Annotated in this window: 57 protein-coding genes, 1 tRNA gene and 1 rRNA gene (2 of these 59 only partly in view); 29 read left to right on the top strand and 30 right to left on the bottom strand. The window is 36.6% G+C overall.

The features are described from left to right. The 6 genes from gldI to K1I41_RS11555 all read right to left on the bottom strand — a co-directional run. Positions 1–188: the start of a gliding motility-associated peptidyl-prolyl isomerase GldI gene (gldI, locus tag K1I41_RS11575; RefSeq protein ID WP_220640494.1), read on the bottom strand. 391 nt of this gene lie to the left of the window's left edge; only the first 188 of its 579 coding nucleotides appear in the window; the start codon lies at positions 186–188; the stop codon falls past the left edge of the window. Next, entirely contained in the window at positions 189–1,205 is a 1,017-nt protein-coding gene (locus tag K1I41_RS11570) for a DHH family phosphoesterase (RefSeq protein ID WP_220640493.1), read from the bottom strand. Positions 1,206–1,311: 106 nt separating this feature from the next. Further along, on the bottom strand, positions 1,312–1,734 hold the full coding sequence (locus tag K1I41_RS11565) for a VOC family protein (protein ID WP_220640492.1): 423 nt from the start codon (positions 1,732–1,734) through the stop codon (positions 1,312–1,314). 21 nt (positions 1,735–1,755) lie between these two features. Next, positions 1,756–2,031 (bottom strand): hypothetical protein, encoded by a 276-nt coding sequence (locus K1I41_RS12465; protein WP_255566933.1) that lies wholly within the window; start codon positions 2,029–2,031, stop codon positions 1,756–1,758. Between the two features lie 6 nt (positions 2,032–2,037). After that, positions 2,038–2,196 carry an SRPBCC family protein gene (locus tag K1I41_RS12460; RefSeq protein ID WP_255566932.1) on the bottom strand — a complete coding sequence of 53 codons (159 nt, stop codon included), beginning with the start codon at positions 2,194–2,196 and terminating at the stop codon, positions 2,038–2,040. Between the two features lie 4 nt (positions 2,197–2,200). Further along, positions 2,201–2,875, bottom strand: coding sequence for a DUF4919 domain-containing protein (locus K1I41_RS11555; protein WP_220640491.1), 675 nt, complete (start codon positions 2,873–2,875; stop codon positions 2,201–2,203). Positions 2,876–3,028: 153 nt separating this feature from the next. Between K1I41_RS11555 and guaA the strand changes: the two genes are divergently transcribed. The 11 genes from guaA (at position 3,029) to K1I41_RS11500 (ending at position 15,564) form a co-directional block, all read left to right on the top strand. Next, positions 3,029–4,558: a glutamine-hydrolyzing GMP synthase gene (guaA, locus tag K1I41_RS11550; protein WP_220640490.1), complete on the top strand. Its 1,530-nt coding sequence runs from the start codon at positions 3,029–3,031 to the stop codon at positions 4,556–4,558. Positions 4,559–4,769: 211 nt separating this feature from the next. Then, the gene (locus K1I41_RS11545) at positions 4,770–5,642 is read left to right on the top strand and encodes a LysM peptidoglycan-binding domain-containing protein (RefSeq protein ID WP_220640489.1); all 873 of its coding nucleotides are present in this window, start codon (positions 4,770–4,772) and stop codon (positions 5,640–5,642) included. 115 nt (positions 5,643–5,757) lie between these two features. Beyond that, on the top strand, positions 5,758–7,764 hold the full coding sequence (locus K1I41_RS11540) for a LysM peptidoglycan-binding domain-containing protein (RefSeq protein ID WP_220640488.1): 2,007 nt from the start codon (positions 5,758–5,760) through the stop codon (positions 7,762–7,764). An 11-nt stretch (positions 7,765–7,775) separates the two neighbouring features. After that, positions 7,776–8,174, top strand: coding sequence for an OsmC family protein (locus K1I41_RS11535; protein WP_220640487.1), 399 nt, complete (start codon positions 7,776–7,778; stop codon positions 8,172–8,174). A gap of 13 nt (positions 8,175–8,187) precedes the next feature. Continuing rightward, entirely contained in the window at positions 8,188–8,433 is a 246-nt protein-coding gene (locus K1I41_RS11530; protein WP_255566931.1) for a DUF3820 family protein, read from the top strand. Positions 8,434–8,571: 138 nt separating this feature from the next. Continuing rightward, positions 8,572–10,182 (top strand): CTP synthase, encoded by a 1,611-nt coding sequence (gene pyrG, locus K1I41_RS11525; protein ID WP_220640486.1) that lies wholly within the window; start codon positions 8,572–8,574, stop codon positions 10,180–10,182. Between the two features lie 52 nt (positions 10,183–10,234). Then, positions 10,235–12,142, top strand: coding sequence for a membrane protein insertase YidC (gene yidC / locus K1I41_RS11520; RefSeq protein ID WP_220640485.1), 1,908 nt, complete (start codon positions 10,235–10,237; stop codon positions 12,140–12,142). A 103-nt stretch (positions 12,143–12,245) separates the two neighbouring features. Then, positions 12,246–12,947 (top strand): toxin-antitoxin system YwqK family antitoxin, encoded by a 702-nt coding sequence (locus tag K1I41_RS11515; RefSeq protein WP_220640484.1) that lies wholly within the window; start codon positions 12,246–12,248, stop codon positions 12,945–12,947. 48 nt (positions 12,948–12,995) lie between these two features. Further along, complete coding sequence (gene mnmA, locus K1I41_RS11510; protein WP_374106918.1) at positions 12,996–14,183, top strand: tRNA 2-thiouridine(34) synthase MnmA; 1,188 nt, start codon at positions 12,996–12,998, stop codon at positions 14,181–14,183. A 27-nt stretch (positions 14,184–14,210) separates the two neighbouring features. Further along, positions 14,211–14,855: a TatD family hydrolase gene (locus K1I41_RS11505; protein ID WP_220640483.1), complete on the top strand. Its 645-nt coding sequence runs from the start codon at positions 14,211–14,213 to the stop codon at positions 14,853–14,855. Further along, the gene (locus K1I41_RS11500) at positions 14,848–15,564 is read left to right on the top strand and encodes a tRNA threonylcarbamoyladenosine dehydratase (protein WP_220640482.1); all 717 of its coding nucleotides are present in this window, start codon (positions 14,848–14,850) and stop codon (positions 15,562–15,564) included. Before K1I41_RS11505 ends, K1I41_RS11500 begins: the two co-directional genes overlap by 8 nt. A gap of 4 nt (positions 15,565–15,568) precedes the next feature. On the opposite strand, the gene K1I41_RS11495 is transcribed toward K1I41_RS11500, so the two are convergent. From K1I41_RS11495 to K1I41_RS11460, 8 genes are all read right to left on the bottom strand, one after another. Then, a complete protein-coding gene (locus tag K1I41_RS11495) occupies positions 15,569–16,726 on the bottom strand; it encodes an effector binding domain-containing protein (protein WP_220640481.1) in 1,158 nt (385 codons plus the stop codon). 93 nt (positions 16,727–16,819) lie between these two features. After that, a complete protein-coding gene (locus K1I41_RS11490) occupies positions 16,820–17,206 on the bottom strand; it encodes a hypothetical protein (RefSeq protein ID WP_220640480.1) in 387 nt (128 codons plus the stop codon). Positions 17,207–17,208: 2 nt separating this feature from the next. Then, positions 17,209–19,146, bottom strand: a complete 1,938-nt coding sequence (locus K1I41_RS11485) for a COG3014 family protein (protein ID WP_220640479.1) — start codon at positions 19,144–19,146, stop codon at positions 17,209–17,211. Positions 19,147–19,168: 22 nt separating this feature from the next. Then, positions 19,169–19,768, bottom strand: a complete 600-nt coding sequence (locus K1I41_RS11480) for a penicillin-binding protein activator LpoB (protein ID WP_220640478.1) — start codon at positions 19,766–19,768, stop codon at positions 19,169–19,171. Between the two features lie 325 nt (positions 19,769–20,093). Then, positions 20,094–20,708, bottom strand: coding sequence for a response regulator transcription factor (locus K1I41_RS11475; RefSeq protein ID WP_220640477.1), 615 nt, complete (start codon positions 20,706–20,708; stop codon positions 20,094–20,096). After that, entirely contained in the window at positions 20,705–22,453 is a 1,749-nt protein-coding gene (locus tag K1I41_RS11470) for a tetratricopeptide repeat-containing sensor histidine kinase (RefSeq protein WP_220640476.1), read from the bottom strand. Before K1I41_RS11470 ends, K1I41_RS11475 begins: the two co-directional genes overlap by 4 nt. Before the next feature lie 33 nt (positions 22,454–22,486). Further along, on the bottom strand, positions 22,487–22,930 hold the full coding sequence (locus tag K1I41_RS11465) for a hypothetical protein (RefSeq protein ID WP_220640475.1): 444 nt from the start codon (positions 22,928–22,930) through the stop codon (positions 22,487–22,489). Positions 22,931–23,029: 99 nt separating this feature from the next. Beyond that, positions 23,030–23,218, bottom strand: coding sequence for a hypothetical protein (locus K1I41_RS11460; RefSeq protein ID WP_220640474.1), 189 nt, complete (start codon positions 23,216–23,218; stop codon positions 23,030–23,032). Positions 23,219–23,294: 76 nt separating this feature from the next. On the opposite strand from K1I41_RS11460, the gene K1I41_RS11455 reads away from it, so the two are divergent. Beyond that, on the top strand, positions 23,295–23,681 hold the full coding sequence (locus K1I41_RS11455; RefSeq protein WP_220640473.1) for a pyrophosphohydrolase domain-containing protein: 387 nt from the start codon (positions 23,295–23,297) through the stop codon (positions 23,679–23,681). 60 nt (positions 23,682–23,741) lie between these two features. Here K1I41_RS11455 and K1I41_RS11450 read toward each other — a convergent pair whose 3' ends face one another. Then, entirely contained in the window at positions 23,742–24,809 is a 1,068-nt protein-coding gene (locus K1I41_RS11450; protein WP_220640472.1) for a branched-chain amino acid aminotransferase, read from the bottom strand. A gap of 207 nt (positions 24,810–25,016) precedes the next feature. Here K1I41_RS11450 and K1I41_RS11445 point away from each other — a divergent pair, with 207 nt between their 5' ends. The 4 genes from K1I41_RS11445 (at position 25,017) to K1I41_RS11430 (ending at position 27,001) form a co-directional block, all read left to right on the top strand. Next, positions 25,017–25,541 carry a DUF4920 domain-containing protein gene (locus tag K1I41_RS11445; protein ID WP_220640471.1) on the top strand — a complete coding sequence of 175 codons (525 nt, stop codon included), beginning with the start codon at positions 25,017–25,019 and terminating at the stop codon, positions 25,539–25,541. After that, entirely contained in the window at positions 25,542–26,003 is a 462-nt protein-coding gene (locus K1I41_RS11440; RefSeq protein ID WP_220640470.1) for a hypothetical protein, read from the top strand. Beyond that, a complete protein-coding gene (gene mnmC2 / locus K1I41_RS11435) occupies positions 26,003–26,665 on the top strand; it encodes a tRNA (5-methylaminomethyl-2-thiouridine)(34)-methyltransferase MnmC2 (protein WP_220640469.1) in 663 nt (220 codons plus the stop codon). Before K1I41_RS11440 ends, mnmC2 begins: the two co-directional genes overlap by 1 nt. 138 nt (positions 26,666–26,803) lie before the next feature. Then, on the top strand, positions 26,804–27,001 hold the full coding sequence (locus K1I41_RS11430) for a hypothetical protein (protein WP_220640468.1): 198 nt from the start codon (positions 26,804–26,806) through the stop codon (positions 26,999–27,001). Between the two features lie 40 nt (positions 27,002–27,041). Here K1I41_RS11430 and K1I41_RS11425 read toward each other — a convergent pair whose 3' ends face one another. Further along, positions 27,042–28,001 (bottom strand): LysR substrate-binding domain-containing protein, encoded by a 960-nt coding sequence (locus tag K1I41_RS11425; protein ID WP_220640467.1) that lies wholly within the window; start codon positions 27,999–28,001, stop codon positions 27,042–27,044. A 114-nt stretch (positions 28,002–28,115) separates the two neighbouring features. On the opposite strand from K1I41_RS11425, the gene K1I41_RS11420 reads away from it, so the two are divergent. The 4 genes from K1I41_RS11420 to can all read left to right on the top strand — a co-directional run bounded on the left by K1I41_RS11420 (position 28,116) and on the right by can (position 31,351). Continuing rightward, a complete protein-coding gene (locus K1I41_RS11420) occupies positions 28,116–28,616 on the top strand; it encodes a Dps family protein (protein ID WP_220640466.1) in 501 nt (166 codons plus the stop codon). A 65-nt stretch (positions 28,617–28,681) separates the two neighbouring features. Beyond that, complete coding sequence (locus tag K1I41_RS11415; protein WP_220640465.1) at positions 28,682–28,972, top strand: hypothetical protein; 291 nt, start codon at positions 28,682–28,684, stop codon at positions 28,970–28,972. Positions 28,973–29,056: 84 nt separating this feature from the next. Then, positions 29,057–30,688 carry a SulP family inorganic anion transporter gene (locus tag K1I41_RS11410; protein WP_220640464.1) on the top strand — a complete coding sequence of 544 codons (1,632 nt, stop codon included), beginning with the start codon at positions 29,057–29,059 and terminating at the stop codon, positions 30,686–30,688. Between the two features lie 24 nt (positions 30,689–30,712). Beyond that, complete coding sequence (can, locus tag K1I41_RS11405; RefSeq protein WP_220640463.1) at positions 30,713–31,351, top strand: carbonate dehydratase; 639 nt, start codon at positions 30,713–30,715, stop codon at positions 31,349–31,351. Between the two features lie 39 nt (positions 31,352–31,390). Here the strand turns inward: can and K1I41_RS11400 are convergent, their stop codons facing one another. After that, the gene (locus K1I41_RS11400) at positions 31,391–32,587 is read right to left on the bottom strand and encodes an LETM1-related biofilm-associated protein (RefSeq protein ID WP_220640462.1); all 1,197 of its coding nucleotides are present in this window, start codon (positions 32,585–32,587) and stop codon (positions 31,391–31,393) included. 166 nt (positions 32,588–32,753) lie between these two features. Here K1I41_RS11400 and K1I41_RS11395 point away from each other — a divergent pair, with 166 nt between their 5' ends. Continuing rightward, positions 32,754–33,344, top strand: a complete 591-nt coding sequence (locus tag K1I41_RS11395) for a DUF4142 domain-containing protein (RefSeq protein WP_220640461.1) — start codon at positions 32,754–32,756, stop codon at positions 33,342–33,344. Between the two features lie 15 nt (positions 33,345–33,359). Continuing rightward, positions 33,360–33,512 carry a lmo0937 family membrane protein gene (locus tag K1I41_RS11390; protein ID WP_220640460.1) on the top strand — a complete coding sequence of 51 codons (153 nt, stop codon included), beginning with the start codon at positions 33,360–33,362 and terminating at the stop codon, positions 33,510–33,512. 77 nt (positions 33,513–33,589) lie between these two features. Here K1I41_RS11390 and K1I41_RS11385 read toward each other — a convergent pair whose 3' ends face one another. The 10 genes from K1I41_RS11385 to K1I41_RS11340 all read right to left on the bottom strand — a co-directional run bounded on the left by K1I41_RS11385 (position 33,590) and on the right by K1I41_RS11340 (position 45,708). After that, complete coding sequence (locus K1I41_RS11385; RefSeq protein ID WP_220640459.1) at positions 33,590–35,392, bottom strand: acyl-CoA dehydrogenase FadE; 1,803 nt, start codon at positions 35,390–35,392, stop codon at positions 33,590–33,592. Between the two features lie 39 nt (positions 35,393–35,431). Then, positions 35,432–35,767 (bottom strand): four helix bundle protein, encoded by a 336-nt coding sequence (locus K1I41_RS11380; RefSeq protein ID WP_255566929.1) that lies wholly within the window; start codon positions 35,765–35,767, stop codon positions 35,432–35,434. Between the two features lie 64 nt (positions 35,768–35,831). Next, positions 35,832–37,013, bottom strand: coding sequence for an acetyl-CoA C-acyltransferase (locus K1I41_RS11375; protein WP_220640457.1), 1,182 nt, complete (start codon positions 37,011–37,013; stop codon positions 35,832–35,834). Positions 37,014–37,044: 31 nt separating this feature from the next. Further along, positions 37,045–37,401 (bottom strand): four helix bundle protein, encoded by a 357-nt coding sequence (locus K1I41_RS11370; RefSeq protein ID WP_220640456.1) that lies wholly within the window; start codon positions 37,399–37,401, stop codon positions 37,045–37,047. Positions 37,402–37,434: 33 nt separating this feature from the next. After that, the gene (locus K1I41_RS11365; protein WP_220640455.1) at positions 37,435–39,825 is read right to left on the bottom strand and encodes a 3-hydroxyacyl-CoA dehydrogenase/enoyl-CoA hydratase family protein; all 2,391 of its coding nucleotides are present in this window, start codon (positions 39,823–39,825) and stop codon (positions 37,435–37,437) included. A gap of 41 nt (positions 39,826–39,866) precedes the next feature. Further along, positions 39,867–40,334, bottom strand: coding sequence for a MarR family winged helix-turn-helix transcriptional regulator (locus K1I41_RS11360; RefSeq protein ID WP_220640454.1), 468 nt, complete (start codon positions 40,332–40,334; stop codon positions 39,867–39,869). A gap of 263 nt (positions 40,335–40,597) precedes the next feature. Beyond that, positions 40,598–41,575, bottom strand: coding sequence for a hypothetical protein (locus tag K1I41_RS11355; RefSeq protein WP_220640453.1), 978 nt, complete (start codon positions 41,573–41,575; stop codon positions 40,598–40,600). An 81-nt stretch (positions 41,576–41,656) separates the two neighbouring features. Continuing rightward, positions 41,657–42,832, bottom strand: a complete 1,176-nt coding sequence (locus K1I41_RS11350) for a hypothetical protein (protein ID WP_220640452.1) — start codon at positions 42,830–42,832, stop codon at positions 41,657–41,659. Positions 42,833–42,912: 80 nt separating this feature from the next. After that, positions 42,913–44,688 carry an AMP-dependent synthetase/ligase gene (locus K1I41_RS11345; protein ID WP_220640451.1) on the bottom strand — a complete coding sequence of 592 codons (1,776 nt, stop codon included), beginning with the start codon at positions 44,686–44,688 and terminating at the stop codon, positions 42,913–42,915. A 159-nt stretch (positions 44,689–44,847) separates the two neighbouring features. Continuing rightward, complete coding sequence (locus K1I41_RS11340; protein WP_255566928.1) at positions 44,848–45,708, bottom strand: hypothetical protein; 861 nt, start codon at positions 45,706–45,708, stop codon at positions 44,848–44,850. 154 nt (positions 45,709–45,862) lie between these two features. On the opposite strand from K1I41_RS11340, the gene K1I41_RS11335 reads away from it, so the two are divergent. Both K1I41_RS11335 and K1I41_RS11330 read left to right on the top strand, forming a co-directional pair. Next, positions 45,863–46,570: a hypothetical protein gene (locus tag K1I41_RS11335; RefSeq protein ID WP_220640450.1), complete on the top strand. Its 708-nt coding sequence runs from the start codon at positions 45,863–45,865 to the stop codon at positions 46,568–46,570. Positions 46,571–46,581: 11 nt separating this feature from the next. After that, on the top strand, positions 46,582–47,082 hold the full coding sequence (locus K1I41_RS11330) for a hypothetical protein (protein WP_220640449.1): 501 nt from the start codon (positions 46,582–46,584) through the stop codon (positions 47,080–47,082). 53 nt (positions 47,083–47,135) lie between these two features. Here K1I41_RS11330 and purL read toward each other — a convergent pair whose 3' ends face one another. The 3 genes from purL to K1I41_RS11315 form a co-directional block, all read right to left on the bottom strand. Then, positions 47,136–50,828: a phosphoribosylformylglycinamidine synthase gene (purL, locus tag K1I41_RS11325; RefSeq protein ID WP_220640448.1), complete on the bottom strand. Its 3,693-nt coding sequence runs from the start codon at positions 50,826–50,828 to the stop codon at positions 47,136–47,138. 163 nt (positions 50,829–50,991) lie between these two features. Next, the gene (locus K1I41_RS11320) at positions 50,992–51,639 is read right to left on the bottom strand and encodes a DUF1579 domain-containing protein (protein WP_220640447.1); all 648 of its coding nucleotides are present in this window, start codon (positions 51,637–51,639) and stop codon (positions 50,992–50,994) included. Between the two features lie 73 nt (positions 51,640–51,712). Next, positions 51,713–53,266, bottom strand: a complete 1,554-nt coding sequence (locus K1I41_RS11315; RefSeq protein WP_220640446.1) for a choice-of-anchor Q domain-containing protein — start codon at positions 53,264–53,266, stop codon at positions 51,713–51,715. 181 nt (positions 53,267–53,447) lie between these two features. Between K1I41_RS11315 and K1I41_RS11310 the strand changes: the two genes are divergently transcribed. From K1I41_RS11310 to K1I41_RS11290, 5 genes are all read left to right on the top strand, one after another. Next, positions 53,448–53,873 carry a hotdog fold thioesterase gene (locus tag K1I41_RS11310; RefSeq protein ID WP_220640445.1) on the top strand — a complete coding sequence of 142 codons (426 nt, stop codon included), beginning with the start codon at positions 53,448–53,450 and terminating at the stop codon, positions 53,871–53,873. A 15-nt stretch (positions 53,874–53,888) separates the two neighbouring features. After that, positions 53,889–54,956, top strand: a complete 1,068-nt coding sequence (locus tag K1I41_RS11305; protein WP_220640444.1) for an isochorismate synthase — start codon at positions 53,889–53,891, stop codon at positions 54,954–54,956. A gap of 40 nt (positions 54,957–54,996) precedes the next feature. Continuing rightward, positions 54,997–55,713, top strand: a complete 717-nt coding sequence (gene bshB1, locus K1I41_RS11300) for a bacillithiol biosynthesis deacetylase BshB1 (RefSeq protein ID WP_220640443.1) — start codon at positions 54,997–54,999, stop codon at positions 55,711–55,713. Between the two features lie 63 nt (positions 55,714–55,776). Continuing rightward, positions 55,777–55,852, top strand: a tRNA-His gene (locus tag K1I41_RS11295). A 657-nt stretch (positions 55,853–56,509) separates the two neighbouring features. After that, positions 56,510–57,671: ribosomal RNA gene (locus K1I41_RS11290) — 16S ribosomal RNA — on the top strand (it continues 358 nt past the right edge of the window).

Here is a 57,671-nt window from a genome sequence, read left to right as displayed (position 1 = left end):
TTATTTTTAATAATAGAGTCTATAATCGCTTCTTCTTTTGCTACGAGTTTTCGGTTGCGTTCTACCGATTTATCGATAAACGCAGCACCCGACGATTGCGATACTGGGCGCCTAGCTTGCTGCTGTTGTGAGCAGCTTGTTATTGTAATTCCCGTTATAAACAGTACTATTAAAAATAGCTTCTTCATTTATCCATCAATATTTATGTTTGCTAAAGTAGCAATAAATTTTTGTATTGTTGCTTCTAGCGATTCTTCCGATTTACCTCCTGCGGCATTAATGTGCCCACCACCACTAAAATAGGTGCGTGCATATTGGTTAACATCAAACCCTTCTTTAGAGCGGAATGATATTTTTATAATGCCTTCGTCTTTATTCTCCGTAAAAAAGGCAGTAAACATAATACCTTTCATGCTCAAACCGTAATTTACTACTCCTTCGGTATCGCCTTTGGTATGCCCCAGTGTTGTAAGTTCTTCTTGGCTTAAATAGCTGTACGAAGTTTTATGCTCTGGCAATACCTTCATGTTATGCAAAGCGCTTGCCAAAATTTGAATTCTGTTTTGCGAATTGTTATCAAACAGTAGGCTGTGTATTTTACTGTTGTCTATTCCCAAATCAATAAAATCGGCTACAACGCGGTGTGTTGTGCCTGTAGTTGAGGGGTAACGGAACGAGCCAGAATCGGTAACAATACCAGTATACAAACAGGTAGCCATAGTTTTATTAATACTTTCGCGTTCGCCTAATTGTGTTATAAAATGGTATATCATTTCGCACGTGGAGCCATATTGCGTATCCGAAAAGGTGTATTTTGCGTAATCATCAGGTTTCTGATGGTGGTCTATCATAATATACGTAGTATCTAGCTTTTCTAATACTTTTTGTAGTTGGTCTCCAGTACGGCTAAGCGTATTAAAATCTAATGTAAATACGATATCGGCTTTTTCAAAAGCTTTAACTGCTTTATCATTTTCTCTTTCAAAAACAAGTACGCTGTTAGTGGCAGGTAGCCAATGTAAAAATTCTGGAAATTCGTTAGGTGCAATTACCGTAGCTTGGTGTCCTTTTTGGGTTAAAAAATGGTATAGCCCTAGTGCAGAACCCATGGCATCGCCATCGGGATTGCGGTGCATTGTTATTGCAATTTTTTTAGGAGAAGCTAATAGCATTTTTATAGCTTCTATATCTTCTTTTTTCATCATTTTGCGAATTTACGCCTTTTTCTAATACCTCCTAACGACTGCAAAAGAAAAGGCTGCATAAGCCAAACGACCTATGCAGCCCTATAGTATGTACTCCCGTACAATTTTACCCTTCCCAGTTAATCATCCAATTAATACCAAATTTATCGGTTAGCATACCAAATAACGGTGCCCAAAAGGTTTTGGCTAGTGGCGTGAGTACATTGCCGCCTTCTGCTAATCCGTTAAAAACGTCATGAGCTTCTTTTTCGCTATTGGTGTTAAAGGATACTGATATATTGTTACCAACAATACTATTGTTTCGGTAGGCTACAGGCGTATCGCTTCCCATAAGGGTAGTTGTACCTATGGGTAACGAAACGTGCATTATCATTGCTTTTTCTGCTTCGGGTACTGTATACCCATCGCTTTCGGGCATTTCGCCAAAACGCGATATATAGGTAAACTCACCACCAAAAACAGATTTGTAAAAGTTAAACGCCTCTTCGCAGTTGCCTTTAAAGGCAATGTAAGGATTAATTTGTGTCATTTTTTTGAGTTATTTAATTGGTTACGTATTCTGTTTCTCTACAAAGTTTTTAAAACTAGTAAGGTACTTCATACTTTGTTTTTTAAAAGCCCCAGGCATTGTAAAACCAATAAATTTCATGAAGCCCTCAAATTTAAAAGTATTTTCGGCAATGTATCGCGTACTGGTTTCCGATTCGGGTACAAAACTGTTCCGTATGGTGTTGTACACCCCTTTTGTTTCGTATACTGCTCTGTATTCTTGGGGTAAATTATTTTTAAGTATAGTTTCGGTCATTTTCATTTCGCGCTTGCCCATTTTAAATTACAATAAGGTTTTTGCACCCTCTGTACCCACCTCACCACTAATGTGTTCAAAATGCTGTAAACCGTCCATCCACAATTTTAAATTATCAGGGTTCTCAAAAGCGGCAACAACTTCGGCTACAGGTCTGTTAATACTAATTTCGCAAGTGTAATGCATAATTTTAAAATTTTAATGAGTGTAAACTACGAGTAATATCAAAATAAAAACCTCCTAACTCATAGGGGTTTTCGGCTACTGTAAGGTAATCGTATCGCCCACCTATAAGCGATTGGCTTCCGCCAAAGCTAAATCCTAACAAATTTATTATTTCATATTCATTTGCAGTAGTAATTACATAAAAACAAGTTTCCTCAGTTGTACCATCGCCAGTACTTAAAATAGCATCTATAATAATACTGGCTTGTGCTTTCTCTTTCTCCAATTCTAAGGGTTTGCCCAATTCGCTAAACGAGTACATACGGTATTCTTTCATGCGCAGGCTAAAAGGATATTGGGCTAAAATAGTATCGGTATATGTTATAATTTTTTCTAAGTCACTTTTATCCGCATTTTCTTTTTGGAGTACTTCCCTAAGCTTCTTTTCGGCTGGAGATCTACTATAGGGCGAATATTCTTCCTGAAACGAATAGCCGTAGTACAAATGCCGCTTCTCTTGTAATGTCATGGTTGTATCAGCCTTGGTATAGCGTTCAAAAAGGGTCTCAAAGTTAAGGGGTGACTTTTCGGTATTTACATTTTTCTCAATCAATTCGTAATCAGGTGCGGTAAATTCAGGGGTTTGACTGTACATTAGTCCAGAAAGAAATAGGAATAGTAGTAGTATCTGTTTTTTCATGCCGTTGAATATTAACCTTTTAAAGGTACTAAAAATACAATATTAATTGTATAAAAGATGCGCTACTGTAGTTTGTTGTTTGATTCATATTAAATGAAAAATAAAAAATTAGCATCACATTTCTATTTATTAATATTATAGTTATTTTTGCGCATGCAACACAACGTACTAATTTTAGATTTCGGATCGCAATACACACAACTAATTGCGAGAAGGGTTCGCGAACTGAATATATTTTGCGAAATTTTTCCTTATAACAATCCTCCACAAGATTTATCATCCTACAAAGCTGTAATACTCTCGGGTAGTCCTTTCTCTGTAAGAGCAGAAGATGCACCGCACCCAGACCTCTCTGAAATTAGAGGTAAAATGCCATTGCTAGCAGTATGTTATGGTGCACAGTATTTAGCACATTTTCATGGTGGTGAGGTTAAACCGAGTAACATTAGGGAATACGGTCGTGCCAATTTATCGTATATTAAAGAGCAAGAGTCATTTTTTGAAGGTGTAACGGTTGGTAGCCAAGTATGGATGAGCCATAGTGATACTATTAAGCAATTGCCAGAAAACGGCGTACGACTTGCTAGTACTAAAGATGTAGAAAACGCAGCGTATAAAATAGAGGGCGAAACTACTTATGCAATACAATTTCACCCCGAAGTATACCACTCTACCGATGGTAAACAAATGCTAGAAAACTTTTTGGTAAAAATAGCTGAGGTACCGCAAAACTTTACACCTGATACTTTTGTAGATGACATTGTAAAGGAGTTAAAAGAGAAAATTCAGGACGATAAGGTAGTACTTGGTTTATCAGGAGGGGTTGATTCTACTGTGGCAGCAGTATTATTAAATAAAGCAATAGGGAAAAACTTATATTGCATATTTGTAAATAACGGATTACTCCGTAAAAACGAGTTTGAAAGTGTATTACACCAGTATAAAGATATGGGGCTTAACGTAAAGGGTGTAGATGCATCTGAGCGTTTCTTATCCCAATTAAAAGGTGTAGACGACCCAGAAACAAAACGTAAAATTATAGGTAGGGTATTTATAGAGGTGTTTGATGATGAGGCACACCAACTTACCGATGTTAAATGGTTAGCGCAAGGTACTATTTACCCAGACGTTATTGAGTCGGTTTCAGTAAACGGACCATCAGCAACTATAAAATCGCATCATAACGTAGGTGGTTTGCCCGACTTTATGAAGTTAAAAGTTGTAGAGCCGCTGCGTATGTTATTTAAAGATGAAGTTCGCCGTGTAGGCGCATCATTAGGTATAGATGCTGAATTACTAGGTAGGCATCCATTTCCTGGACCTGGATTATCAATACGAATATTAGGCGATATTACTCCAGAAAAAGTACGTATTTTGCAGGATGTAGATGCGATATTTATTGAAGGATTAAAATCGAACGGATTGTACGATAAAGTTTGGCAGGCAGGAGCAATATTATTGCCTGTAAACAGCGTAGGAGTAATGGGCGATGAGCGTACTTACGAAAAAGTGGTAGCTTTACGTGCAGTAGAATCTACAGACGGTATGACTGCTGATTGGGTACACCTTCCGTACGATTTTTTAATGAAAGTATCTAACGAGATAATTAATAAAGTAAAAGGCGTAAATAGGGTAGTATATGATATTAGCTCTAAACCACCTGCTACTATAGAGTGGGAATAATAAAAATAAAATATAACTTTGTAGATACCATAAAATTTTTGAAGTATGATTTTTTAAGATAAAAGCGTAAGCAAAATATTGTTTATGTTAGCATGATTTTACAACGACACCCCCGTTTTAATACATCAAATTTTAATACAGCTATTGTTACTATTTATTGGGCAAGTGCCCGTGTGTAAATTTTAACACCAACATTCTAAATCCTAGATATATGAATAAGAATATAGTTGCATTGTTAATTATGAGTTTCATACTCACTAATACCATTGCTCAGGAATCGTCTGCAACTAAAGCTGCCATAGAGAATGCGCAAGAAGAAATAATTATCCATAAAGTTTCGCTTGGAGAAACAGTGGCACTAATTGCAAAAAAGTATCTTGTTCGTCCGTCAGAAATCTATGCTATAAATGCAGGTATTTCGGATGGTATAGCTCAGGGAATGATGCTGCGAATACCTGTTAGTGATGCATTAAGGGCTAAGATGGAAAGAGCCTCTAAATTATATGCAGATACTACGGCAAAGAAACCCCTCGATGCAAAACCACAATCTACTACCGTACTTGAAAAAGCAGAGCCAATACCATTTAAGCAAGTTAAACCGCTTAGTGAAGAAGTAGTGAAGGAAACGGTAGTTGAAACTGAAATTGTTGAGGTTGAAGAAGTAGCTCCAGAGGTAGCAATAGAAGAAACAATTATAGAGCCATCTGAAGTTATTACGACAAAGCCAACCGAATTACCCAAAAATGGTGTTTTTGAAGTAAAGCACACAGTAACATCGGGGCAAACACTAACAGGGTTAAGCAGACGTTATAATACTACTATAAAAGCAATAACCGATGCCAATGCATCTAAATTGCGTAACGGTTTACAAATAGGGCAGGAACTTACCATACCCGCAGGACCAACCCCTGAAACTATGGAAGGCACCATAGTACACGACGTACAGTCGGGCGAAACACTTATGGGGCTCGCGCGCAAGTACAACACCACTGTAGCGGCAATTGAAGAATATAATAAACGTAAGCTAAAGCATGGTTTGCAAACAGGGCAAAAATTAACCATTATGCCTGGTGCGGCTGAATAGCCAACGATATAATGTTTTATATTAGCAAGATAATTTCATAATATAAAAATAAAATTTGTTATAAAGTCGTTACAAAAGTTAACTTTGTAACGGCTTAATTTTTTACATGAGTATAATGAAAACACGAGTATTTTTATTTTTTGCAGTACTACTTTTTGCTACCACTGCTTTTTCGCAAACCTATAAAAAGCATACGGTTACCAAAGGCGAAAGTGTAAAAGAAATAGCAAAAAAATATAGAGTTACTCCCTACGATATACACAGGCTAAATCCTGATGCTAAAAATGGTATTACCGAGCATATGGTATTACTCATACCTACATCGGGTACAATACAAACGGTTAAACCTTTAAAAACCCAGCCTAGTAAAGTGGTTAATACCATTCATGTATTACAACCTTCAGAAACATTTTACAGCCTCTCTAAAAAATATAATGTAGCTGTTGGCGATATTGAGAAAGCTAACCCCACTACAACCAAAGACGATTTACAGATAGGGCAGGAGATTATTATACCTATAAAAGGAAGTCCTATTACGGCACAGATTAAAAAAGCAGAAAAAATAGATGCTAAACCTAATGCAGATGGCTACATTTACCATACTGTTGTTACTGGAGAAACAAAATACTCTATAGCGCGCGAGTACAACATGACGGTACAGCTTATTGAAGAACTTAACCCAGAAGTTGTAGATGTTTTACCGCTAGGTTACAAATTAAAATTGGTTACCAATAAAGTAGTAAACAACCAGATTTCGATTACAGAAATAGTGCCCGACCCGAACTATATGATATATGTAGTACGACCAAAAGAAACGTTTTATAACCTTGGTAAAAAAACAGGTTTAACCAAAGAGGAGATTCTTGCATTAAACCCCGAAGCTAAGGATGGACTAAAAGAGGGAATGCAGTTAAAACTGCCAAAAGCCACATCAGCAGTTATAGATGCTACAACAACACCCAATACTATAATAAATAATAACAGAACTACCGATTTAACAAAATCGTTAGTACGTAAAATGCCCAAAGAAATAGCGTTGCTATTGCCTTTTAATTTAGATAGGATTAAAGCAGATACAGCACGCGCACAATTACTCAGAAATGATAGGTTTTTAAACTTAACGCTCGATTTTTATGCAGGAGCATTAATGGCTATAGACTCTGCGGATGCATTAGGACTACCACTTCGTGTAAAAATACTGGATACAAAAGAAACAACTAAGAGTTGCGACATTGTAAACATTAAAAGCAAGTTGCATACTACCGATGTAGTTATAGGACCTTTCTTCCCCAAAAATGTAGAAACAACAGCATCATTATTAGGTAATATACCTGTAGTATCGCCACTCTCTAAAGATTATCAAAAAAAATACCCTAACCTTTTTCAATCAGTACCCTCTACTACCGATGCTAAGCGCATTCTGTTCAATTATATATTGGCGCAAGGTGGTAACGTGCTCGCTATTACCGATACCAAAAAAGTAAGCTCTCGAAATTATATAAAAGAACGTTATCCTAGCGTAAAACTTGTAGTGCTGAATGAAAAAGGTGCTATTGACGAAGCTGCTTTTAAGGCAATGTTAGTTAAAGACCAAACAAATTATGTGGTACTGGAAACAGAACGTACAGGTTTAGCTATAAATACGGTAAAATTATTAGCAAAACTATTAGCGGAGTACCCTATACAACTAGCAGTACCCGAAAATAATTCAATATTCGAGAGTGCCGAGATACCACTAACAAGGCTTACTGCACTTAAAATGCTATACCCATCGGTAACTAACGATAGCGATACGCCTCAGAAAGTGCAGTTTGCTAAAGCTTTTAGAGAGAAGAACGGACGCATGCCCAACCAATTTGCCACTAGAGGTTTTGATGTTACATTTGATATTATACTACGATTATTTCAGGAAGAACCTTTTGAAAAAGTTATGAATACTGTAGAATCGGAGCAGATAGATAATAAGTTTTCATATATTATGGAAGATAACGGATATCGCAATACGGGTATTTACATTATGCATTTCGACGAAAATCTTACCGTAAAGCAAGTAGCCTTACCGACTGCCGAAATAGAGGAAACAGAATTTGAAGAAGAAAACCGTTTCTTTATAGAAGACTAACACCAATAATCATGACATCTAAAGTAACCTACCTTGGCAATTTAAGAACCAATTCGGTACACCTAAAATCAGGTAGCGAAATACTTTCTGATGCTCCGCTTGATAACAATGGCAAAGGCGAAGCATTTTCGCCCACCGATACGGTTGCCAATGCACTAGCAAGCTGTATACTAACCGTTATGGGAATAAAAGCACGCGATATGGGCATTAGCATGACGGATTCGGTTGCTGAGGTTACCAAACACATGCAGTCTGATCCGCGACGAATAGCCAAAATAGAAGTTACTATTACCATGCAGTGTGATGCCGATGAGAAGGCAAAAATAATATTAGAACGCACTGCTTTAGCCTGCCCAGTGTACCAAAGTTTGCATCCTGATATCGAAAAAGTTATAACGTTTAATTGGTAATAATTATAACTGCTTGGAAGAACTTTCGTTAGATAAACAAAAAGACTTTTTAATAAAGTTGGCGCACACTAAAATGCCTTTTGGTAAATACGAAGGACGATATCTTATAGATTTGCCTGAGTATTATGTAGTGTGGTACCACTCAAAAGGATTTCCAAAAGGACAATTAGGGCAACAACTACAACAAGTGTACGAACTGAAAGTTAATGGACTTGAAAGTATCGTCCGAACCATTAAAGCACAATACCCAAAACCGTAATGCTATCGTAACATATTACACCCCATAATTTGTTATAATAGTAAACTGTTGTTACATGGATTAATTGAAATATACATCAATTAATTTTCGTACTTTTGCCTCGTTTTTTACAACTACAACAACACAACAAACAATATAATGAATCAAACAAAGTATATTTTTGTTACAGGAGGTGTTACTTCTTCCTTAGGAAAAGGAATTATAGCGGCTTCGTTGGCAAAATTATTGCAGGCGCGTGGATACAGAACAACGATACAAAAATTTGATCCGTATATTAACGTAGACCCTGGAACGCTTAACCCTTACGAGCATGGCGAGTGCTACGTAACAGATGATGGTGCAGAAACGGATTTGGATTTGGGGCATTACGAGCGTTTTTTAAACGTACCTACGTCGCAGGCAAATAATGTTACAACAGGTAGGGTATACCTATCGGTTATAGAAAAGGAACGACGAGGAGAATTTTTAGGTAAAACGGTACAGGTAGTGCCACATATTACCAACGAGATTAAAGACCGCATGCAGCAATTAGGGCATAGTGGCGATTATGATATAGTAATTACAGAAATAGGCGGTACAGTAGGTGATATTGAGTCGTTACCGTACATAGAATCAGTAAGACAATTAGTTTGGGAACTGGGCGAGAACAATGGTATTGTTATTCATTTAACCCTAGTACCATTCCTTGCTGCTGCTGGCGAGTTAAAAACAAAGCCAACGCAACACTCGGTAAAAACATTAATGGAAAGCGGTATAAAAGCCGATATTTTAGTGTGTCGTACTGAGCATGAGCTTTCTAGCGATTTGAGACAGAAGTTAGCATTGTTTTGCAACGTAAAAAGTGAGGCAGTAATACAATCGATAGATGCCTCTACCATATACGATGTGCCTAATTTAATGCTTGAAGAAGGATTGGATAAAGTAGCATTAAAAAAGCTAGATTTACCGAAAAAGAACACGCCCGATTTAAAACAATGGAACGAGTTTTTGTTTAAACTGAAAAACCCTAAACACACCGTAAATATTGGTTTGGTAGGGAAGTACGTAGAGTTACAAGATTCGTATAAGTCCATATTGGAAGCATTTATACATGCTGGCTCTATTAATGAGACCAAAGTAAATGTAGTTAGCATCCACTCGGAGTACGTAGATAAAGATAATGTATCCGAGAAATTAAAAGGACTACATGGTATTGTGGTAGCGCCTGGTTTTGGAGAGCGTGGCATAGAGGGAAAAATAGAAACAGTACGTTATGCCAGAGAAAACAATATACCGTTTTTAGGGATATGTTTAGGGATGCAAATGGCGGTTATAGAGTACTCTAGAAATGTAATGGGCTTAAAAGATGCCAACTCTACAGAGATGAATGCAAGTACCAACAACCCTGTTATTAATATTATGGAAGCACAAAAAAGTGTAACGGATAAGGGAGGTACAATGCGTTTAGGAGCTTGGAAATGTAGTTTACAAGAAGGCTCGTTAGCGAGTAAAATATACGCGAGTAGCGAAATAGAAGAAAGGCACCGCCACCGTTACGAGTTTAACAGTGCTTACAAAGAGGCATTGGAGCAAGCAGGTTTAAAAACATCGGGTATTAACCCAGATACGGGGCTGGTAGAAGTAGTAGAGTTAGAAAAACATCCGTTTTTTGTAGGCGTACAATATCACCCAGAGTACAAAAGTACCGTAGCCAATCCGCACCCGTTGTTTGTACATTTTGTACAAGCAGCCGTATCAGGCAAAAACTAATTATATTATTGCTGTGGCAGCAAAACTAGATAAGAGAAACAATTTAGAATAAATGGAAGAAAAGAAATTTGACGTTAAAACGTTAGTTGGGTTTGGTTTAATAATGCTACTCCTAATATGGATGTTATACAATCAATCATCCGATGCCGAAGCACAACGATTAGAGCAAGAAAAGAAAGAGCAGGTAGAAAGCGAAAAGCAACAGCAGTTAACAGAAAATGAAAACGATACCCCAGTTGCTAACGATAGTACAGCTACCACTCCAGAGGTAAGCGCAGCAGAATACAAAAATGCTTTAGGTGCATTTGCGTACAGTGCTACGCTACCATCGGCAAAAGCAACAGAGGCTACCGAGATAACCAACGGTCTATTAACCTTAAAAATAGCTAACAAAGGTGGATATATTACATCGGCTAGGCTAAACAACTTCGAGCAAATACACGAAGGTTCGGGTAAACCAGTAAAGCTAATACACGATAATAACGCTAATTTAAACCTGCAATTCCAAACCAAAGATAATCGCATACTAAATACACAAGATTTACATTTTGAACCTGTATTGAGTAAAGATGGCGATAATCAGGTACTTACCATGCGCCTAAAAGCAGGAGCAGAACAGTATTTGGAGTATCGTTACGTAGTAAAGCCTAACGAGTACATGATGGATTTTTCTATCCGTACACAAGGGCTTTCAAATGTTGTAAATACATCCAAACCTATTGATTTAGAGTGGCAACTTAAAGGATACAGAAATGCTAAAAGTGTAACCTATGAAAACCGTTATACCGAACTTGTTTACGAATACGAAGATGGCAAAGACGATTATTTAGGGCAAGGTAGTGCAGATGCCGAAATAGCCGAAGATGTTACCTATATTGCCTACAAACAACATTTCTTTACTTCTATACTATTAACGGATACCCCTTTTAAAACAGCTGATTTAAAATCGGAAAATCTAGTAAAGGATGAGGAGATAGATACCACATTTACTAAAAACTTTGTAGCCAAAGTACCATTAGCGTTTAAAGGTGGCGAATTGAGTTATAACATGAATTGGTACTACGGTCCGTCGGATTATAAAATATTAAATAGCTACGACAGAAATTTAGATGAGGTTATGCCACTAGGCTGGGGCATCTTCGGTTGGATAAACCGTTACATATTCATCCCATTATTTGGTGCGTTAAGTAGCTTTATTCCTTACGGTATTGCCATTATAATCTTTACCATATTGGTAAGGCTTGTAATGTCGCCTATTACCTATAAGTCGTACCTATCGCAAGCCAAAATGAAAGTAATTCGTCCTGAAATTGCTGAGCTTAACGAGAAGTACAAAAAAGACCCAATGAAGAAGCAGCAGGAAACCATGAAGCTGTATAACAAAGCAGGTGTTAGCCCTATGGCAGGATGTTTACCCGCCCTAATGCAAATACCCGTTTTTTATGCACTTTTCCAGTTCTTTCCGTCGTATTTTGATTTAAGGCAAAAAAGTTTCCTTTGGGCAGACGACCTATCGTCGTACGATTCTATCGCACACCTACCATTTTATATCCCATTTTATGGTAACCACGTAAGTTTATTTCCAATACTAGCATCGTTAGCCATTTTCTTTTATATGAAAATGACAACGGGCGACCAAAGTATGGCACAACCACCACAAGAGGGTATGCCTGATATGGGCAAGATTATGAAAGTAATGATATACATCTCGCCAGTAATGATGCTTATATTCTTTAACAACTATGCATCGGGTTTAAGTTTATATTATTTCATCTCTAACCTTATTACTATAGGAATTATGTTTGTAATTAAAAATTACATCGTAAAAGAAGATAAAGTACATGCCATGATACAAGAGCACAAAGCGAAACCGAAAAAACAAGGTAAGTTTCAGCAGCGTATGCAAGCTATGATGGAGCAAGCACAAGAGCAGCAAAAAAACAAGCAAATCAAAAAATAAAAACCAAAAGCACTCTTCGGAGTGCTTTTTTTATAACGAATGCATTTTGCATTGCAATAAAAAAACGATATTTGAGGTTAACATAAAACAGATGTTTTTTAAAATGAATATAAAATTTATAGCAATACTCGTTTTATTCGTACTAAGCACTACCCTTGTTGCACAAAGTAATGCATTCGATGCCAACGGCAAACGTCATGGTAAGTGGGAAGGGGTGTATAAAAACACGCAATTACCCCGTTATGACGGCGAATTTAAACACGGTAAAGAGGTTGGAGTATTTAAATTTTTTAAAAACGATAAAAACAGTACCCTGGTAGCAACCCGCGATTTTTCATCGGGCGATGGTGTATCGCGTACTACCTTTTACGACGATAAAGGGAATGTATTGAGCGAGGGCTCAGAAGTGAATAGACTGCGAGATGGCAAATGGTATTTTTACTATCCCGGTACAAAAAAAGTACTATCGGTAGAGCATTACAGCAAAGGCAAACTTACAGGTACGCGGAAAGTATATTTTACCAATGGCGAAATTGCCGAAGAAGCGCAGTACCAGAACGGTATGAAAAATGGCGCGTACAAAAAATATACAGAAGAAGGCATACTATTAGAAGAATCCATATACAAAAATGACAAGTTACACGGTATGGTTATTTTTAGAGATGCTACGGGCGAAATATCCAGTAAAGGCGAATTTAAAAATGATATAAAAACAGGCATCTGGCAATATTTTGAAAATGGTAAACTCGTAAAAGAAGAAGATAAAACCAACCTAAAAATAGAGCTAGAGCGCATAAGAGAGTAAATAGTGAAAATTGCTTTATCTTTGCAGCAATTTTTAGAAAGAATAATAATGAAGCGTGTAGTAGTAGGATTATCTGGCGGAGTAGATTCAAGTGTGGCAGCCTACTTGCTAAAGGAGCAAGGTTACGAGGTTATTGGCTTGTTTATGAAAAACTGGCATGACGATTCGGTTACCATATCCGATGAATGCCCGTGGCTTGAAGATAGTAACGACGCCCTTTTGGTTGCCGAAAAACTAGGCATACCTTTCCAAACAGTAGATTTAAGCGAGCAGTACAAAGAGCGTATTGTAGATTATATGTTTAACGAGTACGAAAAGGGCAGAACACCCAACCCTGATGTACTTTGTAACAGAGAAATTAAGTTTGATGTATTCATGAAAATCGCACTAAGTCTTGGTGCCGATTACGTGGCTACAGGGCACTATTGCCGTAAAGCTACCATAACCAAAGATGGACAACAAATACATCAACTATTAGCAGGTGTAGATCGTAATAAAGACCAATCGTACTTCTTATGCCAATTATCACAGCAACAATTAAGCAAAGCCCTATTCCCTATAGGCGAACTCACTAAGCCACAAGTACGCGAAATAGCAACTAAAATGGAATTGATTACTGCCGAGAAAAAAGATTCGCAAGGGCTTTGTTTCATCGGTAAAGTACGCCTGCCCGATTTTTTACAGCAACAACTACAACCCAAAGAGGGCACTATATACGAAATTGATGCTGATGCCGATACGTATAAAGCATCAGTACCGCAGTTTGCATCAATAAAAGAGCAACTAGCCTACGAAGCTAAAAATACCAACTATACCCCCAATATGGGCAAACCTGTTGGTAAGCACCAAGGGGCGCATTATTTTACTATAGGGCAGCGCAAAGGGCTAAACGTAGGCGGTACAAAAGAGGCATTGTTTATTATAGCTACCGATGTAGATAGCAACGCAATATACACTGGGCAAGGAAACACCCACCCAGGATTATTCCGTAAAGCATTGTTTATACAACAAAGCGAAGTGCACTGGATACGTGAGGATTTAGCCTTAAAAGATGGCGAAACTATGGAGGTAATGGTACGCATACGCTACCGCCAACCCCTGCAAAAAGCAACGTTACACCAGTTTGATAATGGTATGTACATTGCTTTTACCGAACCGCAAAGTGCCATAACTGAAGGGCAATTTGCTGCTTGGTATAACGATGACGAACTTTTGGGTAGTGGAGTAATATCATAAACTTTCCGCTTTAGTAAATTTGTACAGATGCTTTACAATCTCCATACACACAACTATTCTAATGATGCTACTATTTTTGAGGTAGTCAATCGTTATCCCTACGAGGCAATAGATGTACCGTATTTTTCTACAGGAATACACCCTTGGCATATTGATGAGGGTAGGGTAGAGGAGCATTTAGCAATAATAGAACAACGTTTACAAATGGACAATTGTTTAGCACTAGGCGAGTGCGGTTTGGACAAACGTATTGAAATACCAATTGAGGTACAACAAGCTATTTTTGAAAAACAATTGCGCTTAGCAAAAAAGTACAATAAACCTGTAGTATTACACTTGGTTGCAGCTTTTCAGGAATTACTCGAAATTACTGCCAGAATACAACCTAATGTGCCTATGGTAGTACACGGTTTTTCTAAAAATAGTCAGGTAGCTAAACAATTGCTTGATAGAGGGTTTTACCTTTCGTTTGGCAAACACCTATTGCGTAACCCCGAATTATCGTCAGTATTTGCACAAGTACCCGATAATCAATTTTTTTTGGAAACTGATACTATTGAGGAAAGTTTACAGGAAGTATACACGAAAGCAGCAATAGCTAGAACTATTGAAGTAGAAGATTTAAAGAATATAATAACCAATAATTTTAAAACGGTTTTTAAGCATGGCTGAATGGACGGAGCGTGCCGAGCTCTTATTTAAACAGGAAGGACTTAAAAAATTACAGAATGCGCATATAATGGTAGTAGGAATGGGCGGCGTAGGCTCGTTTGCTGCCGAATTTATTGCCAGAGCAGGTGTAGGAAGCATGACTATTATAGATGGTGATGTGGTAGATACTACCAATATTAACAGGCAATTACCCGCATTGCACAGTACCGTAGGGAAACCTAAAGTAGATGTAGTGGGTGATAGGCTTATGGATATTAATCCTGAGTTAAAGTTAACCCGTATTAAAGAATTTTTATCGCCAGAGCGCGCTTATGAGCTGGTTACTGATGAATATGATTATGTATTGGACTGTATTGACAGTATTACTCCTAAACTAAACCTTATGATGGCTGCAAAGCGCAAAAAGGTAAAATTGGTAAGTAATATGGGGGCAGGCGGAAAATACGAAGCATCTAAAGTTAAAGTAACCGATATAAGTAAAACAAGTTACTGCCCATTGGCTAAAAATATGCGAAAACGCTTAAAGAAAGAAGGGATATCCAAAGGAATAAAGGTGGTGTTTTCTACAGAAGTACCTGATGAAACAAGTGTAAAGGTAACCGATGGTAAAAACTTTAAAAAGTCTTTTTACGGTACTAATAGTTGGATACCAGGTTTGTTTGGGTTACATGCTGCCGAAACTGCTATAAAATACATCCTAAATAGGTAAAGCGTTATTCTGCTTCTCGTTCGTATATATGCAACATTTCTTCAACTTCCTCGTAAACTGGTTCTACTGTATTCATTTCAGGTGTTACTTCTTCTATTATTGGATCGGGTGGCGGTGGTGGTACGTATTTTGGCTTATCAATAACATCAGGTTGGGTAGCAATAGGAAAATAAATATCTGTAATCCAACTCGATGGGTTTCTGGATTTTTTCTTACCACGCCTGTAAACTTCCATGTAGGTTCGGGTGCGGTCAATTTTTAATTCTTTTTCAGCGGTATATTTTTTTGCTGCTCTCCAAGCCTTTTCGAGTTGCGAATGGTTGCCGTTTAATGTTGTTTTTAAAACGCTCGATGCTACTAATGTTCCACTTACAAATTCGCTACCCTCTTCGTTAATAATATCTTCTATAATTGGAATCGCTATGGTGTAGCTTATGGTATCGGTGTCAAATTTATATCTGTTATATAATATAAAAGGCTTACCGTTTGGAGTAAGGTTATTATCTTCTATAAAATCAGATAATCTCGTTACAATATCGTTTCTAGTATCAGGAATAGTACTAACGTTTCCTACCATTACTTTGCCAATGTAGTTGGTTGCTGCACGCTCCGTTTTTCCTATTACTGTAATAGTATAATGGTTAATTTGTTCTGTAATAGTATGGTTTATTCCGTTGAGTCCGTTTTGTAATTCACCACTAATCTCGTTCTTAATGCCACCTTGTAATACTGCATAAGCTTTTTCGGTAAAACTAAGCTTTCCCTTAATATTAATACTTACTTTGGTTTTATCGAGGGTATCTTTAAACGTCCACGTTATTTCTTGCTTTTCATTTTCGGTATAGGCATATTGTTTTATATTATCCTGCGTAGTTGCTACAGTTTGTAATTTGCCCTCTGCAGTATTTGATTTCCATGATGCTGTTGTTCCTTTACCCGATGTTTCGGCACTTGTAAGTGTATATACCGTACTAGTATCGGTAAGTATATTTATATCTTCCCAATTAGAATAGTCGTTAACATAATTGTATACTACTATTTTTGGGGCATCTATTATTTTATCTTCTTTAACACTATAATTACCATCTTGGGTAGCTACAAATACGGTAAAAGCAATGCCCGTGAGGAATAAGAGTAAGAAAATGTATTTTGCAATTTTCATGGATTGACTGCTTAAGAGTATTGTAAAAATAGGAATATTTACAACAAAACAATTAGCTAATACAATAAAAGCCCGTTTATACGGGCTTTTATTTTAATGGTCGCACTCTAAAAAGTTTTTAGGATAGGGCGATAGGCTTAATTTATCGACCAGTAAAAAAATATCTTCTTCTTTGGTGTATACATCTATTACATCACTCATTCTATTGGCATAAAGTGTTTTCCTATGCGTTGTAATATTATATTTTTGGAGTTTATCGGTTACATGATAATTAAACGATACAAGCTCTGGGTATTCGTTTCTAAATTGTACTTGCCAATGGTGTTGCGTCCCATTTTGTCTCACGTATTTTAGCCTAAAAGCTATTTTACTATAACAATTGGTCTGTTCCCATTTTTGCCAGCCATTATCTGTTTGTTGTTGGGCTTGCGCTACTCCAATACTTCCTAACAGAAAAAATAGCATAAATATCTTTTTCATAATTATTCAACATTAAATAGTGTTATATAAAAATCAGGGTCGGTTTGGTAAACCGTAGCTATCTCAATTTCTTCCTCTGGTTTTACACTTTCGGTAATTTTAAAATATTGTTTTGCATTTTTTGAGTTTGACGCATTTTTATAATACTCGTCTTTATCAACCTCTGTAAAACTGTCTTCAAAAGGTACTTCAGTTACAGTAAAAGTTACTGTTTTGGTACTCGCGTTATACGATTTGAAAATGATTTTTTTTGCATATACCTTTCTACCGTCTTTATCTACTTGATTTGGTATTACTTTGTAAAAAATACCATCGCCGCCATCCATCCAAGTATTGTATTTATCCAATATGGCTCCATTTATTTTTATGGTTTTAGTAGTGGGTGGCACTGCTAATTTATTTTGGCTAGTCTGTCCTTTTTGCAATGCAAAACTGTTTTGCTGCAACTTGTTGTTTGAATTACTTTTGGTAAGTGCCTTGTTTGTGGTTGTTATTGGTATTACTTGTGTACGACCAATATCAAAATAGCTTACAATTTGTAAACCTCTTTTGTAAGGGATGCGTATGGTATCGGTATCTATACCCATTTCGCCATATTTACGAATTACAAACTCGTTTTCTCCTTCGTGCAATGGCACACGCGTGTACGATATTGTAGCGGGTAGTGATTGCCAGTTTCTTGTATCTGCTTTCTCGGTAGCAACACCTGCTACATCGGCACCCAGTTGTATAAGTTCGCCACCAGTGTCGCCAAGCAATTGTTTGCCTATTTCGCCAAGCCCAGCACTAGCAGCCTTTTTAGCTGCAAAGCGAGTAATAAGGTCTACAGTTTCGCGTAGCATTCTATCTTTTAAAGATTGTTTTGCTATGGGGTAAAAATCCTGTGCCAAATTAAGTTCCTGCGCTTTACCATCCGCTAAAATCTCAGCTTTTTCGTAGTAGCTACCTCTATTGTGATATTTAGGAATGGCTATGGCATTTATATTACCAATGTTAGAACCTACGGGTACGGGAATAATTATTTCTTCCAGTATGTCGCCATCCATATAACTCCCGTAAAATATCCCTCCGCTAGCGGATGCTGTTATTATTATTTGGTCTTTGGCGGGACCAATACCGTTTTCCCAAAAAATAACGGCTTCACCTTTTGATTGTGCTTGATAATCTGTTGCACTTGTTTTTTGTGGAGCATCCTCAACCAGAATTTTAAATTTAGCACGGTAGTCGTTATACTCCTGTGTAAAACCCATTTGGTGCGATGTACGTAACAAGTCCTTTTTAAGTTGCTCGGGCATAGGTACACCAAAAAAACTACCGCCCTGTTTGGTATATATTACTTCGGCATTACGGTAGGCAATAAAAGCATTGTTTATATCGCCTACCGATTCGTAAATTATACCTTGTAGTATTTGCGAAAAAGCATCTTCGCTATACTTATTTTTATTCTCTTTGTATTTTTCGTTAAGCTGATACAGCTTTAAATTTATCCTTTTTGCCTCTACAAGTGCCTCATTGGGCATACCCATCATAAAATAATTGAGTGCTTTGTAATAATGAATGGTAACTTTTTCAAAATCTTCCCCTTTATAAGGCAAAGCCATAGGATTGGTAAACTTTGATGCAACACCTTGCCCAACGTTTGTTTTAATCCTATCTTCAATCATTATATACGCTTGCTCTAGTAAGGCATTACTAGCCTTATAATTACCACGTAGGTGCTCTACTTTACCCTTTTCCATTAGGTATAAAAGCTTGTTCCTCTTTTTCTTGAGGAATTTATTACCCTCTATACCAGCAATAGCTTTATCAAAATTGCCGTTAAAGAGGTCGCTTTCAATTTCTGAGGTTTTGGTGTTGTAGGTGCCGCAGGATTGAAAGCCTATTAACAACAGTAGTAGTAACGTTTTGGCAACGGTACGTTTGCTTTTAAGTGCTTTCATAAATGTTTAGGTGTGGCTTTACTTACAATTTTTTACCAATATATTTTTTGATTTTTTTATCGCCTATCCAAACTTTTTCATTTGTTTGTATGTTGGTAAGCTCCAAATCTACTTGGTAGTATACTGTTTTCTCTTTAGAGTATTGATCTACAATAGAGTTAACTGTACCTTGTAACATAAAATCGGCTCCGTTTTCCAGACCAAACTTTTTCATTGTAGATTGTGATGCGAAATTTTGCTGATCGGCACGCTCTGCTCTTATTTCTTCGCGCATATTACCTGCTTGTACTAGTTTCATTCTACCCGAGTTAATAATTGCTTTTTCAATGTCTTTAGAGAATGTTTCTATAGCAATATGCTCATGCGATTTGTTGGTAATCATCCCCACAATAAGCACTGGCTTTTTTCCGCTATTTTCAGATGCGTATGTGCTGTACCAAGCATGTTCCATAAGTTCGGCGGTAATTTCTTCGGCTGTAAGTCTCGAATCGGTTTCATTCCAACGTCCGCTAAGGTCAGTTACCATATTTTCGTTAACACGTTGCACTTTACGTGTAGAGCAGTTGGTTAGTGTGAGCGATAAAGCAAATAATAACGATAGGTACAAAGATCCTGATTTCATAATAAATATTTTGTTGATTAATAATTTAAAGGTATTAAATATTTTAACACCTTAACTCTGGTTTCTTACAAATTACATGCCAATAGAATTTTTTTGTACAGTTAATACTAAAAAAAATATCCCTGTAAGGGATATTTTTTAGCTAAACCAACTACTCAAAAATAAATTAACTAAGAAACTACATAATTGAAAGAAGAATTGTTTTAGGCTGGATGGATGCCATAGTAGCGGTAAGCATTTAACTTTCTTTTACAAAAGTCGGTAGATTACCGATGCTAAAAAATACCCATTAGTGGGTATTTTTCTTTACTTATATAAGTGTGGTTTAAAAATCGTATTTGCATTCCATAGCGTAGCGTAGCAACTCGCTTTTGCCTTGTAAATTCAATTTTTTCAGGATGTTTTTTCGGTGGGTATCAACTGTGGTTTTGCCAATAAAAAGCAAATCGGCAATTTCTTGCGATGTTTTTCCTTGTCCTACCAGTTTCATAATTTCAATTTCTCTTTTGCTTAAAGTAGCTTTTTTACTGGTTTGTTTATCCTCTTGCCTTTTTATAGAGGGGTCAAAAAATGTTTTGCCATTCATTACGCCTCTAATAACAGTTGCTACTGTTGTTAATGCTGCATTTTTAGTTACGTAGCCCGATGCGCCTGCCTCTTCCATTTGCAATACGGCTTCATCTTGCTCAAACATACTAAAAGCTACCACATGGCACGAGGGTAGTCTTTTTTTTATGAGTCTTGTAGCGGTAATGCCATCTATTTTAGGCATACGTATATCAGTAAGTACTACATCTGGTTTTTTACTGTACACTAGCTCTAATAACCTTTCGCCGTCGTTGGCTTCGCCTACAACACAAATATCCTCTTCGTATTCTAAAAATACTTTAATCCCATCTATTAATGATTGATGGTCTTCAGCTATTATAAGGTTTATCATATCGGTAAATCTATTAGTATGGTTGTACCTTTTCCAGTAGTAGAATCTATAGTGAAACTACCACCAAGTTGCTCTGTTTTTTTCCGTATGGATGCAATACCCATTCCGTCTACAGAATTTACGTTATCAGCATCAAAACCAACACCGTTATCTTCTATAATAATGTTTATTACATCATCATGCTGTGTTAATTGTATCGATGCTTCTGTAGCTTGTGCGTGCTTTATTATATTGGTTGCCAGTTCCTGAACAATTCTAAATATAGCAATTTCTAAGCTATTATCAAGCCTTTCATCAAAACCATAGGCAATAAAATCGAATTTTATTTTTTTAGGAATCGATATTTTTTCAGTTAGTTTTTTTACGTTAGGTATAAGCCCCTCGCGTGCAAATACACCTGCATTTTTAGCGTGTGCCAAGCGTCGTACCTTTTGGTATGCCTCCTCAATAAGGTCGTCAGTTTTTTTATAAAGTTTATCCTCAACATCTTTAGCTTCAGTTTTTCTCAATTTAAGATTCTCGAAGTTTATTTTTAATGTTGCCAGCATACTGCCAAGATTATCATGAAGTTCGTTAGCAATACGTTGTCGTTCCTTCTCCTGTCCTTCAAGCATTACATCTATAGTGCTTAACTCATAATCTTTTAATGCTTTTTCCAGCTTTTGTTTTTCAATAAGTTTTTCTTGATGCGAAATTTTTTCTTTCCTACGTGCATTTTTAATAATAAGAAAACCAATTACAAGTGCTACCACCAACACACCAACAATAATATAAAGGAAAATTTTACTTGTTTTGGCATCTTGTTTCAAAATTTCGTTTTCAAGCTCTTTTTCCTTTGTTTTATATTTAGTATGTATGTCGTTTATTGCAATATTTTGCTCGGTAGTATTTATACTATTGGTATATTTTCGGGTTAGTAACAAATACTTGTATGCTTCTTTATAATTACTTAATTCGGCATAATTTTCTTGGAAATTATCGTATATAATTAGCTTCGATTTTATCTCATAGTTTTGTAATGGTAAACTATCTGCTAAACGCAAGTATTTGTTTGCAGTAATAAAGTCTTTTTTATGCCGATATGACGATGCTAAGTTTACATAGTTGTGGAAGTAATCTTCGGCAGGTGCATTAATTTCTTTTAATATCTCTATGTCTTTTTTAAGATAATAAATTCCAGCATCGGGCTGGTTTAATTTTTCGTTATACAGGTTGGCAAGATTATTATAAAAAGAAGATTTTACGGTTTTAAAATCCGTATAATCCAAAAGGTTCAGTCCTTTTTTATAATAATCAATGCTAATATCGTAGTTGTTGTTAGCGGCATGGCACATTGCCATATTACCATACCCTTTAACCATTTTTAGCGTATCCTGTATTTTTTCTGCATAACTAAGATACTCTTCAATGTAAAACTTGTATGGTATTGTATTCCCCTCTTGGGCTTGCAGTAAGTAGGCGATATCAAGGTTAATATCCATTGCCTTGCTCACACTATCTATAGACAGGTATAGTTTCCTAGAAGCTCTCAAGTATTCGTACGCCTTTCCCTCCTCATTGTTAAGTTCTAAAGCTCTGGCATTTAAATAATAGTATAATGCTTTATCTTGAGTTGATAACGAAGTACTATCTATTTTTTTTGATGCTGATTGGAATTCTTCGTAATTGCCAGAATATAGTTTTTCTTGTAATTTAAGGAGTTGGTCGGAATTTTGAGAAAAAGCCGTGCTAAATGCTAAAAGCATTAGCACGACTATGTTATGAACAATATACCTCATTTAGATTTTTTTAAGCGTGCCATACCCCGATTTTGCAGGTCCGGCAACACTATTGCATATACCTTCTAATATCGAAGCATCTAGCACGTTTCTGTTTTTAAGCTCTGTATAGCAATACTCATTATGACTGGCGTAGGCATTGGTATCTTTAGTATGGTGTGTAAATACAATAATAGGTTTTGTATAATCAAAATCATTTACGTTTTCAGCACCTATCTTATCTACTTTAGATAAATCAATTTGTACTGTTTCAAAATCCATATTCGGATTTTGCAGCCCATGTCCAGGGTCGTTGTTTCTCAGCATCAAATTAACTACCAGTCCGTTCCAGCCATTGGTAGATACGTTACAAAGCTCGTAATCGTAATTACCATTAGGTATTGAAATTTCTAAATTAGCTGTGTGATTTGGGTGGTGGTAACCAAAACAATTGTAAGTTTTCATGATAATTATGTATTTTAAGATTTAGAAAGCAAATATCAGTTTTTACTATTTATAAAAAATCCCCATATATGGGGATTTTTTATAAATAGTAAAAAAAGATTACTCTTTTAAATAAATTTTAATGAAAAATAAAAGTACAATAAAGCCTAAAAAAGCAAGTAATACTTTGTAGGCACCTTTGTAGTATTTTTTATGCAAGTTTATATCCTTACGGTATACGTAAATCATGGCAGCAACAAAAACAACTACAAAAAAACCTGCAAACCATAACTGACCTGTTGTAAACATATTGATATCTTTTTTACAAAATTACAACAACAACTTTTATTTTGGGGTATTTTTAAGCCATTAAATATATAGATGTATGAAAAAACAACTTGAAGCAGTTAAAACATTCCACAATGCTTTTGGACTAGGGGTTAGCAACGTTCCAAAAGGCTCGTTATCCGATAATGTTAATACGCTCCGTTATAACCTTATGAAAGAAGAAAATGAGGAGTATTTAGAAGCGGTAGAAAATGATGATATTACTGAAATTGCCGATGCACTTGGCGATATGTTGTACATACTTTGCGGCACAATATTGGAGCATGGACTGCAACATAAAATAGAGGCTGTATTTGATGAGATACAACGCAGTAATATGAGCAAATTAGGTGCTGATGGTAAACCCATATACCGTGAAGATGGTAAAGTAATGAAAGGACCAAATTATTTTAAGCCTGATTTTGCAACTATACTAAACGAGTAATAAAAAAAGCGGCAGTAATAAAATTACTGTCGCTTTTTTTATGCGTACCTGTTATGTACATTATATTTTTACTGTCCAGCCAAAAGTATCTTCAGCTAGTTTGTATTGTATGTTGTTTAGCATTGCTTTAAGCTGTAGTGCCAAGCTGTTTTCTTGTTTTGGTAGCTCGTAATACTTCTCTTTGTAACTAAAACCTACAATAGGGTTGACTACGGCAGCAGTACCCGAACCAAATATTTCTTGTAGCGTACCGTTTTCGGCTGCTGCAATAAGTTCTTCAACCAATATAGGGCGTACATCTACTTTAATGTTCTCGCGTTCTGCAATGGCTATAAGGCTTTTTCTGGTAACACCATCCAATATTCTCTCGCTAGTAGGAGCAGTATATAACGTATCGTTTATTCTAAAAAATACGTTCATAGTACCCGCTTCTTCCAATCGAGTGTGCGTAGCATCATCCGTCCAGATAATTTGTTGGTACCCCATTTCGTTAGCTAACTTGGTAGGATAAAATTGTGCCGAGTAATTACCTGCTGCTTTTGCAGCACCAATACCACCATTAGCAGCTCTGCTATAATGCTCTGCAACAATTACTTTAACTTCACCAGAGTAATACGCTTTTGCAGGCGATAATATAATCATAAAACGATAAAATTGTGCAGGAGCAGCAACAACACCAGGTCCTGTAGCAATCATAAACGGACGTATGTATAACGAGCTTCCCACCTCGTTTTTAACCCACTGTTTGTCTAATTCAATCAACTTTTTCATGCCCTCCATAAAAACAGCTTCAGGCACTTCGGGCATGGCAAGTCTTTTTGCCGATTTATTAAAACGCTCGTAATTTTGGTCAGGCCTAAAAAGCCATACATCATCATTACCATCTTTATAGGCTTTCATGCCCTCAAAAATAGCCTGCCCGTAATGGAAAACCTTCGCCGACGGATCGATAAGAAAAGGCTCATACGGTTGTATAACAGGCTTTTCCCAAATCCCTTGTTTATAATCGCAAATTAGCATATGATCGGTAAAAACGTTTCCAAAACTAAGATTCTCGAAATCTACAGAGTCAATTTTAGAGGTTTCAGATTTTTTAATAATGATATTATCGTTAGCGTTATTGCTCATTACAAGGTTAGGTTTGTGGTGGAGATGAAAAATTTATATTGCGTGCAAATTTACAAAAAAAAGCGGCTTTGTGAGCTTTTTTAGCGCGATTTTAAGATGCCTGTATTACCCTAAACATTATATATTGTTTACAATACCCCTACATAACTGACGTTATATTTGTACTTTTTGCATAAATTTGTTGCAACAAATTAAAAAGATTTAAACATGAAAAGAATAGTAATGCTTACAGCTGTAGCTGTAGTAATGATGAGTTGCCAAGGCAATAAAGAGAATAAGGTTGAAGATGCTGAAACTGTAGCCGAAATTACTGAAGTAGATAACACAGCAACATATGAGAATTTTGGTGATGAAATAGTAGCAGATAATGCACTTGATAAAGCAGAAATGCTAAAAAAATATATGAGCCTTAAACCTGGCGATACGATAGATGTTAAATTTAAATCGTCTATAAAAGAAGTGTGTCAAAAGAAAGGTTGCTGGATGTCTATGAAACTGGATGACGAAAAAGAATCTTTCGTTAAATTTAAAGATTATGCCTTTTTTGTACCTTTAAATGCAGGCGAGCAAGAAGCCGTAGTAAACGGTAAAGCATTTGTTAGCGAAATATCGGTTGCTGAATTGAAGCATTACGCTAAAGATGGTGGGAAATCGCAAGAGGAAATAGACCAAATTACTGAACCAGAAGTTACTTATGGCTTTATGGCAGATGGAGTTTTAATTGCTAAATAAATGAAGAAAACCTTATTATTGGTAACATCTGTAGTAGTACTATTATATAGCTGTGGTAACAACAACGATAGCACTACTGAGCAAACAACCGCCGCTAAAGTAATAGATACCGTTCCACAAAAGGAATTTGAGATGTACGAAATGTCTGAAATGGCACTTTTAATGGAGCAAATGTATGTTGATAACGAACGGTTGAAACAACGTATTGTTGATGGTGATACCATAGGCAACTTTCCGAATCATTTTTTAAAAATACACGAATCTGTAATGACAGATGAAACGGATAATGATGCCTTTTTTAAAGATCAGGCTGCTACGTTTTTAAAAGCTCAGGAACTTATTTATAAAGATTCGGTAAACGCTAAAGCACATTTTAACGACGCAATTTCTGCCTGTGTACGGTGCCACGAACAAAAATGCGGTGGACCAATACCACGAATTAAAAAATTGTACATTAAATAGTGAAAAGAGAGATTATAACCACTTCCGACGGTTCGGTTACCATATACTTACCCGAAATTAAGGAAACCTATCACTCTAGGTTTGGTGCAATACAAGAAGCATATCATGTATTTATAAAAAATGGGCTCGCTTTAACCGAAAGCGAGCCTGTTGCTATTTTAGAGATAGGTTTTGGTACGGGGCTCAATGCTTTTATAACGTACTTAGAATCTAAAAAAAACAATCAGCAAATAAAGTATACGGGAATAGAGGCTTATCCTATACCTAAAAACGAAATTTTACAGCTTAACTACATTACAGAACTCAATGCTGAGCATGAACGTGCCGCTTTTGAGCAATTGCACAATTGTAAATGGGAGCAGGAAGTTAACGTAAGTGCTATATTTACGTTATGCAAACAACAACAACGCTTTGAAGATGTAGTTAGTGTTAACAGTTACGACCTAATTTATTTTGATGCTTTTGGGTATCATGCCCAACCTGAATTATGGAGTACTGCTATTTTTAAAAAAATGTTTACTGCACTTAAAAGTGGCGGAATACTAGTTACTTACGCTTGCCGAACAAGTATTAAAAAAGCTATGGAAGAGGCAGGTTTTACAACCGAAAAATTACCTGGACCACCTGGAAAACGAGAAATGTTACGCGCAGTAAAGTTATAATTACTTGTTAAAAAAATATTAAATTGAAAACAGTCAACCGTTAAATGTTGAATTTTTCGTGCTATCGTGTTTAAAAAATTGGTATATTTGCTAACGTTCTTATAACCGAATAACCAATTTATAATTTGTAAAAGAATTATGCCTAGAAGTATGATTAGCTATACAAAACAAATACTGGTAAGTGTAAGTTTTGACCAAAAATTGTTTTGTAAAGAAGTTGAAAAAGCAGTAAAAACGTTGCTGCCGTATGAAATCGAACAACTGATAGACTGGCTTCAAACTTTTATCACAGAAAAGCCTGAATTAAAAGCCTGTCTGGCATATGTTGAACAATAATAAAAAGAAGCCTAAAGGGCTTCTTTTTCTATTTATCCCCTTATCCCCTTTTTTTAGTTCGCTCTAAAGGGCTTGTAATTGCTACATCCTGAAAAGCAATTGCACCCTTTATTACACCTGTAATACTATTTCGTAAAGCTTCTATCATATGCAGTTTTAAATCCTTTTTAGAGTAAATTAAACTTACCTCACGTGATGGCTTAGGGTCTTTAAAATAGCGTAGTTTCTCTTTCGATTTTTCATTCATATCAAGCGTATGCAAATAGGGGAGCAGTGTCATCCCCAACCCCTCATTAACCAACTTTACCAAGGTTTCAAAACTACCACTCTCAATCTGAAAATGACTATCTGCGTCCATTCCTTTGGCTTTACATAAATTAAGTATATTATGCCTAAAACAATGCCCATCCTGTAATAGTAGTACACTATTAAGGTTAGCTTCTAAATCTTTTACATCAAACTCCTTTTTATTAAAAGCAGCTATATTTTCAGGAACATAAGCAACAAAAGGCTCATAGTATAACACTATCTCCTTAATGGTATCTTCGTTCAGTGGTGTAGCAGCTATGGCAGCATCAAGCTGTCCGCTTTTAACCATCCGTATAATTTCCTCAGTAGTGCGCTCCTCAATAATAAGATTTACTTTAGGATACTTTTTAATAAAGTTATTCATAAACATAGGTAGTAATGTAGGCATAATAGTAGGTATAATACCCACTTTAAAATCGCCACCTATATAACCCTTTTGTTGCTCTACAATATCTTTAATTCTACCCGACTCATTAACAATGTTTTTTGCCTGCTCCACAATTTGTTCACCAACATCGGTAAGCTGAATGGGTTTTTTGCTACGGTCAAAAATTAGTACATCCAACTCCTCTTCAAGTTTTTGGATTTGCATACTTAAAGTAGGTTGTGTAACAAAACTTTTCTCGGCTGCTAGCGTAAAGTTTTTATGTTCGGCAACAGCTAGTACATATTGTAATTGAGTAATGGTCATCTATAAATTTTTATGATAAAATTATAAAATCTATTGATAATACCTATTCTTATTATGGTTAAATTTGTTATACATTTATGCTATAAAATACTTACAAAAACAAAATTTATATTTATGAAAAACAATAAAAACGCAGCAGAAACTAATATCTTAGGATTACCAGTAAAAGACTCAGCACTTATTGCTGATCAACTAAACAAGCTGCTCTCTAATTTTCAGGTATATTATCAAAATTTAAGAGGTATTCATTGGAACATTCGTGGTAAACGATTTTTTGATCTTCACGTAAAGTTTGAAGAGTTATATAACGACGCTCAGTTAAAAATTGACATGATTGCAGAGCGTATATTAACACTAGGAAGTACACCCCTACATACGTACGAAGATTATTTAAAACATAACGAGCTTAAAATAGGTAAAAACGTATCTGTAGATGAAGAAGCGGTACAGTTAATAATGACGTCGTTATCGGATATACTTAAAATTGAAAGAGTTATACTTGAAGGTGCTGACAAAATAAATGATGAAGGTACTAATGCCATGATGAGTGACTTTATTACTGAGCAAGAAAAAACCATGTGGATGATGAAAGCTTGGAGCGAAGAGTCTATTTAATAGGCTCCTTGGTTTATAATCATTAACCCGTTTATTATTAAATAATAATTGCTATATTCGCCCCAATGAAGGCATTGGTTGGCATAGTAATTATTCTGTTTTTATCATTTTTAGCAGCACCTACAGTTATCAGTCTGTTAGATGATGGTAATGACGTATCTATAACATACAGCCTTAATGAGGAAGAAGTAGATAATGAATTACAGGAAATAGAAGCAGATTTAAATACCTTTATGTTCTGCTTTTTACCACCCATAAAAGAATTAGATAAAATAACTATAAATGAGCTCCAAAAGCACAAAAATGTTTTTGGGGCTATTTTTTATACACCACCCGAGCTAATTGCTATAGCGTAGTACCTTTAAGCTCATCTTTGGGCATTATTTATAAACATCATTGTGTGTTTTACAATACATTTATAGCATATTATTTTTTCGGTCATGACAAAAAAGATTAATCTCTTTGCCCATTTAAAGGCAGATTTTCCTTCGGGTCTTGTAGTATTTTTAGTAGCCTTACCCTTATGTTTGGGTATTGCCCTTGCATCAGGTGCTCCGCCATTATCGGGTATTATAGCGGGTATAGTAGGGGGTATAGTAGTAGGCTCATTAAGCAATTCACACATTAGTGTTTCGGGTCCTGCTGCTGGGCTTACAGCTATAGTACTTACAGCTATAGCTTCGTTAGGCTCTTTCGAGCTTTTTCTACTTACGGTTTTACTAGCAGGAGCCTTCCAGTTATTGCTTGGTTTTATACGTGCAGGTAGTATTTCCAATTATTTCCCTACCAATGTAATAGAGGGGATGTTAGCGGGTATTGGTGTAATAATAATATTAAAACAAATTCCTCATGCTGTTGGCTATGATAGTGATTTTGAAGGCGACCAGTCTTTTCTGGAGCCCGATGGCGGTAACACATTTACCTCATTAATCGGTGCCTTAGATTATTTACAACTAGGGGCTGTTATTATAACCGTTGTATCGTTATTCATACTTATAGTATGGGATAAAGTTCCGTTTTTACGAAACCTTAAATTAGTACCAGGTGCTTTAGTTGCCGTAATAGCAGGAGTAGCACTAAATCAGGTTTTTATACTATCGGGCAGCGATTTTGCTATTGGTAGCGAACACCTTGTAAACTTACCTGTACCAGAATCTTTAGCAGAATTAAAAGGCATAATTGTTACCCCAGATTTTTCAGGAATTACTAATACAGAAGTATGGATAACTGCCATTACAATTACCGTAGTAGCCTCTATAGAAACGTTATTGTGTATTGAAGCATCCGATAGGATGGATGAGCACAAACGATACACTGATACTAACAGGGAGCTTAGGGCACAAGGTATTGGTAACATGATTAGCTCGTTATTAGGAGGCTTACCTATGACGTCGGTTGTTGTGCGCTCGTCCGCCAATGCTAGTGCAGGAGCGCAAACCAAAATGTCGGCTATTATACATGGTTTATTATTACTAATTTGTGTATTGGCAATTCCTGTGGTACTTAACAAAATACCGTTGGCTACACTAGCAGCAGTATTACTAGTGGTAGGGTATAAGTTAGCAAAACCGAGTAAACTCATACATTTTTGGCAAAAAGGGTTGTACCAGTTTATACCGTTTATTGCTACATTGTTAGCCGTAGTATTAACCGATTTGCTAAAAGGTGTTGCACTAGGTATGATTATTAGTATTATATTTATACTAAGAGGGAACCTAAAAAGAGCTTATAATTTTAGGAAACAAGAGTATCATGAGGGCGATGTAATACATGTTGATTTGGCGCAAGAAGTTTCTTTTTTAAACAAAGCAGCCATAAAAACAACATTAAATAGCTTACCGCAAAACTCTAGCGTAGTTATAGACGCATCGGACACCGTATATATTGCACATGATGTTATTGACCTTATTGAGGAATTTGTTACCGTAAAGGCAAAAGAGGAAAACATAAATGTAACACTTATTGGCTTTAAAACAAGCTATCAGTTACAAAACGCTGAGAAGAACAACGTTTTTGTTACGCACAATGACGATAATGGAAAAGACAGAAAAGATAAACAAGATATTTATTAAAAGCACCCCCTAAAACTAAATAGTATGAGTGTAGAGTTTTATAAAAAAATAATAGAGAACAATAAGACGTGGTCGGATACTAAATTAGCAGAAGACCCTGAATATTTTAAAAAATTAGCGCAAGGGCAGGAGCCACCATTGTTGTGGATAGGGTGCTCGGATAGCCGTGTACCTGCCAACGAAATTATTGGAGCCCAACCTGGTGAGGTGTTTGTACACCGTAATATTGCCAATATGGTAGTACACTCTGATATGAACATGCTTAGCGTGTTGGATTATGCTGTTAATGTACTAAAAGTAAAGCACGTAATAGTATGCGGGCACTATGGTTGTGGTGGTGTTAAGGCAGCTATGGGTAACCAATCTATAGGTATTATAGATAACTGGGTAAGGCACATTAAAGATGTTTACAGGCATCATAGGGCTTACTTGGACTCTATAGTAGATGAAACAGCCCGATTTGATGCTTTTGTAGAGTTAAATGTAAAAGAGCAGGTATTTGACCTTGCCAAGACATCCATAGTACAAGGGGCATGGAAAAACGGACAGCAACTTCATATTCATGGCTGGGTATACGGATTGGATACAGGTATTGTAAAAGATTTATCGGTTAATTTTTGCGATAATCATGAATTGGATAAAGTAGACAGATTACGATTTTAATACCCAATAAAAAACCTCATATAACTATGAGGTTTTTTATTATTCGTCATTTAAATTTTCATTAAACACTTTAGGGAGTAATTGCGGTATAAACTTAATAAGTAAAGGCAATAGCAAACTACCACCTGGTAGCAAAAAAATAGTTAACGACGGTACTGTTTTACAAATTTCTAACAACTGTTTTTTTACCTTTTTCTTCTCGGTACTATCCAAACTCCTTAAAGTAGATTGCGATAACAATACCATTAACTCCCCGTTATTGGATAACTCTTTACCCAATCGGTTTTTATTCCTCTTAATCAACCGTATTACATTTTGCGAGGCGTGGTCGTAAAAATGCTTTACAGGGTTGGAGTATTTAAAGTAAGGTATACTATTTTTATTAGTTTTTATAAACGTATCAAAGTAAGTAATACTTTCTACTACGTAGGCTTCCTGTATGTGTAACTGTGCTGCTAGGTTGTACAAAAATGTAATTTCGTTTTTTTCTATAGCCCCATCACTCCATATTGCCATGCCCGCTATATCCAATAAATAATAACGTTCTAATTCCGATTCAAAATAAGTTAACTCTAATTTCTCTAAGTTATCAGGAGTTACCTTGTTTAGTTTTGTATATCGTACGGACGATTCGAATAATTTTATCAGTAAATCGTCATACTCCGTTTTTTCTGCTTTTTTATTCAATGCTAACGATGCTAAACTAACCACAGTTTCCTCTAATTTTTTAAGGTAAGTATAGGATAGCTCATTGTTAACAAGATATTGCCTAAATGCAACTACATCCATAAAAAGCAGTGCATTAGTAAGTATGTGCGAAAAATTACGGCTAATAATATTATCGTTAGTACGTACCCTTTGGTCAATAATACCTTCCAATACGTTACTACTCGACGATTTTGGGAGTACTCTTTTCAAAAAACCATAACCCTCAGGAGTCATTTGCTTATAAAATAGCACTGCTTGCTCTATAAAAACGTTAGAATCTTCCTGTTTGGTGTATTTTCTAAAAACCTCATAAAGTGTATTTAGTAATGCTGCTTTAGTTGTTTCCTCTGCCGTCCATCCCTGGCTATCCGTTTCTTTTAAATGATTTACACACCAAACATGACCGTATACAAAGCCTGTGTTTCGTATCAATTCATAAAAATCGTGGGTACTAATATCTGTAGGCAGTTTGCCATTTAGCTTAGCAAAATATTTATTAATCCAGCCGCTTGTTGAGGGGTTAATCATAATTGTTGAGGTTGTAGTACAAAATTATACTTTTTTGTAATGTATCATCAAATTATAAATTAGGATTTAATATTTCCATAACAAGAATTATGAATACGCTAACAGACACTAATCCATAAGTACACTATTTTCGCTTAAACAATTTAAAACACAAAATTATTCAATTATGAAAAAAACTAACGTATTTAGTAAAATGTTACTTGGTGCAGCTACAGTAATGTTATCATTAGGTGTGGTATCGTGTAAAGACGAAAAAAATGATCCAGCAGAGGTTGCAGAGGAACAGAACGAAGAGAAATTTGATGATAATGAGGTTATGGAGGAAGATTCGGAGTATCTGGTAGATGCTGCCGAAGCCAATATGATGCAGGTAGAACTCGGTAAGGTGGTTCAGGAAAAAGCTACGCATCAGGACGTTAAAGATTTTGCTAAGATGATGGCAGAAAAGCATGGTGATGCAACTAAAAAAATTGAAGAACTTGCAGGTAGACTACACGTAACATTGCCTACTGCAACAGGTGCAGCTACTAAAGATGCCATAGAAAAGTTGAGAGAAAAAGCAGGTTTGGAGTTGGATAAAGAGTATATTGATATGATGGTAAGCAAACACGAAGATATTATTGATGAGATGGAAGAAGCATCAGAAGATGCTAAAAATCAGGATATTAAAATGTGGGCATCGGATGCGTTGTCTGATATTAAAATGCACCTTGAGAAAGCCAAAAATATTCAGGAAAAACTTGAAGATAAAGAGTAACCAAAATTTTAAATCATGAAAAAACTGTTATTTGTAATTGCGCTACTCCTTATAGTAGGCTGGATAGTTGGGAGCTTTGTCTATCATATTGCTAGTGCTTTAATTCACTTATTGTTAATAATAGCTATTGTTATGATAGTGCTTGGACTAATTAAGCGTAAAGGGTAATAACAGTTAAAACCATAAATTAAAAAATCCGCTGGACGATTGTCCAGCGGATTTTTTAATTTAACATAAACTATACCTTAAAAAGGATAGTCGTTTTCGGTTACTATTTTAGCGGCGATAGTTTCGCGCAATGCTATTACGTTAGGTAGGTTAGTATATTTGGTAAAACGTTTAAGCCCCATTAGCATCATGCGTTGCTCATCGCCTTCTGCAAACGATGCAATACCTTCTTTACCTTTATCATTTACAATATCAACAGCTTTGTATAAGTAAAGTTTTGCCATGGCAATTTGCTCTTTTACATTTTCTTCTCCTTTATTCTTTGCTAGTTTTTCTGTACGGAGTATTGTAGATTCTGCCATGTATATTTCGATTAATATATCGGCAGCAGCCATTAATAATTGCTGGTGTTCCTCTAAATCAGGGCCATATTTTTGTACGGCACTGCCCGCTACCATCAGGAAAGCTTTTTTCAGTTTTACAATCATTTCTTTTTCTTCGGCAAACAGCTCCGAATAATCAGGTACGTCAAACGATGGAATTCCCATTAATTCTTCGCCTACTTTTGTGGCAGGACCTAAAAGATCTACATGACCTTTCATCGCTTTTTTAATTAGCATACCTACGCATAGCATACGGTTAATTTCATTAGTACCCTCGTATATACGTGCAATACGTGCATCGCGCCAAGCACTTTCCATAGGTGTATCTTCAGAGAAGCCCATACCACCAAATATCTGGATACCTTCATCCGAACAGTTTTGTATATCTTCGGATACCGCTACCTTAAGGATAGAGCATTCTATGGCGAACTCTTCTACACCTTTAAGCTCAGCATCTTGATGGCTTTCGCCTTTTGCTATACGTGCATTAATACGATCTTCAATGTTCTTAGCAGCCCTGTAACTTGCGCTTTCGCCTGCATAGCAGCTTGTTGCCATTTCGGCAAGTTTAGCACGAATAGCACCAAAGTTGGCTATAGGGGTTTTAAACTGAACGCGCTCGTTAGCATATTTTACAGAGTTTTCTATCGTTCTGCGTTGTGCATCCAAACAAGCAGCAGCAAGTTTTATACGCCCTACATTAAGTGCATTCATAGCTATCTTAAAGCCGTTGCCACGTTCTGATAGCATATTTTCTACAGGAACTTTTGTTTCGTTAAAAAACACTTGCCGTGTAGAGGAGGCTCTAATACCGAGTTTATGTTCCTCTTCCCCCATAGAGATTCCATTGTCAGGGTCGTTTTCTACAATAAAACCTGTAATATATTTATCATCTTCTATACGGGCAAATACAATAAATACATTACAAAAGCCTGCATTAGAGATCCACATTTTCTGTCCTGTAATTTTGTAATGCGTCCCATCTTCAGATAGTACTGCCTTTGTTTTACCCGAGTTAGCATCGCTACCCGCTCCAGGTTCAGTAAGGCAGTAGGCGCCAAACCATTCGCCTGTGGCTAGTTTGGGTACGTATTTTTGTTTCTGCTCTTCGGTGCCATACAGTGTTATTGGCATAGTACCAATACCCGTGTGCGCCCCAAAGGCAGTAGAGAATGAGCCTGTAGCACCCGATATATAATCGCATACCAACATAGTAGAAACAAAGCCCATGCCCATACCGTTGTACTCTTCTGGTACCGCTACCCCTAAAAAGCCAAGTTCTCCCGCTTTTCGCATCGTTTCCTCAGTAAAAGCATAATCTTTTTTCTCAAAACGTTCTTTGTTTGGCCATATCTCACGGTCAATAAACTCTTGAACAGAGTCGCGCATCATGATTTGCTCTTCTGAGAAATCTTCGGGCGTGAATATATCTTCACATTTAGTTTCTGTTACAAGGAATTGTCCTCCTCTTGCTATTTTTTGCTCTTCTGTGTTCATAAATTAGATTTTTTGATAATAGATAAAAGATGATAGACTTTAATTACTGCCTAAAGTGTTCTGAAAACTCATGGTCATCCGTTGGAATTCTTCTATTTTATTTTCGATTTCTCTTGTTGTTACTTCTGTAATATATTTATTGTGGTAGGCTAATAGTAATTGCGTTTGTAGTTCAAAGGATGATCCCAACGAAATATCTATAAAATGCCTGAAAGATTTATTAGTTCTACTAGATCCTTCTGCTATATTTGAAGGTATTGAAACTGAGCATCTGTTCATTTGAGTTTTTAAACCAAACTTTTCATGCGTTGGAAAAGTAGCTGTAATATCTAAAATCGATTTTGCTAGTTCCATACCACATTGCCAAATTTTCATTTTTTTAAAGTTGTGTCTTTTAAACTCGCTCATAAGAATCTATTATCTTTATATCTTTTTATAGTTACAATATTTCATAAATTCCTGCTGCACCTTGTCCTGTACCCACACACATAGTTACCATACCATATTTATTACCACGGCGTTTCATCTCGTCGAATAATTGCACCGATAGTTTTGCGCCTGTACATCCTAATGGATGCCCTAGTGCAATGGCACCTCCGTTTACATTAAGAATATCGGTATTAATACCAAGTTCTCTAACTACGGCTAACGACTGCGACGCAAAGGCTTCATTAAGTTCTATAAGTTCTATGTCGTTTAATTTTAAATTGGCTTGTTGTAATGCTTTTGGTATAGCTTTTACAGGCCCTATACCCATTATTCTCGGTTCAACACCTGCTGCTGCATAGCTTACTAATCTTGCAATAGGTTCAAGATTTAATTCTTTAACCATGTCCTCACTCATTACCATTGCAAAAGCTGCACCGTCGCTCATTTGAGAAGATGTACCTGCCGTAACACTACCATCAGCAGCAAAAACAGGGCGTAATTTTGCCAATGCCTCTACGGAAGTGTCAGCACGAGGTCCTTCGTCCTTGGTTACAGTATAGCTTTTGGTTGCTTTTTTACCGTTTTCATCTATATATACCTGTTCTACGGTTATAGGTACTATCTGGTTATCGAATTTGCCTTCGGCTTGCGCTTTTAATGCCTTTTGGTGCGATTCGTAGGCAAATTTATCTTGGTCTTCACGGCTTACGTTGTATTTTTTTGCTACTGCTTCGGCAGTTAGTCCCATGCCCCAATAATAATCTTCATTACCTGCTTTGGCTGCTTTATAATCGGGTACGGGTTTGTAACCACCCATAGGTATATAGCTCATGCTCTCGGCACCTCCTGCTATAATACAGTCCGCCATTCCGCTTTGTATTTTAGCTGTCGCCATAGCAATGGTTTCCAATCCTGATGCACAATATCTGTTTACTGTTACACCAGGTACATCTTCTACTTTAAGCCCCATTAACGATATAAGGCGTGCAAAGTTTAAGCCTTGCTCAGCCTCTGGCATTGCATTACCAACAATAACATCGTCTATACGGGTTTTATCAAAATCAGGCAGTTCTTTCATGATGTGTTCAATCGTTTCTGCTGCCAGTTCATCAGGTCGTTTAAATCGGAACACGCCTTTAGGTGCTTTACCTACTGCTGTTCTGTATGCTTTTACTATATATGCTGTTTTCATGCGCTAGCTTTTAGATTTTAGTATTGAGAATTTAGACTTCCCCAATGCTTTTTTGAAATGAATAATTCATTTTTTGTATTTCAGTAATTAAGTTTAGTGTTTCTTCAATTTTTTGTTCTTCAATTAAACCAAGTTCATGAGTAATGATTAATTGTGTATGTAATTCGTAACTTGAACCATTCGCAATACTCAAAAAATATTTAAATTCCTTTTTTGAGTTTCTTCCAGCACCTTCGGCTATATTGGATGGTATTGAAACGGCAGCTCTTTTTATTTGAGATGTTAAACCAAATTTTTCATCATTTGGTAAATCAGCAACTACCTTATAAACTTGTTTTACAAGTTCGATTGATTTTTGCCATATTTTTAACTCATTTACCTTATGCATACTATCTCAATTCTATTATCTTAAATCTCAATACTAATTACGTAGTGGCTTCCCTTTGGTTAGCATATGTTGTATTCTTTCTAACGTTTTACGTTCAGTACATAACGATAGGAATGCTTCGCGTTCTAAGTCTAATAAGTATTGTTCACTTACTAATGTGGCTTCACTCAAATCGCCACCCGCCATAACGTAAGCTAGTTTATTGGCTATTTTCTTGTCGTGTTCGCTTATGTAGTTACCTGCTTCCATACTATCAGTACCTACTAAAAACATACCTAAGGCTTGTTTACCGAGTACTTTTACATCGTTACGTTTTACGGGTTGTGTATAACCTGCTTCGGCAAGTAGTTTGGCGTGCTTTTTAGCTTCTGCCAACTGCCTGTCTTTATTTACTACAATAACGTCTTTCCCTTTTTGTAATATGCCAGTATCAAAAGCTTCGTAGGCTGAGGTTGATACTTTTGCCATAGCCACAGCTAAGAAATATTCTTGTAGTACATTAAGCTCCACATCGTTTTTACGGAAGGTATCGGCAGCACGTAGTGCCATTTCTTTAGAGCCTCCACCACCAGGGATAACACCTACACCAAACTCTACTAAACCAATATAGGTTTCGGCGGCAGCTACCACTTTGTCGGCGTGCATGCTCATTTCACATCCACCACCTAACGTCATACCGTGTGGTGCTACTACTACTGGAGCAGAGGAATAGCGTACCCGCATCATGGTGTCCTGAAACATTTTTATAGCCATATTCAGCTCGTCGTATTCCTGCTCTACAGCCATCATAAATATCATACCGATATTTGCACCTACAGAGAAATTCGCTGCTTGGTTGCCTATAACGAGTCCATCATACTCTTTCTCAGCAAGGTCTATTGCTTTATTGATGCCTTGTAGCACCCCGCCACCAATAGTATTCATTTTGCTTTGGAATTCTAAGTTTAAAATTCCATCGCCTAAATCTTGTATAATGGCTTCGCTATTGCTCCATACTTTTTTGCTTTCGCGAATGTTGTTTAGTATAATAAATGCATCTTGCCCAGGTACTTTTTTATAGGATTTAGATGCTACATCGTAGTAATAGGTATTTCCTTCTTTAACGGTATAAAAACTAGTACTACCCGATGCTAGCATATCGTTTACCCAAGCAGCAGGAGTAAGCCCTTCTGCTTTCATTAGTTCGATACCTTTTTGTACTCCTATAGCATCCCAAATTTCAAATGGACCGTTTTCCCAACCGAAACCAGCTTTCATTGCATCATCTATCTTATATAGGTCGTAGGCAATTTCAGGAATACGGTTTGCTACATAAGCAAACATTCCTGTAAAGTTTTTACGGTAGAATTCGCCTGCTTTATCGCTGCCTTTTACCAATACTTTAAATCGGTCAATAGGTCGGTCTATACTTTTAGTAAGCTCTAAAGTTGCAAACGATGCTTTTTGTTTTGGTCGATATTCTAGGCTATCAAGGTCTAACGATGTAATTTCTTTGCCTTCTTTTTTGTAAAAACCTTGTCCTGTTTTACTACCCAACCATTTTTTTTCCATCATTGTATTTACAAAATCGGGGACTTTAAACAGTTCGTGTGCCTCATCGTCAGGACAATTGTCGTAAATACCGTTAGCAACGTGTACTAAAGTGTCTAACCCTACTACATCTACCGTACGGAAGGTTGCCGATTTTGGGCGACCAATTACTGGACCTGTTAGTTTATCTACTTCTTCTACAGTAAGCCCCATCTCTTTTACTTGATGGAATAGGCTCATAATACCGTATATACCTATACGGTTACCTATAAAAGCAGGGGTATCTTTAGCTACTACCGATGTTTTACCTAAGAATTTTTCGCCGTAACCATTTAAAAAGTCCAAAACTTCTTGCGAGGTTTTAGGACCTGGTATAATTTCGAAAAGTTTTAAGTAACGTGGTGGGTTAAAAAAGTGTGTTCCGCAAAAGTGCTGTTGGAAATCGTCACTTCGCCCTTCACTCATAAACTGGATTGGAATACCTGATGTATTTGATGTTATAAGCGTACCAGGCTTGCGGTATTCTTCAATTTGTTCAAATACTTTTTTCTTAATATCAAGTCGTTCTACTACTACCTCAATAATCCAATCTACATCGGCTATTTTAGCTAAATCATCGTCCAGATTTCCTGTTGTAATGCGTGACGCAAATTTTTGATGGTAAATAGGGGAGGGCTTGGATTTTAATGATGTAGTAAGGTGGTGGTTAACAATTCGGTTTTTAACCACTTTATCCTGTAGGGTAAGTCCCTTTTTTTCTTCTGCCTCTGTAAGTTCTTTAGGGGCAATGTCCAACAAAAGAACTTCTACACCTATATTGGCAAAATGGCAGGCTATGCCTGAGCCCATAATACCCGAACCGATAACGGCTGCCTTTTTAATAGTGCGTTTCATTTTTTATATAAATTTTTATATTGGTCGTAATAATGATTGTATTAATTTTTAGCACTTTCCTCTGCTTCATTTTCAGTATGATAAATTTGCTTTTCGGCAATTAATCCATTTATAACTTCGGCAACTTCGGCAAAGTGATCTAACTTTTCCTGCGATAGATGGTCTTTAACGATGTCGTTAAATTTTAGCACCGTAGTTTTAGATAACTCTCTTTTTTCAAGTCCTAACTTAGTTAAGTGTATAATAACACCTCTGCCATCTACAGGGTTTTTTTTGCGTACTATTAACCCTTTTTCTTCCATCGATTTTAATGTACGTGTTAAACTTGTTGGCTCCATGCCCATTTGTGGTCCTAATGCGGTAGAGGGGATGCCGTTTTCTTTATCGATAGATAATAGGGCAAACCCGATAGACATTGTTGCGCCGTATTTAGATGCTTCTTCATTATACATTCTGGCTACAGCTTGCCAAGTTGCCCTTAGTATATAGTCTATTGTTTGGTCTTTCATAGCAGAATTATTTTCAAATATACAAAAATTTAATATGCATGCATATTAAATTAAATAATTTTAATGTTAATAAAATAATAAATGTTACTTTAAATTATTGGTTGCTTAGCTGCTGTATTGTTAGTAATTTATGTGGTTTAATCTTAAAATAATAAATGCTGGTACTTTTACCTATTTGCATTACATGTAAATATAACCAATAATCGTGAAATGTTTATATATAAAAAAACTCCCTACTAATAGGGAGTTTATAGTGTTTGTTTTTACTTTTTTACTTCTTTAAATTCGTAGTAATTATCATACCTACCAGGGTTGAATGCTCTATAATAAATGTATTTTTTATCAAAGTCCAGTCCTGTATATATTCTTTTTATTTCTCGTTTTACTTCTTCAAATTCCATCTTTAACGTTTCAGTATCGGCAACAGGTACTTTTGTTTCGTAAGTAAATACAGCAAACATACCTTCTGGATTGTTAATAGGGGATATACTTGCTACGTTGGGTACACTATTTATGTTGTGAAGTGGTTGCGGAAATTTATACTCTTTATCAACTTCTTCTTGCCATCTTTTTTGATAAAAGGTAATACGTTCTTCCTCATTATAAGTAAGTTTATTTTCGGCAGGATTTAAACAACTTTCTGCAACGGTGCAATAAAAAAATGCATCGAGTATAAAACCAGCTTTGTGTTTTTGCTGAGCTAGTTTGTAATAATCCTGTGCATTTTTACCATATTGTCCAAAAGCATCAAGATGTATGTAGTCTAATTTCCATGCTCCATCTATTTTCTCGTATATAATAGTTACAAGATAATCGGTAATGTCTGCATACGATGTTGTTAGTAATGATACATAAGTTTCCTTATTTTTATGCGTATACTGTAATGAATATTGCCCGTTTTCCGATTCTATTTTAGCATTATCGTAGGCTTTATTATGCTTGTTGTAATATTCGTGGTATATTTTATAATCTGTTTTTAGTATTCCTTTTCTAAACGCCCAAACTGCATTTTCTATCCTACCTTGTAGGTGTTTTAAAAAATCGGGAGAACCCAATTTTTTAAACGTTTTCATGTCGCTATTGGATAGTGCCGATAACAGACTATCGTTTTTAGCGTGTATTGTTGCTCTTAAATCCTTATCTATAGCATTGTTTGCAAACGTTTCGGTATTAGAGCCGCATCCTTGTAACACTAGTATTGATGTTAGTGCTAAAAGCACTAACGATAATTTTAATTTCATTGTATGGTTGGATTAAATAATATTGGCGCTAAATTATAATAAAATATAATTAGCGCCAATATTGTTATTATAGTGTAGTTTTTATATAGCAGTTAGGCCCATTAATGCAGCAGCTTCGCGTGCTTCGGGATAATTTTTATCGTATGGGTTTACAAGTATGTTGGTAACAATTACTTTCCAAGTATCGCAATCGGTTATTTTGGATATGGTTAGTAGTGCATCTGTAATTTTACGATCCGTCCATAGGTTATCTCTCTTGGTATCTAATAATATATCCCACAAGTACTCTTTTATTTTGTGCAATAAAATAAAGTCTTTTATATGATTGGCATGTTGGTAGGAGTGTTTTATAAATGCTGATAATGCCTTTGGAGCATCTTCGTAGCACGATATGTTTTCGCAGCAAGGACCAGGGGATAGGAGGACGTCAAATATTTCTGAAGCTGCTATATAAAGCTCGGCATCAATACTTTGTGTAGCCATTTTAGTGCTTAACTCACCATATACAGCGCAAGTGCATGCTAAATGTTGGTTGTGGATATCGTTTTTATATCCGTCCGTTAGCAGCCACTGTTTTAATGCTTTGGTTTTACCTATCCGTGCTAACCTATCAACTAATTGTATTTTGCCCCAACCTGTTACTTGTTGCCCGAGCTCGAGTAAATCTTTCTCTGGATTTTCACGTAGGTTGAGTAATGCGATAACTACATACAATGTAAATTCTTCGTGTAAACCTATTGTTTTTAACTTCTCTATAGTTACTTGGTTTTGGCATAGCCCCAAAATAGCTATTCCAAACTTTACACAATTTTTGTGTCCTGTATTTAATGCCATATCATTTGCAAAGGCAAACAGATGTGGCTCTATTACTAAGGAGTAGTTTGATATTTCTTCCAAAAACGGATCGATGAGGTTGATAACATCTTTATATTGTGTTACCATACCATAAAACTCGGCAGCAGTTTTTTTATCGCCAGTAATCGATATATGTTCTAACTTTTTTGCAAGTTCGCGTACGTCCTCAAGAATGGACTCTTCTTGTCCAAACTCAAATACGACATCATATATTGATGCTTTTTTCTTCTTTCTTTCGTTTATAGCAATCTTTACATCGTCAGGTAATGTATATTCTTCAGGTAACTTGCCAGTATCATCTACATTAACTTTAATATCTCTGTAAATAGAGTATTTCGTTCGCCATTCTGCAATAGCGACTTTATCCCTTGGTTGTAATAAACGGGATAACCATTGTATCATATTTTTCAATTTTTTTTAGATGTGTGTGTATTTTTTAATATGATAGAACTGTAGCGACTATTCGTCTTTTTATTTATGCATTAAGTGCGGTATATCTTGTCATACAGTTTTATATATTTTTGCTTTATTGCTTTACGTTTTAATTTTAATGTTGGTGTCATTTCTCCACCATCTACCGACCATAATTCGGGAGTAAGCTCAAATCGCTTTATTTGTTCCCAATTTCCAAATTTTTTATTTATTGTATCTAATTCTTCCTGTATACGGCTAATAACGTGTTCATCTTTAATTAGCTCCTCGTTACTAACATTGTGTTTAATACCTTTACGCTCTGCCCAGTGCCTTAAAAATTCAAATTCGGGCTGTATAAGGGCGGCAGGCATTTTTTCGCCATCGCCAATAACCATTATTTGCTCTATAAAACGCGATTGTTTCATGGCATTCTCAATAAGTTGTGGTGCTATGTATTTACCTCCCGATGTTTTAAACATTTCCTTTTTCCTGTCGGTTATTTTAAGGAAACCATCACTGTCAATTTCTCCAATATCTCCAGTATGGAAATAACCATCTACAATTACTTCTTTTGTTTTTTCTTCATCTTTAAAGTACCCTAACATTACATTGGGTCCTTTGCAGAGTATTTCGCCATCTTCGGCAATTTTAACCTCAACACCATCAAGTGGTTTACCTACGGTACCAATCCTAAATCCTCCATTACGCTCATCGTTTACCGATATAACAGGAGAGGTTTCCGTTAATCCGTAACCTTCCATTACTGGTATTTCGGCAGCAGCAAAAACCCTAGCTAAACGAGGTTGTATTGCCGCACTACCCGAAACCATTAGCCCCAATTTACCACCAAGACCTGCTTTCCATTTACTAAAAATTAATTTTCGGGCAAGCCACAGCTTTGCATCGTATGCTGCTCCGTTAGCCCCATAAGGCTCATATTTTAATCCTACATCTACTGCCCAAAAGAACAGCATTTTTTTAATACCTGACAATTCAGAGCCTTTTGTAATAATTTTATCGTATACTTTTTCCAACAATCGAGGTACTGCTGTAATAACGTTAGGAGCAACCTCTTTAATATTATCACTTACCTTTTCTATCGATTCTGCAAAGTATATCGATACTCCGTAATACTGGTATAAATATAAAATCATGCGTTCGTATATGTGGCAGATTGGTAAAAAGCTTAGCGCTTTGTATTCGCCTGCTGCAAATGGTACTCTTTTAGAACTCATTAATACGTCCGACACTATGTTTTTATGCGATAGCATTACGCCTTTTGGTCGCCCTGTAGTACCCGATGTATATATTATAGTAGCCAAATCATCTTCTTTTATACTCTCTTTACGCGCTTCTACCTCATTTTGGTTACTTTCATCTTTACCAAGTTCTAGTATCTCGTTCCAACTCCTGCATCCCTGTATGGCATCAAACGAATACACCTCTTTTAATCTAGGTATTTTACTGCGAATACTAGATATCTTATCGAATAACTCTTGGTCAGATACAATACAATATACGGCTTCACAATGGTTGAGTATGTATTCGTAATCTTCCTCTGTAATTGTGGGATATACAGGTACGTTTTGTGCCCCTGTTTGTAATATACCTATATCTACAATGTTCCATTCCGTTCGGTTGTTAGATGATATAACCGCAATATTGTCATTTTTGTTGATGCCTAATCGTAAAAGACCTCTCGAAAAAGCGTTTGCTTTATCAATATATTCTTTAGTAGAGGTTTTTATCCATTCGTTTCCGTATTTAGTAACTAATGCTTCCTCTAGGTTGTGTTTTTCAAGCTGATAATAAGGAAAATCAAACAGACGGGTAATATTATCCATAATTTTTGTGCGATTTAGAATATGCAAATTATGAAAAAAATACCTATTTTTTTCAGAAAATATGGAATATAGTAACAAAAATCATCGAAATTGAATCTTTATCTGGATAATACAATAACTTTTATAACGTATTTTTTGAAATTATAAGTATAATTCTGACTAATTTGTTATTAACAGGTTTCGAGCTGCTTTTTCGCTACATTTTTGGTACTTGGCATATGCCTTGGCAGCTCTCAACCGTATTGCTTCGTTACTCTCATTTTTAAGGTAACCTGTAATAGCGTCGTGTATCGTATAGGCTTCTGGGCACATTAAATGACTTGTCCATACCAACGGGTTTACATTAGCCGCTTTTAAATGCGGTTCGAAATACATTTTGCTGTAGCACGCTAAAATAATTACATCTCTTTTTTTGCCATCGGTATTTTTATACGATTCCCCAATGCTAAAATCCATAAGCCCATTATGTCCTATATAGGCTAGTAGTTGTGCATTACCGCCAATGCCAATAGTAACATTATTTACCTTTAGTGTACTTTTTTGTTGCCCAGCACTACAACGTAAAAAATCTTTGGTACATTGTTTTATGTACTGTCCATCATAGGCATCGGCTACCAAGTATTGGTTCTGCTTACTGGTATGCTTAAATATTAGTCTTTCTAGTATATTGCCATCTTTGGGTAGTATTTTAATTAACTTCCAGTCAGGACTTTTCTTAAAGTAGGTACGAATACCATAACCACAGCCCCAGTATAAGTTATTTTTACAGTCTTGCCCATTGCCAATACTAGCAGGTACAGGCACTATACCTTGGTATTTATTATCGCATAAGGCTACAAAAACGTGTATGGTTTTGGTAATTGTATCGTATGTTGTAGTAACATCTGGTTCTTTGGTTTTTGTAACAACATCGGTATTCGCAATATTAATTTGAGGAATTTCTTTGTCTGTATTGTTATAACTTAATAAACTTAAATAGCATCCAATTATTAATAATGTGTAAACTGTTTTTGTGTACATGGTAGTATTTAGATTGATAACGTAAAATCATCTTTTAAATTATTTTGTTTAATTTTTTTATCATATTATCAAATAGTTAATTTCGATTATAATTTGTTTTTTTGAATTATTTTTTAAATATATTTGATATCCAAACTTTAAAATTATAGACATTATGAAGAAATTTATATTACCTACAGTTTTGTGTGTACTAACGCTATCCTTTTTTTCTTGTTCAACAGAAAACGATGATATAGCTACTGCAGAAAATGCTACTATCAATAGCGCAATATTTCAGTTGAAAAGCCTAACTACTATTGATGTGGATAAAGCCAAGCAGCTTTATATACATATGATGGGAACTCAGGAATACATTGATTATAAAAACTCGATTAAAAGCTTTAATAATAAATTGGGTGCAGCAAATAATGTTTCGTTTGGAACTAAAGTGGAATGGATGAATTGGATGAGAAATAATATATTCAATACTTCGTTTAAAAGTATTGCTCAATTTGAAACAATATATGATACTTCGATTCATAAACTTGAAATAATGGTTAATGCCAATAGTGAACTTTACAACTTTATGCAGAGAGCCAATAAAATTCAGATAAGTCAAATTATAGCACCTGAATTTAACGATACTGTCCCAGGAGGATACCCTGATGTTACGAACTCCTGTGTAGATAGTTGTATAGATTGGTGTGATAGTGCCCTTGATTTAATTGACGAAATTCTTTCAGAATCTATTGAGATAGCAAATCAGTATGCGTTTGAGAATGTAAGTCTTTATTTTCAAGCTACATTTGATGCAAATCAATCATATAACTTCCAGTATGAAAGTATAACGTTACAACTCAATCAGTGTATAGCTGTTTGTTAATATATAATTTTATGTATAGATTATTAATATTACTATTATTGATTTTTATAGACTCTAATGCACAACATTCAATAACTAAAGATTCTTTGCTTATTCCAGTAAAAAAAGATCTTTCGGAAACAGAATTTAAAAAAGCTGTTGAGGCTTATGTGGAAATGACAAAGTCAGAGACATATATTCAGTATAAAAAAGGATTGAGAATTATTTCGACTAATTTGAGACTATTGGATGAAGTAGAACGTAAAGCCTATATAGATATAGACCAAAGTGATAAAAGTCAATTAGAGAAATGGCTAAAAGACAATATTAAAAGCACTAAATTTAATTCTGTTAATGAGGGTATTGACATAATTTACGGTACATTTAAACTTTTTAAGAAATTATATTGGGAAAATGAAGAGTTATATACATCTATGCGCAGGGCAAACCGTGAGCAATTACGAGTAATTATTGCTCCCGAACGCCGAACGGTTTATGATGTGATGGACGATAGCTTAAAATTAGAAGAATAAATAAAAAATGCCTCCATCATGGAGGCATTTTTGGTAATATCTTGAATATCCAATTATCTCTTCTCAATCCATTTACGAGCATTCACAAAAGCTTCATGCCAAGGTGAAACCTCATCTTTTCTACTTTCTGGGTAGTATGCCCAATTCCATTGGAATATAGAGCGTTCTATATGTGGCATCATTACCAAATGGCGTCCTTCGTTACAACTCATCATGGCTACATCGTAATCCGATCCATTAGGGTTTGCAGGGTATCCGCTATAAGCATACTTGGCAACAATGTTGTACTTGCTTTCCTCGTAAGGTAAATTAAATTTACCCTCGCCATGGCTTATCCAAACGCCAAGCGTACTACCTGCAAGCGTGTTAAGCATTACCGAGTTATTTTTTTGTATGGTAACCGATGTAAAATTGCTTTCGTGTTTGTTACTATCGTTATGCAGCATTTTTGGTTTTTGTTCATGGTCGGGATTTATAAGCCCTAACTCGATAAACAATTGGCAACCGTTACAAATACCTACCGAAAGTGTATCGGGGCGTGCAAAAAAGTTCTTTAAAGCTTCATTTGCGGTATCATTGTACAGGAAAGCACCTGCCCAACCTTTGGCAGACCCCAACACATCGCTGTTAGAGAAACCGCCTACGGCTCCTATAAACTGGATATCTTCTAATGTTTCCCGACCACTAATAAGGTCGGTCATGTGCACATCTTTAACATCAAAACCAGCCAAATACATAGCGTTTGCCATTTCACGTTCGGAGTTACTTCCTTTTTCGCGAATAATAGCTGCCTTAGGTTTTGGCTTGGTCGTATCTATAGCTACCTTTTTACCATTAAATTGGGTAGGGAAGGTGTAGCGTAGTGGTTGTGCTTTATAATTGTTGTAACGCTCTTTAGCTTTTTCCGAACCACTTTGTTTTTTATCGAGTAAGTAAGACGTTTTAAACCAAGTATCGCGTGTTTTGGCTACATCAAACGAAAGCTTAGTAGTACCGTTATTAATAGTTACTGTATTACCTTGTTTAGGCGCTCCAATTTTTGTAAAGTTAATACCGTTTGCTTCAAGTTCTGCCTCTATACCCGCATCAGCTTGTATTACAAGTGCTATATTTTCAGAGAATAACGCTTTTACAATATCTGTTTCATTAAGTCCGCTTAAATCATATTCAGCACCTAAATTAACTTCGGCAAAACTCATTTCCAGTAGGGTAGTAATTAAACCACCACTACCTATATCGTGTCCTGCGGCAATTTTACCTTCTTTTATTAAATCTTGTATGGTATTAAAAGCAGTTTTAAATTTAACTGAGTCGGTAATGGTAGGTACTTCGTTACCCACTTTATTTAATATTTGTGCGAAGGATGAACCGCCTAGCTTAAAATTATCGTTACTTAGGTTAATGTAATAAATGCTACCGCCGTTGCGTTTTAGCACAGGCTCTACTACTTTAGTAATATCGTTACAGTTGCCTGCTGCCGATATAATTACAGTACCCGGAGCAATTACATCGCCATCAGGGTATTTCTGCTTCATACTAAGCGAATCTTTACCTGTAGGGATATTAATTCCTAGCTCAATGGCAAAATCACTACAGCCTTGTACGGCTTCGTACAATCGGGCATCTTCACCTTTATTTTTACATGCCCACATCCAGTTGGCAGAAAGCGATACACTTTTGAGCCCATCTTTTAACGGAGCAAATACAATATTACTTAATGATTCTCCAATAGAGTTACGGCTACCTGCTACTGGGCTTACTAATGCAGAGATGGGGGAGTGCCCTATGGAGGTAGCAATACCTTCTTTACCATTATAGTCCAACGCCATAACGCCCATATTGTTTAGGGGTAATTGTAATGGTCCTGCACATTGTTGCTTCGCTACTTTACCACCCACGCAACGGTCTACTTTATTGGTAAGCCAGTCCTTACAGGCTACGGCTTCCAACTGAAGCACAGCGTTAAGGTAGTCGTGTATTTTATTTTCGTTGTACTCTGGGGCGCTATAATTAGCAGCTACAGCAGTGTCGTTCATTATTGTTTTTGGCGATGAACCAAACATATCTTCCAATGCAAAATCCATTGGTTTATCACCTTTGGTTCCAGATTCAAATGTAAAACGGTCGTCGCCTGTAACGTTACCTACAGTGTACATGGGCGAACGTTCGCGCATAGCAACACGTTCTAGAACACTAATATCCTTATCGCCTATAACAAGCCCCATGCGCTCTTGGCTTTCATTTCCAATAATTTCTTTGGCAGAAAGTGTAGGGTCGCCAACAGGCAATTTATCAAGATCTATTTTACCACCTGTTTCTTCTACCAATTCACTAAGGCAGTTTAAATGCCCGCCCGCACCATGATCGTGTATTGATATTATTGGGTTTTGCTCGCGCTCTACCATACCACGAACGGTATTGGCAACACGCTTTTGCATTTCGGGGTTACTACGTTGTACTGCATTAAGCTCTATACCACTGCTAAACTCTCCCGTATCGGCAGAGGATACTGCTGCACCTCCCATACCAATACGGTAGTTTTCGCCACCTAGTATTACTACTTTATCGCCTGTTTTTGGTTTTTGTTTTATGCTTTGGTTTTCTTTACCGTAACCAATACCACCTGCCAGCATTATTACTTTATCGAAGCCTAGCTTTCTATATTTTATTTCTTCTCCTTCGGGGGAGTTAGAGGGGGCTTCTTCGTGTTCAAAAGTTAGTACCGAACCTGAAATAAGAGGTTGCCCAAATTTGTTTCCAAAATCGGAAGCTCCGTTGGATGCCTTTATTAAAATATCCATAGGTGTTTGGTACAACCATTTACGTTCCTGCATACCATTTTCCCAATTACGGTTATCTTCTAAACGCGAATACGATGTCATGTATACCGCAGTACCTGCTAAGGGTAACGAGCCTTGCCCGCCTGCAAGCCTATCTCTAATTTCGCCACCTGCACCTGTAGCGGCACCATTAAAAGGCTCTACAGTAGTAGGAAAGTTGTGTGTTTCTGCTTTAAGCGAAATAACAGAATCAAATTCTTTGGTTTCGTAATAATCAGGCTTATCGGCACTTTTAGGTGCAAATTGCGTTACGCGTGGTCCTTTAATAAAGGCTACGTTATCTTTATATGCCGAAACAATATCGTTCGGGTTTTCCTGAGATGTTTTCTTTATGAGTTTGAATAATGAAGATGGTTTTTCTTCGCCATCGATTACAAAGGTGCCATTGAATATTTTATGACGGCAATGCTCTGAATTTACTTGTGAGAAGCCGAATACCTCCGAGTCGGTAAGATTACGCCCCAGTTTATCGCAAAGTTCGCAAAGGTAGTCTATCTCATCATCACTTAATGCCAAACCCTCTTGTTGGTTGTAGGCTGCAATATCGGTAACCTCTTGTATTGCTTCGGGTTTTGTATTTACAGTAAAAATATCCTGATGTAACCCATCGTATTTCTGGAATAGCATTGGGTCGAAATCCGTAATTTTTTCTGTTGATTTGATAAATTCTTCTATGCGGATAATACCCGATATACACATGTTTTGTGTAATCTCAACAGCGTTGGTACTCCAAGGTGTTATCATGGCTGCGCGTGGACCAACAAAAAAATCCGTTAGTACGGATTTTTCTATTTTATGTGCGTTGCCAAAAAGCCAGTTTAATTTTGCGGTATCGTCTGCCGAAAGTTCGTTTTGCGTTTGTACCGCAAAAACTGTATTGGTTTGGTTTCCGAAGAAGTGAATCATCTAGTTATGTAGTTATGTTGTTGAAACCGCAAAATTAGGTATTAATTTGCTTATTTGGAAATTGTTTGTTTGTCTGTTTTTTTAATACGATTAAGGTTTATAAAAAAACAGAAAATCCAGCCATAAAGGCTGGATTTTATATTGGTTTTATACTAATAGCGTGTTACGCACGTGTCATTATAATTTCCATACTTTTATATTCGTTGTCGCCACTACCGTAAAACATTTCCATTTTACGGGTGTTTTCGTCAACAATAGTATATACTTCACGAACTGGCATCATTTTCCCCGTCATTGGGTCAACCATTTCTCCTGTCATTTTTGTTGTGTTAGTACCTTCGTCATGCTTGCCTTTAAGGACTAGCATACCCGTTCCCATATTATCTATCCAAGTAGATATAAACTCCTCAGCGGCATTATCATAAGCTAATGTGCTTTTACCATTAAACGGCTCCCCCCACATTTCACCAGAGTATTTGGCTTCTTGGTAACGACCGCCTAAAATCATTTTTATTTCGCAAGTAGAGGATACTTCTTGTGCTGGAGCTCCAGGTCCCATCCAAAACTTCATTTCGTTATTCCAAGTACCTACTTCTTCGGCTAACATTTTATGCGTATCGCTTGGTGTCATGTATTTACCCCATGCTTCTTGCATGGCAATAGAGTCCATAGGTTCTTCTGGCATTACTTCTTCCTCAACAATCGTATCGGTCATTGTTTCGTTTTCTGCCTCGGGATCCATTTTTTCTTCTTTTTTACACGAAGCAAATACCAATGCTACTACAGCAAGGCTTAGATAAATTTTTTTCATAATAATCTTGTTTAGTGTTTGTTGCTGTAAATTTATGAAAAAAATAATGCGAATTTAGCTAAGTTTTCAAGTTTTATTCTGAATAATACTCGTAAGCCCCTATGTCTGGAATTCCAGTATTTGGATTTGGTCTTGGGTTACCGTTTAAGTCGATACTATTACCCAAATCGGCTGCAACATCAATAGCATCAGACTCTTCGGTAAGATTTAGGTCATTATCATTCGGAGCAACAAACTCAGGATTGATGCTTGTACTTTCCGAAATAATACAATTATTATACAATGCCAATGTGGGGTTGTTACCATTAAAAGGGTATAAAGGTTCGTTCTCTAATCGATTGCTAAAATCACGTAGCTTAATCAAACAATTGTTAAAAGTGCAGTTAAAAGCTACTTCGTCATTTGCTAGTCTTTCCATTGAAAGCCCAAAGTTACCCGAACCATATATAATGCAGTTGTTAAACGTTGCATCCATATTACCAATAAACAATACATCTTCTTGTATTTGGTAATCGTTTAATGCTACAGGCACTTGGTTAAAACTATTAAAGTAGTTACCAAAAGTACAGTGCGTAAAGTTGTACGTACCCCCTAGTGTACACACCAATGCTGCTTCTCCAGCATTATTCATTACTACGTTAGTTGCTGTTAAGTTTGTGCCTCTGGCAAGCATACCAAAATTGGCACAGTTGTATATTTGGCTGTTATTGAGTGTTAATCGTGGTACAGTATCGTCAAAAAGTCGATCGATTAAAATACCTACGGTAGCATTTTTTAAGGTTAGATGATTTACTACGTTATCTTCTCCCGAAAGGAGGAATATACCATTCCATTGTCCTGCAATTTCGGCAAATTGTGGTTCGAGCCTATCACCTTCAAAAATTACCTCATTTTCCATAGCTTCGGTAACCGATTGCTCACCGTTAATAACCATTTTACCAGTATTGTCGACAATTAAACCTGATTCGGCATGAAAGTGAACGCGAGCACCTGCATCTATGGTTAGCGTACTACCATTGGGTACAAAAGCGTAACCGTACACCACGTAGGGCTTCTCATTCGTCCAGTTTAATTCCTCTGGGGTAGCCAATTCGTGCCCCTGTATGTCCGATGGTTCACCACTTATGGTAAGAGTTTCCTTCATATCAGTAGGTAACGGGCGATCGGGTTTTATAAAAATAGCATCTTGTACTAACGTTACCAACTCTACTTTCTGGAAGTTTGCACCACTATCAAATTCTATCCTATCGGTGTATAAAAAGTTAGTATCTTCATTAATATACTCGTCATAATCTATAGTCGTTTCAATAAAAATAAACATACTATCCTTTGCCAGTAGCTCTACATCATTAAATACCTTTCCAGGCATTCCGTCTACCATAAGGCGGTATTTTGATTGTTCTCCTTCGCCCAAACGCAAACTTGGTATGCTAATATCGTTATCGCTGCGGTTGTACACTTTAAGTGTGTAAGTACTAGAGCCTATATTGGTAAAAACAGTATCTAAGTAAACCGTATCGCGCGAAAAACCTAAATTTCCCGAGCTAGGCTCAAACTCAAAGTCGTTTCGGCACGAGGTAAGCAATAATACAAATCCGCCAATAAGTAATAATAAACAGTTGCGCATAGCAATAACAATTTTTGGTAAAAGTAGCTATTAATTTGAAATTTTTAAAAGCCATTGTAATGTAAACGCATGTTTGTTGCTTTTAGTTTACCATAGTACATAAAGTATAAGCTTTAGTATTAGATGCCAAAATACTATTGTGGTTGCTTTTTTTGTATTTTTACATTCCAAATTTTCAAATATGGCTTTTGATAAAGAAAAAGCGCTCGAAATGTGCAATCGTTATTCTGATAATACCTTAATGCAAACTTTAGAAATTGTGTATACCGATGCAGGCGAAGGGTTTTTGGAAGCCAAAATGCCCGTAAACCCAAGAGTACACCAGCCTATGGGCCTATTGCATGGTGGGGCAACAGTAGCACTAGCTGAAAGTGTGGGTAGTGCTGCCTCGTTATTATTTGTAAATCCAGAATTGCAAGAAGTACGCGGTATCGAAATTTCGGCTAATCATTTGCGTAGTAAACGTAATGGTATTGTAACAGGTACGGCACGAATAGTACACCAAGGTAGAAGTTTACACTTATGGGAAGTGAAAGTTACCGACGAAGCAGGCAAACTAATATCGCTTTGCAAAATAACCAACATGGTATTGCCCAGAAAACGATAAGCACTTTTATATATAATGACGAATACTGATATCTTATCGAAAATACAATTACAACTGGATGCCAAAAAACCCTTCGTGGTCTATTGCAAGCCAGAATCGGATACTATAACAGCACTCTTCCAAAAAGAATCCAAACAATACTATTTGGAAAATTTTTTAGATAAAGGTTTTGTATTTGCTCCTTTTACAGGAACTAAAAAAGCGTTTATTCCAGCAAAGGCATCTGCCATAGTTACTACTAAAATAACTAAAGATGTAGTGCAAAAGGATGAGAGTTATACCGAGCCAAGTATTAACCAACAAGCAAAACACAACTTTGAGCAACTCGTAGCCCAAAGTATAGCAGTTATTAAAACAGGGAAATTTAATAAATTGGTTACCTCCCGAACCGAGCATATTGCCGTAGATACGAATGTAGCTGAAACCTATCAACGTTTGTTGCACGCATACCCTAATGCTTTTCGGTATTGCTTTTATACACCCGATACAGGCTTATGGATGGGAGCTACGCCCGAGCAGTTATTAAAAGTAAAAGATGATATTTTACAAACAGTGGCTTTAGCAGGAACACAATTATATAAAGAAGGAGAAAAAGCCGTTTGGGAAAGCAAGGAGCAAGAAGAGCAACAAATAGTAACCAATTATATAGTAAGTTCACTAAAACAATACAGCAACACCATTAATGTTACCAAACCCCATACTTTTAGGGCAGGAAATATAATACACATAAAAACAGATATCAAAGCAAAATTAGAAGAAGCTACCCTTTTGGAGAACATAATAAATAAGCTACACCCAACACCAGCCGTATGCGGATTACCTAAGGAAACAGCAATGCAGTTTTTATTAGATAACGAAATGTATAACCGCGAATACTATTCAGGATATTTAGGCGAAATTAATCATGATTTTACGTTAGATGCCCAAAATAAAACAAACCTATTTGTGAATTTACGCTGTATGAAGCTAACGAGCAGTGGAGTGCAGCTATATATAGGTTGCGGTATAACTAAAGATAGTGATCCAGAAAAAGAGTTTTTTGAAACAGTAAATAAAAGCATAACAATGCGCAAAGTATTATAATAACACTTTGTCGTAACAAACCATACAACATTTAAATTATATGAAATTAGATATACTAGCCTTTGGCGCACACCCCGACGATGTAGAATTAAGCTGTGGTGCAACAGTAGCCAAAGAAGTCTCCCTAGGTAAAAAAGTAGGTATTGTAGATTTAACTAGGGGAGAGTTGGGTACACGAGGTACCGCTGAAATACGCGATGAAGAAGCAGCCGAAGCAGCCAATATATTAGGAGTAACTGTAAGAGAAAATCTTCGGTTTCGTGACGGGTTTTTCACAAATGACGAAGCGCATCAGCTCGAAGTTATAAAAATGATACGCAAGTACCAGCCCAATATTGTAATCTGTAATGCAACAGACGACCGCCATATTGACCATGGTAAAGGGAGTAAATTAGTTTCAAACGCCTGTTTTCTTTCAGGATTACGCAAAATAGAAACTACAATAAACGGAGTACAACAATCAGCATGGCGTCCTAATGTAGTATATCATTATATACAATGGAAAAACTTAGCACCCGATTTTGTAGTAGATGTTACAGGTTTTATGGATACTAAAGTAGCATCGCTCATGGCATATAAATCTCAATTTTACGATCCATCCAGTAACGAACCCGTTACACCTATAGCAACAAAAAATTTCAAAGAAAGCATACATTATAGGGCACAGGACTTAGGAAGATTAATTAATAGTGAGTATGCCGAAGGTTTTACAGTAGAAAGATATTTGGCAGTGAACAGTTTAGCAGATTTAAAGTAAAAAATAATATTTTTTCTTTGCAAAAACCGCTAAATAATGTAGCTTTGCACTCGCAAAACAAATGGTGATTGTAGCTCAGTTGGTTAGAGCGTCGGATTGTGGTTCCGAAGGTCGGGGGTTCGAGACCCCTCATTCACCCTTTCAAGCCCCTTAGTTAAATACTAAGGGGCTTTTTTATTCCTTTATTTTATTGTAGTAATATATTTTACAAAGTATTCTTTAATTAACTGCACACTGTGCTAAATTTTGGTATATCACATTTATGAAATTATTTTAGCAAAAAAGAATGAATAGTTTACTCAACCCTCGCAAGTCCAACATCTCTTTTGTGTAAATATTAGTTAACCAGAAAGTTACAAAAAAGTTACAAAAAAGTTAAGAAAAAGGGTGAAAAAGATTTTGCGAGATTAGAAAAGAGTACTACATTTGCACCCGCAATACAGCGCCGTACAGACACAAATTGAAGACGAGGATTAGTAATAAAAAAGGAAAAAAAACCCTTTGAAAAGCTAAAAAAAGCAATTACCTTTGCTGCCCTGTTATAAAGATAGGAAATCAGCAAAGCCAAGTAACGAAAGCGTTCCGAAAAAAAAGCAAAAAAAATTTTCAGAACCCTTGTCAGAGAAAAAAAAAGGCGTACATTTGCACCCGCTTACAACAACAGCGATGAAGTTGAGAGCAAAAAACAAGAGAAGACACGTTCATAGACATATTGAATTGACAGCAAAAAAGAGAGAGTAAGAACTCGCTTAGAAGCGAAAAAACCTAGCAAAAAAGTCGTAAAACATTAAAATATACGATGAAGAGTTTGATCCTGGCTCAGGATGAACGCTAGCGGCAGGCCTAACACATGCAAGTCGAGGGGTATAAGTTAGCTTGCTAACTTAGAGACCGGCGCACGGGTGCGTAACGCGTATGCAATCTACCTTGTACAGGGGGATAGCCCAGAGAAATTTGGATTAATACCCCATAGTATATAGCAGTGGCATCACTACTATATTAAAGATTCATCAGTACAAGATGAGCATGCGTCCCATTAGCTAGTTGGTATGGTAACGGCATACCAAGGCAATGATGGGTAGGGGTCCTGAGAGGGAGATCCCCCACACTGGTACTGAGACACGGACCAGACTCCTACGGGAGGCAGCAGTGAGGAATATTGGACAATGGGCGCAAGCCTGATCCAGCCATGCCGCGTGCAGGATGACGGTCCTATGGATTGTAAACTGCTTTTATACAGGAAGAAACCCTGGCTCGTGAGCCAGTTTGACGGTACTGTACGAATAAGGATCGGCTAACTCCGTGCCAGCAGCCGCGGTAATACGGAGGATCCAAGCGTTATCCGGAATCATTGGGTTTAAAGGGTCCGTAGGCGGTTTTATAAGTCAGTGGTGAAATCCGGCAGCTCAACTGTCGAACTGCCATTGATACTGTAGAACTTGAATTATTATGAAGTAACTAGAATATGTAGTGTAGCGGTGAAATGCTTAGAGATTACATGGAATACCAATTGCGAAGGCAGGTTACTAATAATATATTGACGCTGATGGACGAAAGCGTGGGTAGCGAACAGGATTAGATACCCTGGTAGTCCACGCCGTAAACGATGGATACTAGCTGTTCGGTAGCAATACTGAGTGGCTAAGCGAAAGTGATAAGTATCCCACCTGGGGAGTACGAACGCAAGTTTGAAACTCAAAGGAATTGACGGGGGCCCGCACAAGCGGTGGAGCATGTGGTTTAATTCGATGATACGCGAGGAACCTTACCAGGGCTTAAATGTAGAGTGACAGATTTGGAAACAGATTTTTCTTCGGACACTTTACAAGGTGCTGCATGGTTGTCGTCAGCTCGTGCCGTGAGGTGTCAGGTTAAGTCCTATAACGAGCGCAACCCCTGTTGTTAGTTGCCATCGAGTAAAGTCGGGAACTCTAACAAGACTGCCGGTGCAAACCGCG

The organism is Flavobacterium litorale (genome assembly GCF_019613795.1).
Lineage (GTDB): Bacteria > Bacteroidota > Bacteroidia > Flavobacteriales > Flavobacteriaceae > Flavobacterium > Flavobacterium litorale.
The sequence above is the reverse complement of the archived record's forward strand: the minus strand, read 5'-3'. Positions and strand labels throughout refer to the sequence as shown.

Coding starts and splice junctions, on each gene's coding strand:
- K1I41_RS11570 (WP_220640493.1), bottom strand. CDS start 1,205: ATGATGAAAAAAGAAGATATAGAAGCTATAAAAATGCTATTAGCTTCT.
- K1I41_RS11485 (WP_220640479.1), bottom strand. CDS start 19,146: ATGAAAGCACTTAAAAGCAAACGTACCGTTGCCAAAACGTTACTACTA.
- K1I41_RS11360 (WP_220640454.1), bottom strand. CDS start 40,334: ATGAAAGACCAAACAATAGACTATATACTAAGGGCAACTTGGCAAGCT.
- K1I41_RS11500 (WP_220640482.1), top strand. CDS start 14,848: ATGGCTGAATGGACGGAGCGTGCCGAGCTCTTATTTAAACAGGAAGGA.
- K1I41_RS11395 (WP_220640461.1), top strand. CDS start 32,754: ATGAAAAAAACTAACGTATTTAGTAAAATGTTACTTGGTGCAGCTACA.
- K1I41_RS11470 (WP_220640476.1), bottom strand. CDS start 22,453: ATGCTTTTAGCATTTAGCACGGCTTTTTCTCAAAATTCCGACCAACTC.
- can (WP_220640463.1), top strand. CDS start 30,713: ATGAGTGTAGAGTTTTATAAAAAAATAATAGAGAACAATAAGACGTGG.
- pyrG (WP_220640486.1), top strand. CDS start 8,572: ATGAATCAAACAAAGTATATTTTTGTTACAGGAGGTGTTACTTCTTCC.
- K1I41_RS11365 (WP_220640455.1), bottom strand. CDS start 39,825: ATGAAACGCACTATTAAAAAGGCAGCCGTTATCGGTTCGGGTATTATG.
- K1I41_RS11305 (WP_220640444.1), top strand. CDS start 53,889: ATGACGAATACTGATATCTTATCGAAAATACAATTACAACTGGATGCC.
- K1I41_RS11415 (WP_220640465.1), top strand. CDS start 28,682: ATGAAGGCATTGGTTGGCATAGTAATTATTCTGTTTTTATCATTTTTA.
- K1I41_RS11450 (WP_220640472.1), bottom strand. CDS start 24,809: ATGAGCAATAACGCTAACGATAATATCATTATTAAAAAATCTGAAACC.
- bshB1 (WP_220640443.1), top strand. CDS start 54,997: ATGAAATTAGATATACTAGCCTTTGGCGCACACCCCGACGATGTAGAA.
- K1I41_RS11455 (WP_220640473.1), top strand. CDS start 23,295: ATGAAAAAACAACTTGAAGCAGTTAAAACATTCCACAATGCTTTTGGA.
- K1I41_RS11445 (WP_220640471.1), top strand. CDS start 25,017: ATGAAAAGAATAGTAATGCTTACAGCTGTAGCTGTAGTAATGATGAGT.
- K1I41_RS11490 (WP_220640480.1), bottom strand. CDS start 17,206: ATGAAAAAGATATTTATGCTATTTTTTCTGTTAGGAAGTATTGGAGTA.
- K1I41_RS11335 (WP_220640450.1), top strand. CDS start 45,863: ATGAAGAAATTTATATTACCTACAGTTTTGTGTGTACTAACGCTATCC.
- K1I41_RS12465 (WP_255566933.1), bottom strand. CDS start 2,031: ATGGGCAAGCGCGAAATGAAAATGACCGAAACTATACTTAAAAATAAT.
- K1I41_RS11440 (WP_220640470.1), top strand. CDS start 25,542: ATGAAGAAAACCTTATTATTGGTAACATCTGTAGTAGTACTATTATAT.
- K1I41_RS11565 (WP_220640492.1), bottom strand. CDS start 1,734: ATGACACAAATTAATCCTTACATTGCCTTTAAAGGCAACTGCGAAGAG.
- K1I41_RS11355 (WP_220640453.1), bottom strand. CDS start 41,575: ATGAAATTAAAATTATCGTTAGTGCTTTTAGCACTAACATCAATACTA.
- K1I41_RS11540 (WP_220640488.1), top strand. CDS start 5,758: ATGAAAACACGAGTATTTTTATTTTTTGCAGTACTACTTTTTGCTACC.
- K1I41_RS11495 (WP_220640481.1), bottom strand. CDS start 16,726: ATGAAAATTGCAAAATACATTTTCTTACTCTTATTCCTCACGGGCATT.
- mnmA (WP_374106918.1), top strand. CDS start 12,996: ATGAAGCGTGTAGTAGTAGGATTATCTGGCGGAGTAGATTCAAGTGTG.
- K1I41_RS11385 (WP_220640459.1), bottom strand. CDS start 35,392: ATGAACACAGAAGAGCAAAAAATAGCAAGAGGAGGACAATTCCTTGTA.
- guaA (WP_220640490.1), top strand. CDS start 3,029: ATGCAACACAACGTACTAATTTTAGATTTCGGATCGCAATACACACAA.
- K1I41_RS12460 (WP_255566932.1), bottom strand. CDS start 2,196: ATGCATTACACTTGCGAAATTAGTATTAACAGACCTGTAGCCGAAGTT.
- K1I41_RS11430 (WP_220640468.1), top strand. CDS start 26,804: ATGCCTAGAAGTATGATTAGCTATACAAAACAAATACTGGTAAGTGTA.
- K1I41_RS11345 (WP_220640451.1), bottom strand. CDS start 44,688: ATGGATAATATTACCCGTCTGTTTGATTTTCCTTATTATCAGCTTGAA.
- K1I41_RS11380 (WP_255566929.1), bottom strand. CDS start 35,767: ATGAAAATTTGGCAATGTGGTATGGAACTAGCAAAATCGATTTTAGAT.
- K1I41_RS11340 (WP_255566928.1), bottom strand. CDS start 45,708: ATGTACACAAAAACAGTTTACACATTATTAATAATTGGATGCTATTTA.
- K1I41_RS11320 (WP_220640447.1), bottom strand. CDS start 51,639: ATGAAAAAAATTTATCTAAGCCTTGCTGTAGTAGCATTGGTATTTGCT.
- K1I41_RS11555 (WP_220640491.1), bottom strand. CDS start 2,875: ATGAAAAAACAGATACTACTACTATTCCTATTTCTTTCTGGACTAATG.
- K1I41_RS11310 (WP_220640445.1), top strand. CDS start 53,448: ATGGCTTTTGATAAAGAAAAAGCGCTCGAAATGTGCAATCGTTATTCT.
- purL (WP_220640448.1), bottom strand. CDS start 50,828: ATGATTCACTTCTTCGGAAACCAAACCAATACAGTTTTTGCGGTACAA.
- K1I41_RS11545 (WP_220640489.1), top strand. CDS start 4,770: ATGAATAAGAATATAGTTGCATTGTTAATTATGAGTTTCATACTCACT.
- K1I41_RS11350 (WP_220640452.1), bottom strand. CDS start 42,832: ATGATACAATGGTTATCCCGTTTATTACAACCAAGGGATAAAGTCGCT.
- K1I41_RS11390 (WP_220640460.1), top strand. CDS start 33,360: ATGAAAAAACTGTTATTTGTAATTGCGCTACTCCTTATAGTAGGCTGG.
- K1I41_RS11370 (WP_220640456.1), bottom strand. CDS start 37,401: ATGCATAAGGTAAATGAGTTAAAAATATGGCAAAAATCAATCGAACTT.
- K1I41_RS11505 (WP_220640483.1), top strand. CDS start 14,211: ATGCTTTACAATCTCCATACACACAACTATTCTAATGATGCTACTATT.
- K1I41_RS11425 (WP_220640467.1), bottom strand. CDS start 28,001: ATGACCATTACTCAATTACAATATGTACTAGCTGTTGCCGAACATAAA.
- K1I41_RS11400 (WP_220640462.1), bottom strand. CDS start 32,587: ATGATTAACCCCTCAACAAGCGGCTGGATTAATAAATATTTTGCTAAG.
- yidC (WP_220640485.1), top strand. CDS start 10,235: ATGGAAGAAAAGAAATTTGACGTTAAAACGTTAGTTGGGTTTGGTTTA.
- K1I41_RS11535 (WP_220640487.1), top strand. CDS start 7,776: ATGACATCTAAAGTAACCTACCTTGGCAATTTAAGAACCAATTCGGTA.
- K1I41_RS11375 (WP_220640457.1), bottom strand. CDS start 37,013: ATGAAAACAGCATATATAGTAAAAGCATACAGAACAGCAGTAGGTAAA.
- K1I41_RS11475 (WP_220640477.1), bottom strand. CDS start 20,708: ATGATAAACCTTATAATAGCTGAAGACCATCAATCATTAATAGATGGG.
- K1I41_RS11460 (WP_220640474.1), bottom strand. CDS start 23,218: ATGTTTACAACAGGTCAGTTATGGTTTGCAGGTTTTTTTGTAGTTGTT.
- K1I41_RS11330 (WP_220640449.1), top strand. CDS start 46,582: ATGTATAGATTATTAATATTACTATTATTGATTTTTATAGACTCTAAT.
- K1I41_RS11410 (WP_220640464.1), top strand. CDS start 29,057: ATGACAAAAAAGATTAATCTCTTTGCCCATTTAAAGGCAGATTTTCCT.
- K1I41_RS11515 (WP_220640484.1), top strand. CDS start 12,246: ATGAATATAAAATTTATAGCAATACTCGTTTTATTCGTACTAAGCACT.
- K1I41_RS11480 (WP_220640478.1), bottom strand. CDS start 19,768: ATGAAATCAGGATCTTTGTACCTATCGTTATTATTTGCTTTATCGCTC.
- K1I41_RS11315 (WP_220640446.1), bottom strand. CDS start 53,266: ATGCGCAACTGTTTATTATTACTTATTGGCGGATTTGTATTATTGCTT.
- K1I41_RS11420 (WP_220640466.1), top strand. CDS start 28,116: ATGAAAAACAATAAAAACGCAGCAGAAACTAATATCTTAGGATTACCA.
- K1I41_RS11465 (WP_220640475.1), bottom strand. CDS start 22,930: ATGAAAACTTACAATTGTTTTGGTTACCACCACCCAAATCACACAGCT.